We start from the raw sequence: 56140 nt of genomic DNA, 5'->3' as shown, positions 1-56140 counted from the left end.
CCGACGCGGTGTTCGCCGCGATGCCGGTGGCTGCGACGCTGGTCGCAGGGCGGTTTACGCACATCGCCGTCGTTTAAGGGGCGGGAACCAGTGGGCATTTTCGTTGGTTCGTCAGGGGTCCGGGCCCCGCTGATGCGCCCGGGCCCCACTGATGCGTCCGGGCCCCGCTGATGCGTCCGGGGCCCCACTGATGCGTCCGGGCCCCGCTGATGCGCCCGGGGCCCCACTGATGCGTCCGGGCCAGGGACATGCCCCGCGCCGGGGCCAGCGGGCGGACATAGTGTCATTGTGTCCAGTCCCGGGTCCGAAGAATGGGCATGTCCCCCGGACCCCCGGCACGAATGGGTCCAGGCTCCGCTAGCCACCCCCCGTTACCACCCGACGAACCAGCGAAAAGGACCGCTAGCTGCCCTTGACGCGCGCCTGGATAAGGTTGGCGAAGGGCAGCCGGCCGAACTCCGCCCGGAACCCGGCATGGTACCCGGCTTCGGCGGCGTTCAACTGCTCCGCGGGCAGCTCCTTCCAGGCAACGATCAGGGATCCGGCGGCGGCGAGCTGCCAGATTAACCGGCCGTCCCAGTGGCCGGGCGGTTTACCCTTGCCGAAGTCGACGAACTCCTGAATCTGCCGGCGGAGCCCGCGGTTGCCCTTACTGCCGGGTCCGGCCTTGCCCACGTAGAGGACATCGGCGCCGTCGACCCATTCGGCGTCGAGCGCGTCCGCCCTCAGGGTGGGGTCCTTCTTCTTGAAGACGCCGGCCGCACTCCTGGCCAGGAACTGCGGCTCGAAGCCCGCGGGCAGCAGCACGGCGAAAATCCCGGGTTTCTGTGGAATCCGGTTGATGTCGAGGTCCGCGAGCGGCCGGAATCCGGTGAACCCGTCCTGTTTCAATGACTGTCTGTTGATCGGCATAGGTTCCTTGGATCGGGGTGCGGGCTTCCTGCACCAGCTTACGGAAACGCCATTTCCGCGGCCGCCTAAATTGTCGCAGGTGCCCTATAACCTGTTCCCATGGACGGCGATCAGGAACCCGAAGTGGCTCAGCCAGAACAACTGAAGATCGTGGACGTGGCCCGTTCCCTGGCCGCCGTCCGGCCCTCCGGTGACGGCGCCGGGCTGATCGGCCAGCTCCGTGAACTGGAAGACCTGAAATCCGCCGCGGCCGCGCTTCAGGCCCGGCTCGCCGTCAGCTTCGACCTGCTCCAGCGGTGCGAGCAGCGGGACCTCGGAATGCCGGCGGCGGAGCTTGGCACCGGGGTCGGCGCGCAGATCGCCCTCGCCAGGCGCGAATCCCCCGCTAAGGGCGGCCGGCTCCTGGGTCTCGCGAAAGCCCTCGCCACCGAAATGCCCCACACCCTGGCCGCTCTGGAGACCGGGCAGCTCAACGAATGGCGCGCCACCCTCCTGGTGCGGGAAACCGCCTGCCTATCGGGGGCGGATCGGTGTGCCGTCGACGAGGAGCTCGCGCCCGACGCCGGGACGTTCGATGGTGCCGGGGACCGGTCCCTGATCGCCGCAGCCCGGTCCGCCGCCTACCGCCACGATCCGCGCTCCGTCACACAGCGGGCGGGCCACGCCGCCACGGAACGGCACGTCAGCCTCCGCCCGGCGCCGGACACCATGTGCTATCTCACCGCCCTGCTCCCCGTCGCCCAGGGCGTCGCCGTCCACGCCGCGCTCACCCGGCACGCCGACACCGTCCGCAACACCGGGGACCCCCGCACCCGCAGGCAGCTCATGGCCGACGCCCTTGTGGAACGCATCACGGGAAAAGCCGGCGGAATCGCCGGGATCGAGGTCCAGCTCGTTATGACCGACCGTGCGCTGTTCCAGGCAGGCAGCGAACCCGCAAGGCTTCCCGGCTACGGGGTAGTCCCCGCAGGGTGGGCGCGGGAGATCCTCCTCGCGGACAACGCCGGAGACACTAACCAGGACCAGGCCATGAACGTCTGGCTCCGGCGGCTCTACACCGCCCCCGGCGCGGGAGATCTCGTGGCGATGGAGTCCCGCGCACGGCTCTTCCCGCCCGGGCTGCGCCGCTTCGTCCAGGTCCGCGACCAGACCTGCCGCACGCCGTATTGCGACGCCCCGATCCGGCATCTGGACCACATTCTCCCCTGGCACAGTGGGGGACCGACGACCCAGGGAAACGGTGCCGGGCTCTGCGAAGCCTGCAACCACACCAAGGAATCCCCCGGCTGGAGCGCCCACCCCCGGCCCGGACCCAGGCACACTTTCCAGCTAACGACACCCACCGGGCACAGCTATCTGTCCACCGCCCCGCCGCTGCCGGGAGCACCATCACCGGGACCGCGGCCTCCCGAAGCGCCACCACCCCGCCACCGAAGCGAACTCCGGCACTTCACCAAAGCGCGCAAGCGGCGGCCCGCGGACACGGAATTGACGCGCCAAGAGCGGACGCTTCTCGCAACGAGCTCCAAACTTCCTCATCCATGCCCAACACTGAGAAACCGCATTTCAAGTGCTCCAAGAGCTGCCACTCGAAAGGTACGCGAACGTCGGATTCTCGTCCTACCGGCTGGCAGGAAGCCCGTGGATCGCACTGACTGTTGCCCGACCACAGAACTAGGCCCTGCTCCTGTGGAGCCCGCAACTGCCGGAGCGTAATGGGCCGCGGAGTTGCGCGGAGACTGGCGGAATGACGCCTGTCTGTTCCGCGGCGTTCTGGGAAGACCATCTATGCTGCAGTCCCGGGACCGCCGCGCCCTCAAGCGGATCAAGACACTAAACAAGGATATTGCCCGCAACGGCAACGAAGGCATCGGGAATCCTGGACCGTCTAAAGCACGGCTTCCACGGCTGCCGGTCCCCGCCGGGCACGCAGAACCTGCAGGTACCTTCGCGATCTCGCTATGAGCTGGCTCGGACACTTTTATGTCCTGAACGACCCGGCTGAATCAGATGGTTACCTGCAGGCACTTTAAGCCTACGCCCCGACGGCCGCCACGGGTAGGGGCACCAGCCCGGATGACGGATCCTGGCCCACCGCGGGCCGGCGCTCCCCTCAGGGCGTTGCCCGGCGCAGCGTCAGGTAGGAGCCCACCCCGAGGACCGTGCAGAACAAGGCCGTCCAGCCGGAAACGCTCAGGGGTGTCTGGGCTGTAAACCACGCGCCCACCGGCGGCCACCAGCCCTGCCAGGTGACGAGCCCGATCAGACCGACCAGCGCCACCGCGATGATGCCCCAGACCACCACCATCCCGGTGGCCCGCCACCTCTTGTACACGGTGGCAAACCAGAACCCGGTCATGTATAGGGCCAGCATCACGAGGAAATTGAACAGGATCTGTACGATCGCCGGGCTGTCCGCCGCCCAGCCCAGGAAGTACAGTTGCCCGTTCAGTCCCCAGCCGTTGGTCGCCACCTCCACCCGGCCCAGCACGTAGTAGAGCAGACTGACGGCCAGGGCCACCGCGGCGAAAAGCCCGGTGGTGCCGATATAGAAGGTGCGCCGGCTGACGCTCATGGCCTGGGAGAAGGGGAACGTATAGGTGAGGGACTGGATGCCCAGGGCCAGGAAGTACCAGACCACCGCCTGCGAAGCGCCGGAGTAACGGGTTTCAACATCGTCCGGGATGATACGCCAGATGGCATAGGTGAGGACGAAACTGGCGGCAATGATCAGGGCCGGGATGCCCAGAAACGTCCATTTGTTGATCAGCTGCATGCGGGCGACACTGACGGCGCGGTTCATGGCGCCACCTCCACTTCTGCCTGGTCAGTCGTTGTGCGGGGCTCGACGCCGGTAGCGCCGGCCGGAACCGCCATGGTCTTGCGGACCACGAGCTGCTGCAGCGAAACCGGAGACAGTTCCAGGCCGAGTTCAGCGGCCCTGGCGCGGTCCGCGCTGCCGAGCCGGGATTCGATGGTCACGGCGGCCAGCGCTCCCAGCCGTTCCCGGTGCAGGACCTTCCTGCCTGCGGTGAAGGCGGAAACCGTCGTGTCCTCTCCGGTGACTGTGGCGGCCGAACCGCGGATGTTCTCGGCGTCGTCGTTCAGGATGATCCGTCCGTGGTCGATCAGGAGGACGTGTTCGAGCAGGTTGGCGACCTCGTCGATGAGGTGCGAGGAGAGGATGATGGTGCGCGGATGGCGGGAGTAGTCCTCCACCAGCCGGTCGTAGAAGATTTGCCGGGCGACGGCGTCGAGCCCCAGATAGGGCTCATCGAAGAAGGTCAGTTCGGCGCGTGAGGCGAGCCCGATGACAACCCCGACGGCGGACAGCTGGCCGCGCGAGAGCTTCTTGATCTTGCGCTTGAGCGGCAGCATGAACTCCCCGGCCAGCCGGTCCGCGAACTGCTGGTCCCAGTTCTCGAAGAACAACGCCGCCGATTTGAACGCCTGGGCAGGATTAAAGTCCTCCGGATACTTCTGGGATTCCCGGATGAAGCACATCCGCGACAGGACCGCGTCGTTCTCATACGGGTGCTGCCCGAAGACTGCGACGTCCCCGGAGGTCTCGGGATCCTGGGCCGTGAGGATCGACATTAGAGTGGTCTTGCCGGCCCCGTTGCGTCCGAGCAGTCCGTAGATCTTCCCGCCGTCGATACGGAGGCTGACCCCGTCCACTGCTTTGAGGTCTTTGTAGCGCTTGGTGACGTTTGTTAGCTCAATCACCGGCGCCTGTGTGCGGGTGTTCACCGTCCCGCGCTCCTTTCCGTTAGTAAGGGGTCTGAACTGCTGCGGTTGATCATCCCGGTCAGCGCGTCCACGCTGATGCCAAGTTTGCGCGCCTCACGGGTGAGCGGCTGGACATAGTCCTGGAAGAACTCTTCGCGCCGCTGCTCCAACAACCGTGCGCGCGCTCCGGTGGCAACAAACATGCCGATCCCCCGCTTCTTGTAGAGAATTCCTTCATCGACGAGCTTGTTGATCCCTTTGGCCGCAGTGGCGGGATTGATCCGATAGAACGCGGCAAACTCGTTGATGGACGGCGCCTGCGCCGCCTCCGCCAGCGATCCGGCCACAATATCGCCCTCGATCAGTTCGGCGATCTGGAGAAAGATCGGACGCGTTTCGTCAAGCACTGCCGACCGTCCTTTCGCTGGGGTCGAAACCAACACCTGGTCTGTTGGTTAGTTACTTGTGTAGCTAACCATAGAAGCGGGCGGCGCGCAAGGGTCCCGGCGGCCCGGAGACGCCGCCGGGCGTCAAGAAACACCCCTCCGCTCAAAAGCGTAGAGTGGAACAGGACGCCTGTTTCTGGACGCCGAGCGCTGAGGGAGAAATCGTGACGATTGACTGGGACGAAAAAAAGGCCCTACTACAGGAACCGAACATCGCCGCCGTGACGCAGCTTTGCGACGAACTCATGGAAAAGAAGCCGGGATCGGTCGTTCCTTACATCGATCCCGTCCATGACGAGGACGAATGCCGGATCGTCAGCCTGCACATTGCCCCGGGCAAGGGCACAGAATCGGGCTTCGTCTCCCATTTCAACGATGACGAGGCTGCCCGCCGCGCCACCTCCATTTATGAAGCGGTTGAACTCGACCCGCGCTACGTGATGCCGTGGAACGCCTACCCCTGGGTCCGCGACCCCGAGCTTCCGTCCGCCCTGAATGTCCAGGAGAAGACGGACGGCCTGCGGCCTTTCCGCCAGTTCCTCAAAATCAACAAGCGCGTCTCCGCGGTGATCGCCCACGGCGCCGATGCCCATGCGTTCCTGACGCTCTTTGAAAAGACCTACCACTCCTCGCTGAAGAACCGCGGCGTCAAGATCTACAAGGCCACAGCCCTCGGCGGCCGCGCTTTCGCCGTCTCGGCAACCAAGCAGGACGAGCTCCTCGCCAAGAATGTCGAGGTCTACAAGGACGCCATGCAGCGGGCGGGCATCCAACACCTCTGAACCACCCGCGAGGAGAGGCGCCCTCCGGCAGGCGCACGACGCCGGCCCACGGCGGCGCACTAGCCGCAGCCTCCAGCAGCCTCCGCCGGCGCCTGAGTACCTTCGCCACGCCCGGGAGGCAGGCCCCTGTCACAGGACAGCCAGGCTCCTATGCTGAAGACGCGGCACCCGCCACCACACAGACCGTGACTCCGCGCACCCAGCGAAAGAGAAAACCATGTCCCAGAACCCCGGCTCCAAACTCGCGATAGTCGGCGCCGGCAGTGTCGGCACCTCGCTGGCCTTCGCTGCGTTGATCCGCGGCTCGGCCAGCAACGTCACCCTCTTCGACGTCAACGCCACCAAGGCCGAGGCCGAGGTACTCGATCTGGCGCACGGTACGCAGTTCGCCGCCGCGGCGGCGACGGTCACCGGCGGCGGGGACATCGCCGCAACAGAAGGGGCCGACGTCGTCGTCATCACCGCGGGGGCCAAGCAGGCGCCGGGCCAGACGCGGCTGGACCTGGCCGGCACCAACGTCCGCATCCTCGAACAGCTCATGCCGCGATTGCTGACTCACGCCCCGAACGCTGTCTATGTGCTGGTGACCAACCCCTGTGACGTGCTGACCGTCGCGGCGCAGAAGATCTCCGGCCTGCCCTCATCGCGCATCTTCTCCTCGGGCACGGTGCTGGATACCTCCCGGCTGCGCTGGCTGCTGGCCCGCGAAGCCGGCGTGTCGCTCACCAGCGTCCACGCCAGCATGGTGGGCGAGCACGGCGACACCGAGTTCCCGGTCTGGTCCGGGGCCACGATCGGCCCGGTCCCGATCCGCGACTGGAAGGTCAACGGGCAACGCATCTTCACCTCCGAGCACCTGGCCGACACCGCGCGGGAGGTCACGCAGGCGGCCTACAAGGTGATCGCAGGCAAGGGCGCCACCAACTACGCAATCGGTCTGTCCGGCGCACGCATCGTGGAAGCCCTGCTGCGCTCGGAAAATGCCGTGCTGCCAGTCTCCACAGTGCTCGACGGCCAGTACGGGATCTCCGGCGTGGCCTTGTCGCTGCCCAGTGTCGTGGGGCACGGCGGAGTCCGGGAGATCCTCGAGACACCGATGGACGACGGCGAACTCGCTTCCCTGCACCACTCGGCGGAGACGCTGCGGCAGAGCCTGGCGAGGCTGGGGATCTAGGGGATCTGCGCGGAGCCGGACGTGGGGGAGCCACAACCGCCGTCACCACCACCGCCGCCGCGCGGCAAGCCCTGTGGCCCGCCCTTGACCGCGAGGTGAGACTTCGCGCCCATGTGCCGGAGAATCACGGGCGCGAACTCTCACCTCGAGGGTTCCCGACTGCCCGCGGCGGCAGCGTAACGCAACGTCGCCGCAACCCCTCGGGCACCCGGTTCGCCTATGCTCGACGGACAGACTCACAGCGGCTCAGCGGCTCAGCGACGAACCATCCGGGAGACACCTCATGACCAACTGGCGAATCAGGGATTTCCACTCGGCCGATCTTGACGGAATCCTGCACCTCTGGGAAACCCTCAAAGCCACCAATGTTGAGCCCGTCTACGCGCTCTCCGAGGTGCTGGCCTCCTGCGAAAAGGACCACGCCGTGGTCGCGGTGCAGGGCGAGCAGGTGGTGGGCGCCGCCGTCGGCCGCGCCGCCCATGACCAGGGCTGGATCGTCTTCCTCGCCACCCTCCCCGAATACCGCGGCCGGGGGATCGGTACCTCCCTGCTGGCCGCCGTCGAAACGCGAATGGCGCCGCACGGGCTGAACAAGCTCTCCGCGCTGATGCCGGAATCCGAGACCCGGGTGGAGGCGTTCCTGGGCCGAGGCTTCGTCCTGAAGAAGAACCTGCGCTACTTCGAGCGGAAGATTCCCGTCCAGCGCCAGGAACTCGAACCGCTCAGCCAGCTTGGCGGCCGGATCCTGGCCCGCGACCTCTGGGAAAACGTCGCCGGCATGCGCAACGAGAAGGAACTTCTGGAACGCCGGCTGGTCCTGCCGCTCGCCGAGGCTGACCTTGCCGACGAGTTCGGTGTGGTGCCGCCGCGAGCCGTCGTCCTCTTCGGCCCCCCCGGCACCGGCAAAACGACCTTCGCGAAGGCGATCGCCTCGCGGCTGGAGTGGCCGTTTGTGGAGGTCTTCCCTTCCCGGCTCGCCGCCGATCCCAAGGGCCTCGCCGGCGCGCTGCGCGAGACGTTCCTGGAGATCGCCGAACTGGAGCACGCCGTCGTCTTCATCGACGAGGTGGAGGAGATCGCCTCCCAGCGTTCCGGCGAGCCGCCGTCGCCGCTGCAGGGCGTCACCAACGAGCTGCTCAAGATCATCCCGGCGTTCCGCGAACAGCCCGGCCGGCTGCTGGTCTGCGCCACGAACTTCATCCGCGCCCTGGACACCGCGTTCCTGCGCCACGGCCGCTTCGACTACGTCATCCCCATCGGTCTGCCGGACCGCCAGGCCCGCGAGGCCATGTGGCAGCGCTTCATCCCCGCCACCGTGGTGGACGACGTCGACGTCGAGCTTCTCGTGGACCGCACCGAGGGCTTCTCCCCCGCGGACATCGAGTACGCGGCCCGGAGCGCCTCCCAGCGCGCACTGGAAAAAGCGGTGTACGACGACGGCGGGCTGGCTTCCGGCGGCGACACTTCCGTACGCGCGGCGGTCCGGAAGGGCCCGGCAACCCAGGACTATCTCGACGCGATCGCGGACACCCGGACCACCGTCAGCGAAGAAGTCCACCAGCAGTTCCTCGAGGACATCGACGCACTCGGCCGGGTCTAACAAAAGCAACGCGGGGTCACCTACGGCCCATGTTGGGCCCCGGGATGGGCGCTAAGTGACCCCGCGTTGCTTTTGACAAGCGACGGCGACGGCGACCTCGCCCTGGGCATGGCCGTGCCCGAGCGCGGCGGAGGCCTCCGCGATCCTGGCGACGGGGTAAGTGCTGTCCATTTCCGGCCGCTACTGGCCGCCGTCGGTGAGGCCCGCCGGCACTGTCAGTCCCGGTGGGACCCGGTCCCGGCGGCGCCCGCCACCGGAACGGAGGTCTCGACAGGCCCGGCCGGGACCTCCTCATAGGAAAGGTTCTCGTAGTCTGTGTCGTCCGCCTCGTCGAGCAGGTCATCGAGTTCATCGAGCAGCCACGGGTTGATGCGGGCGAGGATCTTCCGGGTTTCCTCGACCGGAACGGCGGCGTAGAGCACCGGCCGGGCCTCGTCGTAGCGGGTCACCGGCGGCTTCTCCGGCCACTTCTCGGCCAGCGCCCTGACCCGCTCCGGCAGGGAATTGTGCGCGTTGTCCGCGATCTTTACCAGGGCCGCGTCGTGGTCTTCGGCGATGTAGCGGATGCCGGCCTGGTAGTCGTCCGGGTTCTCGTGCAAACGCTTGGTGACGCGCTCGATAATGTCAGCGGTCCGCACTGACACGCCCATGGCCAGGAGCGCTTCCCTGGTCATCGGCGTGTCCTCGGCGATGTCGTGCAGGTAGCCGGCGATCCGGATGTCGTCGTCGAAATCTGCCAGGGCGTCACCGACGGCGATCACGTGTTCGCGGTAGGGGCGCTTGAGCTTGTCCTTCTGGCGGTTGTGGGCCACTTCGGCAAGGATCTTCGCCGTCTCCACGGTGAAGCTCGATTGAGGGGTCTGTGGTTCAGGGGAGCGCACTTCCGTGAATTCAAGTTCTGACATGCTTCCAGCGTACGCGTCAGCTCCGTGCGTTGTGCCGGCCGGCGCCGGGCCACACCCAGGGCCCCCGCGGCAGCGCTGCCGCGTCAAAGACTGCAAGCGCGCGCTCCAGAGTTCCCGCCGGCAGCCCGAGGGAGGCCAGCAGCAGATCCCGCACCTCGTCGGCCGGAACGCCGGCGATCGCAAGGTCACCGAGTGTGACGGCGCGGTCGCGCTTGGCCAGCCGGGCGCCGTCGGCGTTCAGCACGAGCGGCACATGTACATATTCCGGAACAGGCATACTCAGAAGCGAGGCCAGATAGGCCTGCCGCGGCGTGGACGGCAGCAGGTCGTCTCCGCGGACTACCTGGTCGATGCCCTGGGCTGCGTCGTCCACCACCACGGCCAGGTTGTAGGCGGTCACGCCGTCATTGCGCCGGATCACAAAGTCGTCCACCACCCCGGTGTAGCTGCCGTGCAGCATGTCCTGCACGGTTGCCTCCGCAATTTCAGCTCTCAGCCGGACAGCGGCAGGCCGGATCGCACGTTTGGCGCCCCGCTCCGCCGCGGATAGATTCCGGCAGGTGCCCGGGTACGCGCCCTGCGGGGAGTGCGGGGCGGACGGGGCTTCCTGGATCTCGCGGCGTGTGCAGAAGCACTCGTACGTCAGGCCCGCCGCTGTCAGCCGTTCCGTCGCCTCCGCGTAGAGTGGCCCGCGGTCCGTCTGGCGTACGACGGCGCCGTCCCACGTCACACCGACCGCCGCCAAATCACGGAGCTGCTCCGCCTCGGCGCCGGGCCGGACACGGTCCAGGTCATCAACGCGCAGCAGGAACCGGCGGTCGGTGGAACGGGCAAAGAGCCACGCCAGCATGGCCGTCCGGAGGTTGCCCACATGCAGCTCGCCGGAGGGGCTGGGGGCGAAGCGGCCGGCAGACGTCATGGAACCAGCCTATGCGGCACACCACACAACCCCCTCCAAACACCAACGCGGGGTCACCCAAGGCCCATGGCGGGGTCCAACATGGGCGCGATGTGACCCCGCGTTGCCCTAAAAGGCACAAGAGCCCCTCAGCTACCGATGACTTCGGGGGAACCGACGTCGGTGGCTCAGGGGCTCTTGCCGTGCCGGGCCCGCGGGCGTTGCTCCGGGCCATGGCACTGCGAATGCGGAGATTTTTCTGCGACAGACGATGCGTGAACAAGTGTCAATCAGCGGCGGGTTCCTTGCGGGATACCTCATCCAGTGTCCGGGTGGTGTGCCGGGGTTCCTGTAGCCTTACGGGATCCGGCGGTAGCCTGTGTCCCTTTGTTGTCACTATTTCAACAGAAGCCCTACAGTTGGCGCAACAGACGTCCCTAAAACTGGTCAATCTGACTAACGTGCGCGGCAGACATCGGCAGGAAGTGGTCATTTTGCAGGTACTCGACGCGACAGACCGGCGGATCCTCATTGCCCTCGATGAGGATCCCCGGCTGCCCATCATGGTGCTGGCCCAGAAATTGGGCCTGGCGCGCGGCACCGTACAGTCGCGGCTGGAGCGGATGTCGGCGTCGGGCGCCCTCCGCCGGAACAGCAGCCGGGTGCTGCCGTCCGCCCTGGGCCGGGGCGTGGCGGCGTCGGTGAGCGCCGAACTGGACCAGAGCCATCTGAACGAGGCGATCGCCGCGCTGCGGAACATCCCGGAGGTGCTCGAATGCCATGCCCCGGCCGGTGAGACCGATCTGCTGATCCGGGTGGTGGCGACGAGCCCGGACGATCTCTACCGCGTGTCCGAGGAAATCCGGCTCTGCCCGGGGATTGTGCGGACCTCCACCAGCATGTTCCTCCGCGAGGTTATCCCCTACCGGACCACGGGGCTGCTGGACTCCTGAGGCGCGCGGGCCCGCGCCGGCCCGCAGCCCGCAGCCCGCCGCCCGCCCCGGGGAGCCCTCCCCATCGCTGCCTGCGCGGTTTGCAGCTAGGCTGGCCGGGGAATCTATCAGGGGGAAATGTGGCGGGTAACTTCTACGGGGCGGACGTCGCCCAGCTGCGCCGGCTGGCACAGGACCTGGCCGGCGGCGCCCGGCGGCTCAACCAGCTCGGCCAGCAGCTCGGCGGCACCATCAGCGCCAGTCACTGGAAGGGGAACGACGGCGAGCGCTTCCGCAGCGACTGGACCTCATCCCACCTAAGGGCGCTGAAGGCCGCATCAGCCGGGATCGAAGCGGCCGCCAAAGCCGTGCTCATCAATGCCGACGAACAGGAGCGCACCAGTCAGAGCGGCGCGGGTTCGGGCCCCGGAGTCGTCGCCGCGAACGACGGCGGCACAGCCCGGGAACTCACCGAAAAACTCGATGCGATGACGGCAGCGGAACGTGTGGCGTACCTGGCGAGCGACGAATTCAGGACGTGGGCACTGGACAACCCGGCGGCAGCCAAGGCCGCTATGGACGCGGCCGCCGATTCCGGCGCCATTGACGCGAAGTCCCGGGAGTACGCAGATTTCCTCAGCGGGTACTGGAACCAGCAGGCGATGTTGGAGATGGGAATCGACCCCGCCGCCTGGGACACCGCCAAGGGCACCGACTATAACTGGGAGACCATAAAGAAGGTCTACGACTTCTATGGCCAGGCGTATCTGGCCGACCCCGATCTGCAGTGGGCCGGGATGGCCAACATGATCGGTCCCTCCTTCGCCGGCGGATTCAAGGACATGGCCCTGATGCGGGATCTTGCCCAGCAGATTGCCGACCATCCGGCGTCGAACATTCCGCTTCCGATGCTGGACGAGATCGAGCAACTGGCGGGCATAACGGACGCAGAAATCAGGTTCTACGAAACCAGCATGCTGGACATGAACAAGGAGATATTTTTCGACCAGGCCCGGCAGCACGAGGCCTACCTGACGGGCGGTCCGGAAGAAATGACCCGCCTCCGCGATTCCGGCGTGATCAACGCTGAGACGGCGCGGGCCTGGGAGCAGATCGACTCGGGCGATCCGGCACAGGTCAGGGAGGGCAATACGGCGTTGTTGTTCCGGGAACAGAACGAGATCATCGCCGACGATTACGACACCATGCGGAACCATCCCGGCGGGGAAGCCGTGACCTATCTGGTGACCCTCGCCGGCGAGCCGTCCATCCCCGGGGCCCGGAGTTTCCCTGAGGTCTTCCCCTACGAGTTCAGTGTGGAGAGCCCCGGTCCGGACAACTTACCGTACACACATTGGGACAATCCGGCCCAGGTACGCACCGACTTCACCACCGGGTTCCCGAACGGCAACATTGCCGACGCTGATCAGCGCTGGGCGCTGATCAGCCGGAACACCCTCCCGGCGTACCAGGAGCTGCTGCGCGCCGATCCCGGCCGCGCCCGGGACATCATCGGCTCCGACTTCAATGACCGTGTGGAACAACACCGCCCCACCAACAACATCCCGCACATCATGGACCGCTTCGCCTCCGGATTCAGTGCCGAGGTGCATCAGTGACGCCGCGCGCGCTGCCCCGTCCGTGGACCTTTGCCTTCGCCGCAGCGGCCCTGGGCCTGGGCTTGACCATCACGGGCTGCCAAGTGGTCCTCCCCCCGTCCCCCGGCTCTTCCGCCGACCCGACCCCGTCCTCTGGGAGCACCATGACATCCTCTGAATACTCCACTCTCGACGCTGCCGGCGTTCAAGAGATTGAAAACAGCCGTCAGGCGCGCCTGGACATGAGGAGCGGAGAGCTCTTGAAGTCCGCCGTGCGGGTCACCGACAGCAGCTACGGGCCCGAAATCAGGGCCTCCGGCAAAATCGCGCTCACCATCGCGGGCCCGACCGGCGAGATCCACGGGCAGACGGACCGCATCCGCTTCATGACCGTGGGCGCGTTGCCGGACTTCAGTGAAGTCACGTACTTCCTCACCGCGGACTCACGGGACGAGTACTTCGGCCTCATCCGGGATGGCGTGGCGAAGTACGGCATCGAGAGCCGCGCGGCGGAAGGCTGGATTTCCTCCATCAGCCGCCAGCCCGAAGACAAGAGCGGCTTCTCCCTCGGGCCCGGGACAGCCACCGGCCTGAGCGTGAGCTACGACCTCCGCTACGACGGCTCGAAAGACACCCAGGTCATCATCGTTCACGTCAGCCCGGTGCGGGCAGGCTGACCGCGGACGCGCCAATCCATTACTTCCGTGGCATATACCACTCGGTGAAGGACGACGTGCGGCCCCGCCTCGTTTGTACCTGCTGCCCGGGCCGGGACCGTACTTAGCCGCATTGCCCGCTTAGCTGCCGTCGCCCCTGCCGTATTCGCGGTCCCAGAGCTCGTGGATTTCGGCGTCCTTCCGGATCGCTTTCACCGCCGCCAGCTCGGCGGGTTTCCGTCGTTGCCACTCACGCGGATTGAGGGACTTCCGCCCGCTGTCCAACAGGAGCAGCGCACGGTCCGTAAGGGCATCGCCGCGCAGGGTGAAGTCGGTCTTGCGCCGGCGGAGGACCTCACGGAGCGCGGCCCGGGCGGCGGCGTAGTCGCCGAGTCTGCGCAGCGAACGGGCCCGCACCAGCAGCAGCGCGGCGGCGAGGTCGTCGCCGTTGAGCAGTCCCTCGGTGTCCGCCGCGACTTCCGCATCCCGCCCCAGCGCCGCCGCCAGTGAGCAGCGGGCCAGGGCCAGCGGCAACGACGGCGGCAGGCCGGTCAGCGCCGCCAGCGCGGCCTCCGTCTGGCCGGTCTCGCGCAGCGAGTGCGACAGGGCAAGGAACACGGCTTCCTCGCTGAACAAAACCGGGACCTCGATCCGCTCGGCCACTGCCACGCGGGTGACCACGCCGGAGAGGTAGGTGGAGGCGTAGCGGTTCGCGTCGTCGTCGTTCCTGATCGAGAGGCCGCGCCGGAGCAGTTCGGCGGCCCGCAGTTGGCCGCCGTGCGCGTAGGCCAGCAGCCCGGCCATGACGTAGCAGAGCCCGGCCCAGCCAGGGTAGGTGCGCGCCAGCCTGATCAACCGGTCCGGGTCGGTGCTGGCGAAAATGGCGGCGTGCACTGCGCGGGTCGCCTTGCTGGGTCCGGCGCCGAAACCCTTTGCCAGCCGCGGGACGGCACCCTCGACAGTCAGGGTGCCGCGGATCCTCCGCGCCAGCAGTCCGGACACCAGCCCGCCCACACCGTCGGCGAGGACGCGCACAGGGGTCCGGACCAGGGCTTTGCGGAAGGGCGTCAAGTCGCGGGCGTCGCGGTAGAGGACGGGGTGCTGGGGAACGGATTCTGCGGGTCCGGCGCTCATGCACCCATGCTAGTGGGCTCGGGGAATGGCTGGACTCAACGACGACTCGTCCGCTTCCGCAACCGCCCGTCCGGGCCCAAAAACCCCGAGACCAGCGACTACTTCATTCACCGGCGCCATATGCTGCCGTCCGGACTTGAGTACACGACGACCACCGGCCGGCTGGTGCTGGCGGAGTTTGTGAGTGGCTAAATTCAGGGGACCGGCCCGGGTTGGGACACCCGGCACGACTCCCCAGGCCGCCCAGCTAGGCCGCGGCCGCAACCCAGAGGCCGATGACCCAGGTGCTGGCGGCGAGGCAGGCGAGGCCGAATTCCACGATCATTCCCAGCCCGGTGGCTTTCAGCGCGGCCCAGCTGGAGGCCACCGCGGTCCGGAAGACTCGGGTGCGGTGCAGCTCGCTGAGCAGGAGTCCCGCCGCGAAGCCGACAAAAAGTCCCACCACGGGGATGATGAACATGCCCACCACGCCGAAGACGAGTCCGGCGACAACCGAGCGGCCGGGGATGCTGTGCTGTTTGAGTTTGCGCCCCGTCAGGACGGCGCTGGCCGCCATTCCGGCCAGAACGAAGACCATTCCGATGCCGAAGACCACCCAGCCCGTGGTGCCGGCGCCGCCCCAGATCGCCCAGGCCAGCAGGCTGAGCCCGATCAGGATGCTGCCGGGCAGCACGGGAATGATGGTTCCCGCGACGCCCACCAGGATGGCCAGGCCGCAGAGAATCGTCACAGCAGTCTCGGGATTCATCACCCCAGTCTATGGTTCGGGGCGGCGCTGAAGAGACAGCTGAGGAGACAGGCGAAGAGGCCGCCGGACAGCAGCCGGAAAGCATAGGGACCGGACGACGGCGGCGCCGCCGGCCCCGCCGGGACTGAAGGAAGCGCCGCCGTCGTCGACCGTTCGTCAGTAGCTTGTCGTCCGTAGCGGGTCGTCCGGAGCGGGTCGGTGGTAGTTACTCGGCTTCGACTGCCGCGGCGACTGCCGCCGAAACAGCTGGGGCCACCCGCGGGTCCAGCGGGCTCGGCACGATGTAGACGGCGGAGAGATCGTTCTCGGCGAGCGCCGCGATGGCGCGGGCCGCGGCCAGCTTCATGGCCGGGGTGATCCGGCGGGCGCCGGCGTCGAGGGCGCCGCGGAAGATGCCGGGGAACGCGAGCACGTTGTTGATCTGGTTCGGGAAGTCGCTGCGCCCGGTGGCGACGACGGCCGCGTACTTGTGCGCGACCTCGGGCATAACCTCGGGGTCCGGGTTGGACAAGGCGAACACGATTGAATCCTGACTCATGAGCAACAGGTGCTCCTCGGCCAGCTTCGACGAAGAAACACCGATAAAGACGTCAGCGTCGAGCAGTGCCTCTGCGGGACCGCCGGAGACGCCACGCGGGTTGCCGCTCCTGGCCAACTGGGCCTTCTTGCTGGCCTGGTCCGCGGCGATGTCCGCACGCTCGCTGTTGATCACGCCGCGTGAGTCCAGCAGCACCACGTCGGTGATGCCGGCGGTGAGGAGCATCTGGGCGACGGCAATACCGGCCGCGCCGGCGCCGGAAACGACGACGCGGAGCTTCTCGAGTTCGCGGCCGGTTACCTTCGCGGCGCCGGTCAGGGCAGCGAGGACGACGACGGCAGTGCCGTGCTGGTCATCGTGCATCACCGGGCAGTCCAGGGCCTCGATGAGCTTTTCCTCGAGCTCGAAACAGCGGGGCGCCGAGACGTCCTCTAGGTTGACGGCGCCAAAACTCGGACGCAGCCGGACGAGCGTCTCGACAATCTCGTCGACGTCGGTGGTGTTGAGCACCAGCGGAATCGAGTCGAGCCCGCCAAAGGCCTTGAAAAGGGCGGACTTGCCTTCCATCACGGGCAGCGAGGCGCTGGCGCCGATGTTGCCGAGGCCGAGGACGGCCGTGCCGTCGCTGACGACGACCACGAGGCGTTGGGCCCAGGTGAGGGTCTTGGCGAGCTCCGGGTCGGCGGCGATGGCGCGGCTGACCTGGGCGACGCCTGGCGTGTAGGCGATGGAAAGATCGCGCTTGCTGGCGAGCGGTACGGTGCTGGAAATCGATAGCTTGCCGCCCTGGTGGGATGCGAAGATCTCCTCGTCGCTGAGCACCGCTGCGGGCTCGGCGGGTGAATCAGCGTCGGTGGGATTGATCGTTTCAGTGGACACGTCGTTGTCTCCTGGGGGCTCACCGTGGGCATACGGCTCATGGAAGCTCAAGCACAGTCATGCTCAAGATGGTGGGTGGAACATCCGTGGCGGCCCAAGGTTGGCGGGCTGGCGGTGACGCTCCGCGTACTGCTGGCGGCGGGCCGCTCCGGATCTGCAATGGTAACCACATCATCAGCCGCATGAGGTGGCACGGGACACGCTGCCGGCCGCGGTGAGACGTTTATCCGGCCTGCAACGCGGCTGACACCACGGGAACACGCTTGTACACGCCTGGCACTGCCCGCCGCTGCTGGTCTAGACCAGTTACGTGCGGGTTACGCGGAGTGGCGGCTGCGGGTCAGCAGCCAGCAGGCCCTCCTCAGGTCTTCCTCGGCCTCAAAGAGGGAAAGGCGGCGGCAGCGGACTGCCTGGACCAGTCCGCTGACGGTCAGCAGCAGCACCCGGGAGACGGCGGCGTCGCCGCTCACGGCGGTGACGGCCTTTTCCGCGGTCGAATCGATCTCGCGCAGCAGCCGCGTAGTGTCGGTGTCCGGCACATAAACCGTTTTACCGAGGCTCTGTTCGACGGCGGGCTGCATAAGGCGCATGTGGAATATCTCCATCACGACGCCGGCGAGGGCGTGGGCCGGGACGTCGTCCGCGGTGTGTTCGGCATACCGCCCGGCACCCATCATCTTCGCGGAGGTGGCACCGGAAGTGGCGGGGGCGGGCGAGTGGGCCGCCAGCAGCTCCGCGAGCTGCCGGCGGTAGAGCACCAGCACCAGCTGGGTGGCTGAGGGAAAGTAGCGGCACAGCGTTCCGAGCGGAACGTCGGCCTTGGCCGCGACCTTGGAAAGGACCACGGAGTCAAGTCCCTTGCGGGCGAAGCTGGCGGCCGCATCGAGGATCCGGGTGTAGCGGATTTTTTGCCGGGGAAGGGTGGGCGGATGGGCCATCGGTGGAAGTTCTGAGTGGAAGTCAGGCATCAGCAGCGTTCCGGGTTCGGTTTTCTCGGCAGCCGGGAGGGATCCCCCATAGCGCTGCCGCGGCAATTCCCGTCCACTATACGCCACGCCACCGGGCGGTCAGCCAGTCAAACGGAAGCCCGGCGGCGCCTCCGGTGGCGCCTCCTCAGCGTCCCTGCGGCGTCAGTCCACGCCCTTGATCTTGACCACGAACACGGCGCCCAGCAGCCCGATGACAGCGGCTGCCACGTACAGCGAAACGTATCCTCCCCACATGGTCACGAAGGGGAATGCGATGAGCGGAGCGAGGACCTGCGGCAGGGAATTGGCGATGTTGATGACGCCCAGATCCTTGCCGCGGCTCAGCGCGGAGGGCAGCACCTCGGTGATGAGGGCGAAGTCCACGGCGAGGTAGCAGCCGAAGCCGATTCCCAGCACGGAGGCGCCGATCAGGGCGCCGGTCCAGGTCGGCGTGAAGGCGAGGATCAGCGAAGCCACCGCGATGATGACCGAGGAGATGATGACCAGCGGCTTCCGCTTCCCCATCCGGTCGCTCAGCGGGCCGCCAATGACGCTCGTGATGATCACCATCACCGCGTAGAGCCCGGTCAGGATCAGCACGCCGAACTCCGGCGCCATGCCCTGCGTTTCTTCAAGGTGGACGGCGTCCGTGAGGAAAAACAGCAGGTAGAGGGTGACCATGTGGTTGCCGATGTTCACAAGCAGCCGGGTCAGCCAGGCCCAGGCGAAGTCGGGGTAGAGCGCCGGGGAGATCCAGAAGCCCTTCACGAAGCCGGCCAGGCTGAACGGGGGACGGGCCTGCGCGGGCAGCGGGACGTCGTCGTTCGTGAAGAAGTACAGTACGACGCCGGCGAGAAGCGCCACGGCACAGACAAGGTAGCCGACGGCGAAGTTCCCTGTGACGGCGGCGGCGATCACCGCGCCGATCAGGATGCCGACCGTTTGCCCCATGGCCCCGAGGCCGCCCACCGTGGCGCGCTGCGCCACCGGCACCCGGTCCGGAATGGCGGCAGTGATGGCGGCGTAGGCACCGTTGCAGCCGGCCTGCACGAGGCACCAGAGCAGGGTCATGACGGCGACGTTGGGCGCCCCCGCCAGTGCGATGAGTGCTGCGGCGCCGAGGACCGCCCCGAAGAGCACCCACGGCACGCGCCGGCCCCGCCGCGAGGTGGTCCGGTCGCTGAAGGCGCCGAACAGCGGGCTGGCTACGAGCGATACCGCGGCGCCTGCACCGGTCACCAGAGCCAGGATCGCCTCCTTGTCCCCCTCGCTGAAGGCCGCGGCCTGCTGGCCGAGCAGCACCTGGATCGGACCGAAGAACGCCGCATTGATGCCGACATTGACGAGCACCACCCCGGTGATCCAGACGGGCCGGACGCGCCGCTCAGGTTCCGCGAGTGCCACCGCCGCCGGGCCATTTGCGGCCTGACTCGTGAGAGCTGGGTCCGGATCTGCTCCGGGTAGATCGGACAGGCTCATGTGGTTCCCCCCGGAACTGATGGCTAAGGCTGAAAATCGGTGTGGGCCCAGACTATCGTGGGGAGCAACGCCCGCCGACTATTTCCAGCATCAGGGAGAACCCGTGACCGCATCCGCCGTAAACACCGCCGATCTCTTCGACGAACGGGGCGAGGAGCTCGACTCCGTGGCCCTGCAATTCCAGTCGGTCGGCGGGCGGACGCATTTCCACGGCCCGGTCCGGACCATCCGCTGTTTTGAGGACAATGCCCTGGTCAAGTCAACTCTGGCCACGCCCGGGGACGGCGCCGTCCTGGTGGTGGACGGCGGCGGCTCGCTGCGCACGGCGCTGATGGGCGACCTGATCGCGGCGAGCGCCGTCGCCAACGGCTGGTCCGGCGTCGTCGTCAACGGCGCCATCCGCGACCGGGCGGCCATCGCCGGGCTGCCGCTCGGGGTGAAGGCGCTGGGCAGCAACCCGCGCAAGAGCGCCAAAGCAGGCGCCGGCGAGAGCGACGTGGAAGTCGAGATCGACGGCGTCGCCCTCCGGCCCGGGGCGATGATCTGGTGCGATCCGGACGGAATACTGGTCGAGCGCTGAGTCGCCGAGGTGAGACTTCGCGCCCAAGACTCGAGGGCAAATGGGCGCGAAGTCTCACCTCGGCGTCCATCCACGGGACAGGAGAACACGCCGGACCCTCCCGACGACAGTGGGGCACTCCCCCGCCAGATCGTCCTTTGCGACCCGCACCTCGCACCAGCCCAGCCTTTCCGTGGTTCGGGCACGGCGGATGTCGCGCAGATGCTGGCTGACCCCGCCATGGTGGAGCCCGTCGTACTGCAGCGCTACCCCGTAGGCCGGATACGCCGCGTCCGGCCACAGCTCCGGGGCTCCGGCCGGCCCCCAGACCACGTGGTTGAGCTCCGGCTCCGGCAGGCCACCGCGGACGACGGCGAGGCGCAGCCGCGTCTCCGGAGGGGAATCCGCGCCGACGCGTACGAGCGCCAGGGCCTCCCGTGCCCGCCGGATGTGCCTAGCTCCGGGGTGCTGGAGCAGCATCCGGTTCAGCGTCTCGATGCTCGCCAGGGCCGCCCGGGGGGACGGGAACTCCGGACCGTGTTCGGACACCAAGGAATCCCCGGCAGCCACGAGATCGTCCAACGGCAGAGTCGCGGCCAGGTCGAGGTAGGTGCGTTCGGGCGAGGTAACCCGGACGCCGTCGAACATCACCACGTCCCCGGGCCGCAGCGCGAGGCGGTGCCCCGCCACGTTCGCCCGTGTCGGGATGCTGCCGCCCCGCGGCCGGGCAAGGTGGATCCTCCAGTCGCAGTCTGCCCACGGCGGAAGGCCAACGCGCCAGATCCTCGCCGCAGTGAAGTGACAGAGCACGGTGCATCCGTCGAGTTGGCAATAGGCCCGCAGGGCTGCGGTGCCGTGTGCGCCGCTGCCGGGCGGAACGCGGATGCCGCGGGACACGGTGATTAGGTCCTGGGCGCGGGTCCGCTTCCGGGGGATCCCGGCCGCATCGGCAGCCAGGACGGAGAATGATCCCTCCGCCAGCGTCGTTGGGAGCTCGAGTCTGCGCATTCCCTCATCATGAGGGAAACCGGCGCCGCCCGCTTAGGTTATCCACACCCCGCCTAAGTTATCCGCACCCCGCCACCGCCTACCCTTCGGACTTCATGGGCCAGGGCCGCCGAGGTGAGACTTCGCGCCCATGACTGGACGAGACATGGGCGCGAAATCTCACCTCGGCGACGGACGGCGTCCGACGCCGCCGGCGCCTGCCCGCGGAGCCCGCCAAAGTGTGTTTCCTCTCACTTCTACGGCGCGTGACGGGCGTCGCCTCCGCTCCGGTGTAAGACTTGGTAGCTGCGGCGCAGGCCGCGGAACGCGAAATGCCGAGGGAGCCAGATGACAACCACGCAAGACCAGACCGCAGCCAAGATCCCCCAGCGGGTCATCTGGCTGGCCGTGGCGGGCGCCGTCGGCGGTTTCCTCTTCGGTTTCGACTCCTCCGTGGTCAACGGCGCCGTGGACGCGATAAAGGATGAGTTCGCGCTCAGCGAGGCCGTGACCGGCTTTGCCGTGGCCGTGGCACTGCTCGGCTGCGCGGCGGGTGCCTACCTGGCCGGCAAAGTCGCCGACCGCTACGGCCGCATCCCCGCCATGAAGATCGGCGCCCTGCTGTTCCTGGTCAGTGCCATCGGCACGGGCTTCGCCTTCGGTGTGTGGGACCTTATCTTCTGGCGCCTCGTCGGCGGTTTGGGCATCGGCCTGGCCTCCGTGATCGCCCCGGCGTACATCTCCGAGATATCCCCGCGCCACGTCCGTGGCAGGCTGGCGTCGCTCCAGCAGCTCGCCATCACCATGGGCATCTTCGCCGCACTCCTCTCGGACGCCCTCTTCGCGAATTTCGCCGGCGGCGCCGGCCAGGAGCTCTGGTTCGGTATTCAAGCCTGGCGCTGGATGTTCCTTGCCGGCGCCGTGCCCGCAGTGGTCTACGGCTGGATTGCGTATACCCTGCCCGAGTCGCCGCGGTTCCTGGTGTTCCAGGGCAAAGATGAGGAAGCCCTCAAGATTTTCCAGTCCATCGCCCCGGCCGAGGACACTGACCGCCAGCTGCGCGACATCAAGAAGGCCATCGAGGAGGACAAGGTCGCCGGCCAGAAGGGCTCCCTGCGCGGCAAGGTCTTCGGCCTACAGCCCGTGGTGTGGATCGGCATCATCCTCTCCGTGCTTCAGCAGTTCGTCGGCATCAACGTGATCTTCTACTACTCCACCACTCTGTGGAAGGCTGTCGGCTTCCAGGAGAAGGACTCCCTGACGATCTCCGTGGCCACCGCGATCACAAACATTCTGGTGACCCTGGTGGCGATCGCCCTGGTGGACAGGATCGGCCGCCGGCCCATTCTGCTCGCGGGTTCCATCGGCATGGCGGTCTCGCTGGGCACCATGGCCCTGGCCTTCGGGTCCGCCACCGGAGCCGGCGATGCCATATCACTGCCCGGTGTGTGGGGCCCGGCCGCGCTAGTTGCCGCCAACGTCTTCGTGATCAGCTTCGGCGCGTCCTGGGGCCCGCTCGTCTGGGTGCTGCTGGGTGAGATCTTCCCGTCCCGGATCCGCGCCCGCGCACTGGGCCTCGCCGCTGCAGCCCAGTGGATCGCCAACTTCGCCATCACCCTGAGCTTCCCGGTCATGGCTGCGGCGTCCCTGCCCGTGACCTACGCCATCTACGCCATGTTCGCGGCGGCGTCGTTCTTCTTCGTGAAGTTCAAGGTGCCGGAGACCAACGGAATGTCCCTGGAACAGGCCGAGACACTCTTCGTTCCCAAGGGTTCCGCGAAGGATTCAGCCAGGGCCTGAGCCCCGCCCGTCGCACGGCACACCACCGCACCACCGCACGCTCCCGCCTCACGAGGTGACAGTTAAGGCCCATGTTTCCGGGAAACATGGGCCTTAACTGTCACCTCGGCGGGTTGGGGACACAGATGACCATGAGGACCACGACGGCGGGCACCGAAGCGGTTCTGTAGCACGCGAACGCGACGAATCGGCGGTCGACCGGACCTGGGAGCAGCTGCGGCGGCCGGGCTCCCCGATCACACGGCACCCGCTACCCCGCACCCATCACCCGGGCTCCCCGATGACACGGCACCCGGCGCCCCGGCGCCAAGCAACACGCACCCCGGCACCCCGGCGCCCAGCAACAGGCGCCTGTAGCAACGTCAGATGCAGTGCATCACATACAATTTTTTTGGGTACCGCGCCCCGGCGGTTGACGCAACTGCCAGCCGCCTTTCCGGGTCAAGCCACACAGATCATCAGCGGCACCCGAACCGGCTTTCTGGCCCACGGCAGAGAATGAGGACTTTCAGTGCAGAACTTCCCAGGCGTAGGCGTCAGCCCCGGCCGTGTCATCGGCACCATCCGCCAGATGCCCAAACCGATCAGCGCACCCCCCGCCGGCGAACAACTGCCCGCCGGCGTCACGGCTGAGGAAGAAACGGCTGCGCTGAAAACCGCCGCGAAGGCCGTCCACGACCAGCTCAAAGCCCGGGCCGGGACGGTCAGCGGCGACGGGAAAGCCGTGCTGGAAGCCACGGCCCTCATGGCCACGGACACCATGCTGCTGAAGAGCGCCGCCAAGCTGATCGCCCGCGGCACCTCCGGCCAGCGCGCCATCTGGGAAGCCGGCGCCTCCGTCGCGGAAATGCTGCACAACCTGGGCGGCTACATGGCCCAGCGAGCCACCGATGTCCTGGACGTCCGCGCCCGGATCGTGGCGGAACTGCGCGGCGTGCCCGCCCCGGGGATCCCCACTTCCTCGACCCCGTTCATCCTGATCGCCGAGGACCTGGCTCCGGCGGACACGGCCACCCTGGACCCGGAGAAGGTCCTTGCCCTGCTCACCGCCGGCGGCGGGCCCCAGTCCCACACGGCGATCATTGCCCGCTCGCTCGGCCTGCCCGCCGTCGTTGCGGCAACCGGCGTCGACCGCCTCGCGGACGGCACCGAAGTCTACGTGGATGGTGCCGCCGGCCTCATCACCGCAGATCCGGACGAGTCCCAGCGCACCGCCGCCGGACATTGGGCCGCCACCGCCTCACTGCTGGCGGACTTTGACGGCACGGGCACGACGGCGGATGGCCACCTAGTCCCGCTCCTCGCCAACGTCGGGGGCGCCAAGGACGCCGTGGCCGCCGCCAGGCTCAACGCCCAGGGGGTGGGGCTGTTCCGAACCGAGTTTTGCTTCCTGGAACGGGACACCGAGCCCACCGTGGATGAACAGGCCGTGGCCTACAAGGGCGTTTTCGACGCCTTCCCCGGCAAGAAAGTGGTTCTGCGCACGCTCGACGCCGGCGCGGACAAGCCGCTGCCGTTCCTGACCGACGCCACCGAGCCCAACCCGGCGCTCGGCGTCCGCGGCTACCGGACCGACTTCACCACGCCCGGCGTGCTGGAACGCCAGCTGCAGGCCATAGCCCGTGCCGAACGCGAATCCGCGGCCGACGTTTGGGTGATGGCGCCGATGATTTCGACGGCGGAGGAAGCCGCCCGCTTCGCCGCGCTGTGCACGGAGGCGGGGATCAAAACCCCCGGCGTTATGGTGGAGGTCCCCTCGGCTTCCCTCACGGCCGAGGCCATCCTCCGGGAGGTGGCCTTCGCCAGCCTGGGCACCAACGACCTCACCCAGTACGCCATGGCCGCGGACCGCCAGCTCGGCCCGCTCGCGGCGCTGAACACCCCCTGGCAGCCCGCCGTGCTCCGGCTGGTCAGCCTCACGGTCGAAGGCTCCGCGGCGGAGGGCCACAACAAGCCGGTGGGCGTCTGCGGTGAGGCCGCCGCGGACCCGGCCCTCGCCGTCGTCCTCACCGGGCTCGGCGTCTCCACCCTGTCCATGACGGCACGTTCCCTCGCGGCCGTGTCCGCCGTGCTTAAGACGGTCACGCTGGCCGAGGCGCAGGAGCTGGCCCAGCTTGCACTTTCCGCGCCAAGCGCCGCCGCGGCGCGGGCCCGGGTGCGGGAGAAGCTGCCGGTCCTGGACGAGCTCGGCCTGTAGCAGCAGGATGTGAGGCCCTGCCCGGGGCGCTAGGATGCCACCATGACACTGATTGCTCCCCGGGTGACGGCCGGGCTTCCGGCCGAGGACGCACAGAAACTCACGTACGCCCTCAGCGGCAGCGACGACATCACGGTGTTCGTGGACGGCACTGTGCACCGGCTTCCGCCCCAGGCGAGGGACGCCGTCGTCGACCTGCTGGGCAGGTTCAGCCGCGGCGAGTCCGTCACCGTCGGCAGCGTCGAGGAAATGCTGACCACCTCGAAGGCTGCGGAGCTTGCGGGCATCTCGCACACCTACCTGCGGAACATGACGGACCGGGGCGAAATTCCGGTGGAATACCGCGGCACGCACCGCCGCATTCGGCTGGCCGACATCATGGCGTGGCTCGAAAACCAGAAGAAGAGCAGCACAGCCGACGGTGCTCCCGCCGCCGGAAATGACGGAGCGGCGGATGCTCCATGACCGCGTGATAAGGATCAAGCAACGATCCCGGTCCTGCGCGGAAACGCGGAGAAGGCCGGGGTTACGCTTGGACGGTGGGTAAGTTCAGAGGGTGGCACATCGTGGCCGGCATTGCCGCCATGGTGCTCACCGGCATCCTCGGAACCGTGATGGGGCTGAACAATACGGCCGCTTTTATGTCCAGCTGTGTCGCGTTTGTCGCCGTCGCCATGTGGATGGACGGCCGGATCTCTCTCCGCAGGAAGGAGAAGGCGCGGGAAACGGCGCGGGAGTCGGCGCAGGAGGCAGCGCGTGATGACCCTGCCCGCCCCGCATCGGACCTCCCCCTGGACGTCGAGCGGTCCAAACGCGACGGCCACGGCGGCTAGAGCACTCTAGATCCTTGGCCGGCCCGCCCAGCGTCGCGCCTTGAGCGCCGCATGGAGCTCCACCCGGGCCATCCCCTTGAGCGGATCCACGCCGAGGAGCTGGCGGATCCGGCCCAGCCGGTTGTAGATGCTGCTCCGGTGCAGGTGCAGCTTGTCCGCCACATCCTGGACGGACCCGTCATTGTCGTAGAACAGCTCCAGCACGGGCAGGAGCTCATGGTTCCGGTCATGGTCCTCCAGTATCCGGAAGTACACCGAGCCCGCGTCCGCCCAGGCCCCCGCCCCGCCGCCGGCGGAGGCCAGCAGCTGGTAGAGGCCCGTGGCCCGGCAGTCCACGAGTTCGCCCAGCTGGGGATCCACCGCCGCGGCCTGGGCAGCCTGCCGGGACTGCCGGTAGGCCTCCGCCATCTCGCGGGGCTTGGCGAATCCCTCGGAAGTCCCGAGGATGATGCGGCGCACGGACCGCCCGGAGCGCTTGGCCAGTTCCAGCTGGTAGTGCACCAGCACCTGGGCGTGGTCCGCCCGGCCGGTGGACCCCCTGAACAGCACGACGGCGTGGGTTTCGGTGCCGGCGCTGAACAGGGCCGCGTCCACCCCGATGGTGGCCTGCAGCGCGGCGGAGCGGTGGATCAGGGTGGAGGCGATCGGGTCCGCCGCTTCTGCCCAGCCGTCGGCATCCAGCACGGTCACCAGCTGCCAGGGCCCGCGGCCCTGCACTTCCTTCCAGCCGGCCACGGCCGCGGAGGCGTTGGACTCGCCCTTGCAGGCGGCCAGGAACTCTTGCTCGCGCCGGCGCCGGAATTCGGACTCTGCGGTATTGGAGTCCAGCAGCAGGGCGGAGAGCTGCTCCATTTCGCGGCCGACCCCGGGCAGCTGGGCGAGGACCGACGCCGCGTTCGGCTCCTCGGCATCCAGCTGGACCCACAGGTAGCCCACCCGGAAACCGCGCACCAGCAGGGGCACGCAGACGCGGCCCAGCATGCCCAGCGCCTCGTTCGCCGGCACGACGACGGGCCGGACTGCCGTCGCGATCCCGTGCGAGAGCTGCCAGGCACTGACGTCCACGGCCACGCGTTTGCTGAGTAGGAAGTTCACCCGGACCCGGTCGGCGTGGGACTGGTTGGAGCTGTAAGCGAGCAGGAGGCCGTCGAGGTCCTCCAGCGACAGGCCGCGGCCAAGCTTCAGCGCCACCTGCTCCACGAGCTGCTCCACCTCCTGCTGCGCCATGCTGCCAGACTACTGCCCGGCGGGGTCCCGCTGCGAAAGCCACGACGCCGCGAGGCCGGCGGACAGCAGGCGACACCTGACGCTTGCCGCTTCGACAAATGTCGAGCGCAGGATTTCAAGAACCGCGCCATTCCGCGGAAAGCCGTCCGGACCGGGCGGCGTAGCCTGTCGCCTGCCTCACAACGGGATTTACTCTGGAACTACGACTTCCCCGTATACACCCAGGCCCGCGAGGCCGCCACCACTGGAGCCCAAAAATGATCATCGGTGTCCCCAAAGAGATCAAGAACAACGAATTCCGCGTCGCCATCACGGCTGCCGGCGTCCACGAGTTCCGCACCCACGGCCACTCGGTCCTGGTGGAGCGCGGCGCGGGCCTGGGCTCGGGCATCACGGACGAGGAATACGCCATCGCCGGCGCCGAGATTGTCGCCGACGCCGACGACGTCTGGGCCCGCGCCGACATGGTCATGAAGGTCAAGGAGCCGGTCAAGGCCGAATACCACCGTTTCCGCAAGGACCTGATCCTCTTCACCTACCTGCACCTGGCCGCCGAGCCGGAACTGACGCACAAACTCATCAACACCGGCGTCACCGCCATCGCCTACGAGACTGTCCAGGAAGGCCGCACGCTGCCGCTGCTGGCCCCGATGTCCGAGGTTGCCGGCCGCTTGTCCGTCCAGGTGGGCGCCACCTCGCTGATGGCTCCGGCCGGCGGCAAGGGTGTGCTGCTCGGCGGGGTCCCGGGGGTCCGCCCGGCCAAGGTGGTTGTCCTGGGCGCCGGCGTCGCCGGCACCAACGCCGCCGCCATGGCCCTGGGCCTCGGCGCCGACGTTACCATCCTGGACATCAACATCAACCGCCTGCGCGAACTCGATGCCCAGTACCAGGGCCGCCTGAAGACCGTTGCCTCCAACGCCTACGAGATCGAGAAGTCCGTGGTCGACGCCGACCTCGTGATCGGCTCCGTGCTGATCCCGGGCGCCAAGGCCCCGAAGCTGGTCACCAACGAGCTCGTCTCCCGGATGAAGCCCGGCTCCGTGCTGGTGGACATCGCGGTGGACCAGGGCGGCTGCTTCGAGGACACGCACCCCACCACGCACCAGGAACCGACGTACAAGGTGCACAACACCATCTTCTACTGCGTTGCCAACATGCCGGGCGCCGTTCCGAACACCTCCACCTACGCACTGACCAACGTCACCCTGCGTTACGCGGTGTCGCTGGCCAACCTGGGCGTCAAGGCCGCGTTTGACCGCGACGCGGCCCTCGCCGCCGGCCTGAACATCGCCGGTGGCAAGGTTGCGCACCGCTCGGTCTCCGAGGCGCACCACCTGCCTCTCGTCGCCGACTGGCACGAGCTCGTCTCCGCATAAGCAGCACCGCATCGACTGCTCCCCACCGGCCCCCTCGCCTCGCAAGCTCGGCCAGGGAACCCTGCCGGCGTGGGCCCATCCGCCCTTTTGGACCCCCAAAACGGCGGATGGGGAGCAGTCGATTGCTTTTTAAGACCTTAAGCCAGTGCCCGCGCCCGCTCCATCAGCCGCAGGACCTCCACCGGTCCCGCCGGGTCCACCGGCAGCGGCAGCGCCGAGGCCGCGCCGCCGTCGTTGATCTTGTCCGCCAGGATCCGGTAAAACTCCGGGTACGCGCCGCGCTCGGAGGGCAGCCGGTCCAGGTGCCCGTCCCGGCCCAGCAGCCCGGCCCAATCCGGATCTTCGACGCCGTAGTCAGGGTCCAGCGGGCTGCCGCCGGCCACGATGAAAGGCTCCTGCGGGTCGATGCCGTGCTTGGTGAAGCCGCCCCCGCTGCCCAGGAGCCGGAAGCGCGGACCCTGCTGGGCGCAGAGCATGTTCATCCACAGGTGGCTCGTGACCCCGGATTCGTGCCGCAGGGCGAGGAACACGTCGTCGTCGGCCTTCTCCCCCGGCCGCCGTGCCTCCAGTTCCGCGTGCGTGACCGTGGCGGGACCGAACAGCTGCACTGCCTGGTCCAGCAGGTGGGTGCCGAGGTCGAACAGCACCCCGCCGCCGTCGTCCGCCGCCGCAGCTGCCTTCCAGGCCTTGGCGACCGCGGGGGACCAGCGTTCAAAGCGCGATTCGAACCGGGCTATGGTGCCCAGCGCGCCGCTGTCCACCAGGCCGCGGACGGTCAGGAAGTCGCCGTCCCAGCGCCGGTTCTGGAATACGCTGAGCACCCGGCCCAGCCCTGCGGCGAGGCCGATCAGCTCCTCCCCTTCGGCGCTGCGCACCGTGAAGGGCTTGTCGACGACGACGTCGAGCCCGGCTTCCAGCGCCGCTTTCGCGAGCGGATAGTGGGTGGCCGGCGGGGTCCCGAGCACCAGCAGGTCCAGGTCGCCGGCGAGGCCGAGGATGTCTGCGGGGGTGTCCACAAGCCGGGTCCCCGGGTAGCGGGCGGAAGCCGCGGACTGCCTGCCGGCGTCGGACGTGGAAATGACGTCGAGGGAAAATGCAGGGTTGGCCGCGAGCAGCGGGGCATGGAAGACACTGCCGGAGAGGCCGTAGCCGGCGACGGCGGCGCGGATGGGCCGGGTGGAGTCTGGTGTCATGGCTCCACGCTACCCCGGCGGCCGCCGGTCAGACGGCGACGGCCGGCACCCGCCCGGACAATCCAGGGGGCGCCGGCCGTCGCTGCGGGGCGGTGTGACTTAGCGGGGAGTTACTTCTTTTCCCAGCCGAGGGTGGTCCAGTCCGGAACCTGGGACAGGCTCTTGAACAAGGACGGGCCGTAGTTGGCCAAGCCGGTGCGCACGAAGGAGATCTGCGGGCCGTTCATCACAACACCCATGGAGAAGTACTTCTCCATGTGCTTCTTTTCGACGTCCATGGCCGCCTTGTTGCGCTCGGCGTTGTCGGCGATGCTGGAGAGCTTTTTGATGTCGGCATCCAGTTCGGCGTCGCCCAGTTCGTTCTCGTTCGTCTTGGAATCGTAGAACTGCTTGACAGCGTCGGTGGCGTCCGCGCCCACGGTGTAACCGGAGACGCTCATAAAGAAGTCGCGGCTGCCAAGAACCTTGCCGAAGTCGGCGGAGGCACGCTGGTCGATCCCGACATCCATGCCGCCGGCCTTGAGCTGGTTCTGCAGGGTCTGCGTGAAGGCCAGGGTGGTGGGGTCGTCACCGAAGTTGCTGATCTTGAAGGCGGCGGGAACGCCGTCCTTCTCCATGATGCCGGCGGCGTTGGCCGTGTAGCCGGCGTCGGCCAGGACCTTCTTGGCGGCCTCGGGGCCGGTTTCCTTGACGGGGTAATTGTCCTGGTAGTCCTTGGAGAACGGCAGCAGCATCATCGATCCGGAGCTGGGCTCCTCCCAGTTCAGGCCGTTGAAACGGACCTTACGCAGCGCCTCGCGGTCGACGGCGGCGAAAACCGCCTTGCGGATCGCGACGTCGGTCATCGGCGCCTTCTGGGCGTTCAGATTCAGGCCGCCGGCGAAGAGGCGCTGGCCGCGGCGGACCTCGGAGTTTTTGGTGCCGTCAAGCTGCTTGTAGAGCGCAATGGTGTTGGCGGACACACCATCGATTTCACCGTTCTTGAACGCTGCGATCTGGGCGCTGAGCTCAAGCTGGCGGAAGACCACCTTTTCCAGGACCGGCTTGGCGCCCCACCACTTGTCGTTCGGGGCGAGGGTGACCGTCTTCGCGGCAGCGTCGTACTTGTCCAGCTTGAACGGGCCGGCCATCCACTCCGGGTGCATGTCACCGGTGAAGCCTTCGTTGAAGATCGCCGGGGTGTTCACGGCAGGGTGGACCAGGCCAAAAAACAAGGCGTCAAGCGGGTAAACCGGCTGGGTGGTGGTGACCACAACTTCCTTGTCGCTGGCACCGGCCTTGACCGACTCCACGAACTCGTAGGCGCCGGAGGAGACCACATCGATATCCTTGTTTTCACCCTTGAGCATATTCCAGGTGTTTTCGAAGGTCTTGACATCGATGGGGGTTCCGTCGTTGTAGCTGGCCTTCTCGTTCACCTTGATGGTGATGGTCTGCTTGCCGTCCTTGAGCTCACTCTTGACGTCTTCGCAGAAATCCTTGTTCGGCGTAGCTTTCCCGTCGAAGTCAATCTTCCAGCAACCACCCATGCCGCCGCTGTTGACGGCAGCAGGGTTCATGGGCACCATCAGAGCCGAGTTGTCGGCGCTGTTGCCGTTGTTGGAGAAACCGTTGAAGTCCGGTCCGATGTTGCCCAGCGGCAGGGTGACGGTGCCGCCCGGCTGAAGGTCCTTGGCATCCTTGGCGTTGATGCTGACGAGCTTGGCCACATCGCTTCCCGCGTCCTGGCCCTTGCCGGCATCCGGGCCCTTGGCAGCGGTGCCGCCGCCGCAGGCAGTCAGCGTGAGGGCCGCCGCTACGACTGCCGCTCCGCCGATCTTGGTGAGATTCTTCATGTGTTCCCCTTCATTTTTCGTGCGTGGTGTGTTGCGTAAGATCCGGGCTGTCAGCTGGTTTCGTGGACAACGAGCATGTCCGCGTCCAGTTCGCCGTCGGGATAGAAACAGGCATAGTGCTGGTCTGTGCGGGCCGCCGCGGGAGCCGCCGCCATTTCCAGGCCGGGTTCCAGCGTCAGGCACTTCTCCTGTTTAACGGGGGGAAGGGCGGCGAACACCGGGCAGCGGGTGGCGAAGTTACAGCCCTTGGGTGCTTCGAGCGGCGAGGGCAGATCGCCTTGCAGGATGATGCGTTCGCGGGTGCGCTCCAGCTGCGGGTCCGGCACGGGAATGGCCGAGAGCAACGCGCGGGTATAGGGGTGCCGCGGGTTGTCGAAGACGGCGTCGACGGCTCCGATTTCCACGATTTTTCCCAGGTACATCACGGCAACGCGGTTGGAGATGTGACGCACGACGGACAGGTCGTGGGCCACCATCAGATAGCTCAGCCCGAGTTCGGCGCGGAGCTGGTCCAGCAGGTTGATGACACCGGCCTGCACGGACACGTCCAGGGCGGACACCGGCTCGTCGAGGACCACCAGTTTGGGGTTCACGGCAAGGGCGCGGGCAATGCCGATGCGCTGGCGCTGGCCGCCGGAGAACTGGTTGGGGAAACGGTTGACGTGGTCCGGCTGCAGGCCCACGAGCTTCATCAGCTCCATGATCCGCTTCCGGATCTCGGGCTTGGCCATCCCCGCGTTTTCCAGCGGCTCGGACAGCACCTCGAAGACGGTGAAGCGGGGGTCCAGCGCGCCGGTGGGGTCCTGGAACACCATCTGGAGTTCCTTGCGCATGGCGCTCTTGGTCCTGGCATCCGCGGCTTCCTTGTTGCTCAGGCCGCCGATGACCACCTCGCCGTCCTGGTCTTTGTGGAACTCCATGATCTCCAGCAACGTGGTGGTCTTACCGCAGCCGGACTCACCCACGATCGAGAAGCACTCGCCCTCCCGGATGTCGAAGCTGAGCCCGTCCACCGCCTTGACGGTGCCGATCCGGCGCTTGATCAGGGCACCCTTCATCAACGGGAAGTGCTTTTTGACGTCCTTGAGCTCCAGCACGGCCCTGCGCTCCTCACGCGGGATGGCATCGAAGCGTGACACCGGCACAGGCGGTGCCTTGAAGAGCTCATGGACGTCCACCTCCGCGGCGAGCGAATCAGTCTTGATGCAGGCGGCCTTGTGATCCCCGCTGCCCGTGACCGGCCACAGCTCCGGCTCACCCGCCAGGCACGAATCGCTGACCAGCGGGCAGCGCGGCGCGAAGGAGCACCCCGTGGGGGTATGGACCAGGTTCGGTGGGATGCCCTCGATCGGCACCAGGGAGGACTTCTCGGCCACGTCAACGCGCGGCACGGCACCGAGCAGGCCCATCGTGTACGGCATCCGCGGGTTGTAGTAGATGTCATCCACGGTGCCCGTTTCCACCGGTTTGCCGGCGTACATCACCATGATGTCGTCAGCCAGACCCGCCACCACACCGAGGTCATGGGTGATCATCACGACGGCGGCGCCGGTCTCCTCCTGCGCGGTGTGCAGCACCTCGAGGACCTGCGCCTGGATGGTGACGTCGAGCGCCGTCGTCGGCTCATCCGCGATGAGCACGCGCGGGTTGTTGGCGATCGCGATGGCGATCATCACGCGCTGGCGCATGCCGCCGGAGAACTCATGCGGGAAGGCCTTGAGCCGGTCCTTCGGGCTGGGGATGCCCACCATGCCGAGAAGTTCGACGGCGCGCACCTCCTTGGCCAGTTTGCTCATGTTCGGGTTGTGGACCGTCAGCGCCTCGATGATCTGGTTGCCCACCGTGTAGACAGGAGTCAGGGAGGAGAGCGGGTCCTGGAACACCATGGCGATGTCGTTTCCGCGGTACCGGCACATGGCCTTGTCGCTGAGGCCCAGCAGTTCGCTGCCCAAGAGCTGGACCGAGCCGGTGACCTCCGCCGTCGGGGGCAGCAGGCCCATGATGGCCATGGACGTGACGGATTTGCCCGAGCCGGATTCGCCCACGATGCCGAGGGTCTTGCCGGCCCTGAGATCGAAGTCGATGCCACGCACGGCGTGCACCACGCCATTTTCGGTATTGAAGCGGACGTTCAGGTCCCGGACCGAGAGCACGGCGCCCGCCGGGGCATCAACTGCGGCGTGCAGCCCGGCCACGTGCAGGCGCTCAACAGTGGAGCGGCCGGCGGAGAGGCCGGCGGGTTCGGTGCCGGCGGTGATTTCTTGGCTCATGGGGTCATCTTCTTTGCGGTCTTCTGCGTTGTGCCCGAATTGGCGCGGCCCGAATTGGCGCGGCCGCTCTTGGCGCGGCCAACGGAACTGGAGCTGGGGTCGAACGCGTCCCGCAGACCGTCATTCATCATGGCGAGCGATCCCGTCAGCAGGAACATGACGGCCAGCGGGACCCAGAACATCCAGGGGAAGGTGGAGACCTGGGACGTGGCCTGGCCGATCAGCACGCCCAGGCTGACGTCCGGGACCTTGATGCCGATGCCGATGAAGGAGAATGCCACCTCGGCCAGGATCGCGCCGGTAATGCCGCGGGTGATGTCCAGCACCAGAAGCGAGCCGATGTTGGGGACGAGGTGCCGCCAGACGATGCGCCGCGGCGGGATTCCCATGTATTGGGCCGCCTTGACGAAGTCACGCGACATGAGGGACATGGAGAGCGAGCGGATGAGGCGGGCTGTGCCCATCCAGCTGAAGACCAGCAGGACGATGATCAATAGGAGCCAGCTGGGCAGGGTCTGCTGCAGGCCGTTACCGCCGCCGCTTGTGGCCACGGCGACCACCAGCAGGGCCGGCATCATGATCAGGGCTTCGAGGATGAACAGCATGACCTTGTCCACCTTGCCGCCGAAGTAGGCCATGGTGCAGCCGTAGACGGCGGCGATCAGCACCGAGACGAGGCCGACGACGAGGCCGATCAGGATCGAGATCCTGGTGCCCTCCACGGTCAGGGCATAGAGGTCGATGCCGGCCTGGGAGGTGCCCAGCAGGTGCTCGGCCGACGGCGGCATGCCGATGTTGAAGGGGTCGATAGTCTCCTTGTCCCAGCTGCTGAAGAAGCCGCCCACGAAGGAGAAGAGGGTCAGGGCCAGGAAGATAACCAGGCCCGCGACGGCCGTCCTGTTGCGCAGGAAGCGCCGCAGGATGATTGTGGTCTTGCCGATCACCACATCGCTGTTCTCGAGCTTGGCCTCTTCGGCGACGGCCACCGGATCGATGGCATTCAGGTTGGTCATGGTTACTGCACCCGCACTCTAGGGTCGACAAGCGTGGTGGCGAAGTCCGCGAGGATGGCGCCGATCGCGAAGATCACGGAGCCGTAGGCGAGGGTCGCCGTCGCGGCGTTGACGTCCTGCAGGGCGATCGCGTCGATACTCCAGGAGCCGACGCCGTGCCAGGCGAAGATCTTCTCGGCGAAAAAGCCGCCTGCGAAGATCGCCGGAATGGTGAAGGCGATGCTTTGCGCCACCGGAATGAAGGACACCCGCAGGGCATGCCGGCTGATGGCCTGGTTCCGGGTGAGGCCCTTGGCCCGCGCGGTCCGGACAAAGTCGGCGTTGACGTTGTCCAGAAGATATTGACGCTGGGCGATCTGGTAGGCGCCCCAGCCCACGATCGTGATCGCGAAAGTCGGCACCGCGTAGTGCGCCAGCATGTCGACGAATTGCACCCAGGCGTCCCCCTCCAGCCCCGGCGTGGAAATACCGGTGACGAAGAAGATGCGTTCGCCCACCGTCTCGTTGATGTTGATGGCGCCGAGCTGCACCAGGAAGTAGGCGATCGGTGCAGGCACGATGTATACGAGGTAGCTGTAGGAGGTGATGACCCGGTCCGAGGCTTTGTATTGCCGGGCGGCGGTGTAGACGCCCAGGGCGACGCCAATGATCAGGGTCAGGATGATGGAGGCCAGGAACAGCCGGGTCGAGATCCAGACCCGGTCGCCAAACTCGGCGTTGACGAACGCGCCGTTGGGGCTGCGTCCCCAGTCCCAGCGGGTGAGGATTGCCGTGATCCACTCGACGTAACGCTCCCACGGGCTGAGCTCCGGATCGAGGCCCTTGAGCCGGAAGGAGTTGGCCACCTGCTCGGGGGTGGGCCGCGGAATCCGTTCCTGCTCCAGCAGCGCGGGCTTAAGGGTGTTGACGGCCAGAAAATACCCGGCGGTGGTGGTCAGGAAAATCATAAAGACATAGGTGATGGCGCGTTTGGCGAGGTATCGGAGCACGGGACGCCTAGTTCTGGATCGCCGTGGCCTGTGCGGTTCCGGGTACTGTCTGGCGGGCCGGATCAGCCTGCCTGCGCGCCGGATTCATGACAAGATTCACAACTCGATCCTTCCGTAGTCCCCCTCACACGCAGGGGGTTGCCGCTGCCGATCGAGGATCAGGGCCAGCGGGTGTCTGGCCGCCCGCAGGCCTTTCGGCGAGTCCGGGTGGACTATGTTGCGGGTCACATTCCAGAGGAAACTATCACATGGACGCTGTCGCCGGATGCCCCCGGCCCCGGCATTCTGAAAGTCAGCTGTCAGATCGTTATGAATAATTCCGGGATTGTAGCCACCGTGGCCCCGCCGGAAGTCCCGACTCAGCTAGACGGCGCGCACTACGCACGAGACGAGCTCACACCAGGAAGCTGTGAGGCGCGCCGGGGAAATCCGGTGCACGCGGACGGCGTGCAGGAGGCGCTCGGGTTCGAGTGTGGCGCTCAGCGAGGTGGCCATGAGCCAGGGATCGGCCGTCACGCCGGCGTTTCGAAGCAGCATCTCCAGATGCCGGTGCCAGAGCACCGCGGCGGGGACATCGAACCTGTTGTGCGCCGCCGCGTCGGCAGCCCGGGCCAGCTCCCCGAACTCCAGCACCCAGGCGATGCGTTCCACGCCGCTGGCAATCAACCGCTCCAGCGGCTCGGCGCCGGGACCCAGTGGCGGCGGTCCAAACATGAAGCGCCCCTGGAATTCGGCTTCGGCGTCGCTGAGCAGAGTCATCATGAGCCCGGCCCGGCTGCCGAACCTCCTGAACACCGTCCCCTTGCCCACGCCCGCGCGCTGGGCCAGCGCGGCCATAGTCAGTCCGTCCGCCCCGCATTCCCCGATCAGCTCGCGGGCGGACCGAAGCAGCACCTCGCGGTTCCGGGCGGCATCCCGGCGCTCGGGCTCGGCGCCAGTGCGAATTGGAATATAGCTCACTCCGCACATTGTATGCCCCCGGGAAATATAAACGGACCGCAGTCCGTTTAGATCAGTGAAGGCCGCCCCTGGCCTCCACGATCCGCCAGCCGCAGGACCGTCCGCGGCGCGACAGCCAGGAGTTCGCATGTCCAGGAACACCATCCTCACCCTCGTCGGCAGCCTCCGCGCCGGTTCCACCAACCAGCAGTTGGCCGAGGCCATCCGGCTGAACGCGCCGGAGCAAGTGGAGGTCATCATCCACGAGAGCCTCGGCAACATCCCGTTCTACAACGAGGACATCGACGTTGAGGGCCAGGTCCCGGCCGCCGCCGCCGCCCTGCGCGCCGCCGCCAACGATGCCGACACCCTGCTCCTGGTGACCCCGGAGCACAACGGCACTGTCCCGGCCTCCCTCAAGAACGCCATCGACTGGCTGTCCCGCCCCTATGGCGCAGGCGCCTTGAACGGCAAGCCGACCGCCGTCGTCGGCACCGCTTTCGGCCAGTTCGGCGGCGTCTGGGCCCAGGATGAGGCCCGCAAGGCTGTCGGCATCGCCGGCGCCCGGGTTATCGAGGACGTCAAGCTGGCCATCCCCGGCTCCCTGGTCCGCTTCGCCGAAGTCCACCCGAAGGACGACGCCGAAGTAGTCGAACAGATCAAGGGCATCTTCGACGCACTCGCCGGGTTCCGGACGGCCGCCGCCGCGTAGCCCTCTTGATTCCCCCGTTACCTTCGACGTCCCCGGCAGCCTTCCCGCTGCCGGGGACGCCTTGTTGTGTCCGGCCGGCCGCGGCGTGACATGGCGGACCGGTCTTTTGTGAACAACCGTTGCCCCCAAGACAACACGGGCTGTAGTCTGGACCTGTGACCCACGAAACACTTGATGCCGCCGCAGCAGTCCTTCCGGCCGAGGCAATTGACGCAATCGAACGCGCGGCTACGTCCGCCCACCGCCACGAGGATCTCTTCTCGGAGCGCGCAGCAAATATCAAGCAATCGGCAGTCCGCGATGTCTTTGACATCTCGATGCGCCCCGGCCTCGTCTCGTTGGCTGGCGGCAGTCCCTACCTCCAGTCCCTCCCGCTCGAGCGGCTCGGCCAGACCGCCGCGAAGATCATCGCGGAGCAGGGAATGACCGCCCTGCAGTACGGCGGCGGCCAGGGCACGGAAGAACTCCGCAGCCAGATCTGCGAGGTCATGGCCGCGGAGGGAATCCTCGACGCCAGACCCGAGAACGTGGTGATTACCGCGGGCTCGCAGTCCGCTCAGGATGTCGCTACCAAGGTGTTCTGCAACCCCGGCGACGTGGTCCTTGTGGAGGACCCCACCTATGTCGGCGCGCTCAACACCTTCGAGGCCTACCAGGTGCAGGTCGCCACGGTGCCGATGGATGGCGACGGCATCGTCCCGGAACTTCTCGGAGCCAAGATCGCGGCCCTGCAGTCCGCCGGCAAGAACGTCAAGTTCCTCTACACGATCCCCAGCTTCAACAACCCCTCAGGCATCACTCTGTCGCAGGAGCGGCGGCAGCAGGTGGTCGATATATGCCGCAAGGCGAATATCCTGGTGCTGGAGGACAATCCTTATGGTCTGCTGCGCTTCGACGGGAAGCCGCTGGCCCCGCTCCGGGCCGCGAACCCGGACGATGTCATCTACATGGGGTCCTTCTCCAAGATCTTCGCGCCCGGCCTGCGGATCGGCTGGGCGCTCGTCCCCGCACACCTCCAGCGCCGTTATTACCTGGCTTCGGAGGCCGTCACGCTGTGCCCGCCGACCCTCAACCAGATGCTGGTCTCCGCCTACCTGCGCGACTACGACTGGCGCGGCCAGATCGAAACGTACCGGGGGCTCTACAAAGAACGCTGCGACGCGATGCTCGCGGCGCTTGAGGAGTACATGCCCGCGGGCCTGAGCTGGACCCGCCCCGAGGGTGGTTTCTTCGTCTGGGTGACCCTGCCGGACGGTGTGGATACCTATCCGCTGCTGCGGAAGGCGATCGACGCCGGCGTCGTATTCATTCCCGGTGCGGCATTTACGCATTCGGATGAACCGTCCAATAAAATCCGTCTGGCCTTCAGCGCAGTCCCGCCGGAGTCCATCCGTGAGGGTGTCCGCAGGCTGGCGCCGGTCCTGCGGGAAGCCATCGCAGCGTTGTAGCCTGAAGCATTGGCGCATGGCCGAAGACGATCGTTGACCTCAAGGAGCATTTTATGACCGGAATTATTGTTGTTGGCGTCGATGGCAGTGAAACTGCCCTGAAGGCTGCGCAGACTGCGCGGGACCTGGCGGTCTCGCTCGGGGCTACCCTGCACGTGGTCAGCGCCTTCGACAGCGACCGGACCGAAGTCTTCGGCAGCGGCAGCGACAAGTGGATCGTCTCCGATGCCGGCGAGGCGGAGAAGGTGGCCAAGAGCGTCGCCAACAGCCTCCGGACCCAGGACATCAACGTTACGTACGCCGCCGCCCGGGGAAAGCCCGCCGAAGCCCTGATCAGCGAGGCGGGACGCGCCGGCGCGCAGCTGATTGTGGTCGGCAACCGGCGGATGAGGGGCCTCGGCCGGGTCCTGGGGAGCGTTGCGAACAGCGTGGCCCACAACGCTCCCTGCGACGTCTACATTGCCAAGACCGACATCGCCGAGTGAAACAACACCGGCGATCGGCGCAGGGCCATAGCGGCTGGGCTGCCGGCTAGGCTTTCCCGCCGGCGGCAGCCGGGTCCGCCTTCAGTACCCGCCGCAGGATCTTGCCGGAGGAGGACTTCGGCACGGCGTCGATGAACTCCACCCGGCGGATCTTCTTGAACGGCGCCACCTTGGCCGCGACGAAGTCCATCACCGCTGCCTCGTCGAGCCGCCCGCCGTCGTCACCGGGCTGGCGGACCACAAACGCCATCGGCACTTCCTGGCCGTCGGCGTCGAGTGTCCCGATCACGGCGGCGTCGGCAATGCCGGGGTGCGTCAGCAGCAGCGCCTCGAGCTCGGCGGGAGCGATCTGATAGCCCTTGTATTTGATCAGCTCCTTGAGCCTGTCCACGATCGTCACGACGCCGTCGGCCCGCACCGTGGCGATGTCGCCGGTGTGCAGGAAGCCGTCGGCGTCGAGGGTGTCCGCCGTCTCCCCCGGCCGGTTCAGGTAGCCGAGCATCACGTTCGGCCCGCGGCAGAGCAGGTGGCCCGGGGCGCTGGTGCCTTCGGCGGGGACCTCGATCTCCTCCCCGGTGGCCGGATCCAGCAGGCGGCACTCCATGTTCGGCACCGTGTAGCCCACCGAGCTGACGGGCACGTCCGTGGCGTCCACCGGGATGAGGTGGGAAACGGGGCTCATCTCGGTCATACCGTAGCCCTGCAGTACCCGGCAGCCCAGGCGCCTGGCGAGGCTGGTTCCCAGTTCCCCGTCGAGCGGCGCCGCACCGGAAAGGGTGGTGTGGACCGAGCTGAGGTCGTAGTCCGCCACGAGCGGATGTTTGGACAGTGCGACGGCCACGGGTGGGGCGATGAAGAGGTAGCTGCACTTCTGGTCCTGGATGATCCGCAGGAACTCGGCGAGGTCGAACCTCGGCATGGTGACCAGGCAGGCCCGCCGGCGCAGGGCCAGGTTCAGCAGGACCGTCAGGCCGTAGATGTGGAAGAAGGGCAGCAGCGCCAGCAGCCGGTCTTCGGGGGCGACGTTGAGTAGGCCGCTGGACTGCTCCGCGTTGGCGATCAGGTTCCGGTGGCTGAGCATAACGCCCTTGGGCCGTCCCGTGGTGCCGGAGGAATAGGGCAGCACGGCGACATGCGTGGCCGGATCGAAGCTGACGTCGGGGGCCGGCGCGCCCGCGGTGAGCAGGTCCCGCAGCGAGGGATGGCCTTCAGCGCCGTCGAGCACCACGAGCCGATCGTCCGGGATCCCGGCCTGAGCGGCCGCTTCACGCGCGCCGGGGAGCAGGGCGGAGACGGTGAACAGCCACTGCGCGCCGGCGTCGGCGAGCTGGAGCGCAATCTCATCAGCCGTGTAGAGCGAGTTGACGGTGGTGACCGTCGCGCCGGCCCGCAGCAGGCCGTGAAAGACGACGGCGAAGGCCGGGACGTTGGGGCACAGGATCGCCGCCACGCCATGGACGCCGAGGCCCTGCGCCGCGACGGCTCCGGCCAGCGCATCGATCTGCGCAACCAGCGTCCGGTAGGTGGTGTCCGCGCCGCTCGTGCCGTCGACGACGGCGACCCGGTCCAGGTCCTCCTCCTGGAGGCCGCCAAAAAGGTACTCATAAATGCTGACGTTGGGAATATCCACGTCGGGGAACGGGCTCGAAAACACGCAATATCTCCTTTGATCCGCGTCCGCCGGGCTGGCGGCGGCTGGTGCCACTCTAGTGCCGGCGGGCGGCGCGGGACAGGAAAGCGCGGATTTGACCCGCGCCGCCACCCCTCATGGGGATCCGCGACTGACCCAATTCCTCTCCTCCGGGGCAACTAAGCCGGCCTCTGCCGTGCCGCCGGGATCGCTGCCGCGGGACGTCCGGCTGCCTCAATCCAGCAGGAGGGCCGGCTCTTCGAGAATGGCGGCGACGTCGGCCATAAAGCGCGCCGAGAGGTCCCCGTCCACCACCCGGTGGTCGAAGGAGCCGCCGAGGGTGGTGATCCAGCGCGGAATGACTTCGCCGTCGAGGACCCAGGGTTTCTGTTTGATGGTGCCGAAGGCAACGATGGCCACCTCGCCGGGGTTGATGATCGGCGTCCCGGTGTCGATGCCGAGGGCACCGATGTTGGTCACCGTGAGTGTGCCGCCCTGCATCTGGGCCGGCTGGGTCTTGCCGGCGCGGGCTGTGGTGGCCAAATCGTTCAGCGCGAGGGCCAGTTCCTTGAGGGACAGGTCCTGGGCGTTCTTGATGTTGGGCACCATGAGGCCGCGGGGTGTGGCGGCGGCGATGCCCAGGTTCATGAAGTGCTTGACGTGGATCTCGGCCGAGTCGCTGCCGTCCGGGTTGTCCACCCAGGTCGCGTTGACACTGGGGTTGCGGGCCGCGGCCCAGATGACGGCCTTGGCCAGGATCAGCAGCGGTGAGACCTTGATGCCCTCAAAGTCGCGGGAAACCTTGAGCCGCTTGACGAACTCCATGGTGCGGCTCGCGTCGACGTCCACGAAGATGCTCACGTGCGGGGCCGCGAAGGCAGACTCGACCATTGCCTTCGCAGTAGCCTTCCGGACGCCCTTGACCGGGATCCGTTCGATCCGCTGCTCCTGCGGGCGGCCGGTCTTGCCCCAGAAGGTGTCCGCGTGATCCACTTCGGCGTCCCGCTGGGCCTGGTAGCTGACGAGGTCCTCGCGGGTCACTTCGCCGCGGGCGCCGGTGGGGATCACATCGGAAAGGTCGATGCCGAGGTCCCGGGCGATCTTTCGCACGGGCGGCTTGGCCAGCACCCGGTTGACGAGGCCGGTGATGGCGCCGCCGAAGGTGGGCCGGGTGTCGACTGCCTCTGCAGGCACCGGCCGTGCGGTCTGGGCGACAGCCTCCGGGCTGCTCCAGGTGTCATGGCTCTCCACCGGGTCGGCGGAGACGGAGCTTGTCGAAACGGCCTGCCTGGCCGGCGCGGAAACCCGCGGGCGGCGTTTTACGGCGTCGGCCTTGGGGCCGGATCCCACCAGTGGACCTCCGGCCGGGCGCCCATCCGGATCGCCGGCGTCGGACAGATCCTCTTCGAGTTTGCCGTACATCGGAGGGTCCGCGACGGGGTCGGCAACGGCCGGAACCGCGGGGGCCCCCGGCGCTGCAGTATCCGGGGCGGCCGCGTCGGACACACTGATGATGGCGGTGCCGACGTCGACCGTCACACCCTCCGCGACAAGCAGTTCGGTGACCGTGCCGGCGAACGGCGAGGGCAGCTCGACGAGGGATTTCGCGGTCTCGATCTCGCACAGGACGTCGTTGATGGCCACGGTGTCGCCGGCCTTGACCTTCCAGGAGACGATTTCGGCCTCGGTCAGCCCTTCACCCACGTCGGGGAGGTTGAACTTGTGGAGAGTCATATCTTCCTTGGTTGTGGAAGGCGCCTCATTGGCAAAAGGCATCAGTAGGAAAGGGCACGTTCAAGTGCCTCAAGGATGCGGTCGATGTCCGGGAGGTAGTCTTCCTCCACCTTGGCCACGGGATAGGGCATGTGGAAGCCGCCCACCCGGATGACCGGAGCCTCGAGCGAGTGGAAGGCCCGCTCGCTGATCCGGGCCGCGATTTCGCCGCCGATGCCGCCGAAGGTGGGGGCCTCGTGGGCCACGATCAGCCGGCCCGTTTTCTTGACGGAAGCCGCCACGGTGTCGAAGTCGATCGGCGAGATGGAGCGCAGGTCGATCACCTCGATGCTGTGGCCGTCCTCCGCGGCGGCGTTGGCCGCGGCCAGGGCCACCGGCACCAGCGGGCCGTAGACCACCACTGTGGCGTCGGTTCCCGCACGCAGCACATGGGCCTTGAAGGGGTCCGCCGAGGTTCCGGGGGATTCCGTGTCCACCTCGCCCTTGAGCCAGTAGCGGCGCTTGGGTTCGAAGACGATCACGGGGTCCTGGCAGTCGACGGCCTGCTGGATCATCCAGTAGGCGTCGTGCGGGTTGGACGGGGTGATGATCCGCAGCCCGGCGGTGTGGGCGAACAGCGCTTCGGGGGATTCCGAGTGGTGCTCGATCGAGCCGATGCCGCCGCCGTAGGGGATCCGGATGACGACGGGAACGGTCAGGTTGCCGTTGCTGCGGGAGTGCATCTTGGCCAACTGCGTGGTGATCTGGTTGAAGCCCGGGAAGACGAAGCCGTCGAACTGGATCTCGCAGATGGGCAGGTAGCCGCGCAGGGACAGGCCGATCGCGGTGCCGATGATGCCCGACTCCGCGAGCGGCGTGTCCACCACGCGGTCCGCGCCAAATTCGGCGATGAGGCCGTCAGTGACGCGGTACACCCCGCCCAGCGGCCCGATGTCCTCGCCCATGAGCAGGGAGCGCGGGTTGTTGTTCAGTGTTGCGCGCAGGCCCGCGTTGATGGCCTTGGCGATGGTCATGGTGGTCATGGGCTGGCCGTCCCCTCTGCCTCTGACTCTGTCTCGTCGGCGTCGGCGTCGGCGAATCCTGCGCTGTACTCCTCGAACCAGGCCAGTTCTTCGGCCACGAGGGGGTGGGCCTCCACATAGGTGTTGGCGAAGGCGGTCCGGATATCCGGGGTTTCCAGCTCGTGGGTCGTCTTACGGACGTAGGCGGCGAGCTCGTCGCCGTCGGCCCTGACCTGCGCAAAGAAGGCGTCGTCCGCCATGCCTTCGGCGCGCAGGTACTTTTCCAGGCGTTCCAGCGGATCCTTCGCCCGCCAGCGGTCCTCCTCCGCGGATTCCCGGTATTTGCCGGGATCGTCGGCCGTAGTGTGCGCGCCGACGCGGTAGGTGAACGCCTCGATCAGCACGGGCCCCTTGCCCTCACGGGCGTGATCGAGTGCCCACTCGGTGACGGCGTGGACGGCGATCACGTCATTGCCGTCCACCCGGATGCCGGGGAAGCCGTAGCCCTTGGCGCGGTTGGCCAGCGGGATACGGGTCTGCACGGAACTGGGCACGGAGATGGCCCAGTGGTTGTTCTGGCAGAAGAACACAACAGGCGCGTTGTAGGAAGAGGCAAAGACCATGGATTCGTGGACGTCCCCTTCGGAGCTGGCGCCGTCACCGAAATAGACCACGACGGCGGCCTTGGGCTCCGGCGTCCCGCCGACGGATCCGTCCGCGGCCGCGGCGGCGGCCGCGAGCTTCTGGTCGCGCTGGATGCCCATGGCGTAGCCGACTGCGTGCGGTGTCTGGGCCGCGAGCACCAGAGTGTAGAGGTGGAAGTTGGTGTCCTTGGGATTCCAGCCGCCGTTGGAGACGCCACGGAACTGGCGGAGCAGCTCAGCGAGGTCAACGTTGCGGGTCAGAGCCACCCCGTGCTCGCGGTAGGTGGGGAAGATGTAATCCTGGGGCTGGCTGGCCCGGCCGGAGCCAATCTGTGCGGCTTCCTGTCCTGTGAGCGGGACCCACAACGCCAGCTGCCCCTGCCGCTGGAGGGCGGTGGCCTCCACGTCAAAGCGGCGGATCTTGGCCATGTCAGCATAGAATCCGCGGAGCTTTTCCGGATTGAGCCGTGCGGCGTATTCAGAGAAGACAGGGTCGAAACCCAGCCTTCCGTCCGGGCCCAGCAACTCCACCATGGGCGCTGCGGAGTTGCCCGGTTGGGCTTCGGCTTCCGCCTCGAGGTGGTCATCCATGTCGGTTCCGTCGAACTCGGTAGAGGGCAGATGTGTGCCCATACCGTCTCCTTGCTTGCCGCATCCGAATGCGCCGCAATCGCTGGGATACATGCCGGATCAGGAATGTATTCCTCATCAGGCATATATTTGGCTTACTCGTCCCTACTTTATCCGCAGTAGGCTGCCCGCGGACTTCATGTTAAGCGCTAGGAACGCCGTGGTGGCTTTGTATAGATCGCACAGAGTTCCAGGAAGCGGGTGTTTGCCTCCGCCTCCCCGATACTGACCCGCACGCCCTCGTCCTTAAAGGCACGCACAGAGAGTGCCCGATCCCCCGCCAGGGCAGCAAATTCCGCACTGTCGGAGCCCAGGCTTAGCCAGACAAAGTTTCCCTGCGCCTCCGGAACAAACCAGCCAAGCTCACGGAGCCCAGCCGTGACGCGGTCCCGCTCATCCACCAGGCTTTGTACCCTTTCCACAACTTCGTCGAAATGCCGCAGCGAGGTCACGGCGGCGATTTCTGCGATCTGGGACACCGCGAACGGGGTCGCCGTGACGCGCAGGTGCTGGCTAAGACCGGGGTTGGACACGCTGTACCCCACCCTCAGCCCGGCGAGGCCGTGGGCCTTGGAGAAGGTCCGCAACACCACAACGTTCGGGTACTTGCGGTACATCTCAAGGCCGTCAACGGCGTCGGCGTCGCGAACGAACTCCTGGTAGGCCTCATCAATGACCACCACGATGTCAGAGGGCACGGTACGGATGAAGCGCTCGGTTTCGGCGGTGGCGAGGATAGGCCCGGTGGGATTGTTGGGCGTGCACAGCAGAATCATGCGGGTACGGGCCGTCACCGCGGCCGCCATGGCGTCCAGATCGTGCCGGCCGTCGGCGGTCAGCGGGATCCGGACGCTCTCGGCGCCGGCGACTCCGACGCAGATCGGGTACGCCTCGAACGAGCGCCAGGCGTAAATGACCTCGTCCGGCTTGCCGTCATCGTTCTGGCCGGCGAACGTGGCAAGCAGCTGGTTCAGGGCCCCCAGGCTTCCGGCACCGGTGACGATGTCCTCGGCGGGAACGTCCAGGAACCCGGCGAGCACGGTCCGCAGCTTGCTGCTCAGCGGATCCGGGTAGCGGTTGAAATCGGTCTGCGCCGCGATCGCCTGCTGCACCGCAGGGATCGGGGGCAGTGGGTTTTCATTTGACGAAAGCTTGTAACTGACCAGGCCCTCAACGGGGACGGGCGGTTTGCCGGCCGCATAGCGGGGAAGAAGGTCGACCACCGGGCGGGGCCTGATGCCCCCGGCCGGGTTTTCTGATGAAGTCATGCCATCTAGCCTACTTCGCGGCCCTGCCGGGAGTGCCGGGGATATGACAGCATGGGGCCATGCGCTCATTCATCGTTCGAGTCATCATCAATGGGCTGGCCCTGGCGATAGCGTGCTGGATCCTCCCCGGGCTGGATATCTCCACGCAGGGCAGCAGTACAGCCAGCATCATCCTGGGCTACCTGTTCATCGGCCTGGTCTTTGGCCTTGTCAATGCCTTCGTCAAGCCCATCGTGAGCCTGTTGTCGCTGCCAATCACCATCCTCACCCTGGGCCTTTTCACGGTTGTCGTCAACGCGGCAATGCTCTACGTGACGTCCTGGATCAGCAGCTACACGATCGTGCAATTCACCATCGACGCCTTCTTCTGGACTGCGGTACTCGCCGCCCTCATCATCAGCGGGGTCTCGCTCGTGGCAAGCTGGCTGCCCGGCACCGCCAGGCGCTAGCGGTCAATTTCGCAGGTTCGTTGGGGGTTGGACGGAGCCAGGACCTTTTCGCGGCGGGTAACCGGGGGACATGCCCATTCCTCGCGCCCGGGCCTGGCCATAACGGCACGATGTCCATCCGCTGGCCCCGGCGCGGGGCATGTCCCTGAGGCCGGCCACCGCGCCCGGACCCCCAACGAACCAACGGAAATTCCCACGCCAGATGCACCCGACCGGCGGGCGTTACGCCGCCGGCCGCTGGGTGCGGTCCGACGGTTTTCCGCCCGGATCCTGCATCTGGCCCTGAACCGGGCCCTGCCGCGGCCCCGGTGCCATCAGAGCTCCCCGCGGCGACGGCGTGGCATCGCGCCGCAGTGAGAACCGCGTGACCGTCGCTGCGCCGCCGGCCCCCACAACGGCGGCGAGGGCGGCGGTGGAGCCCTGCAGCGACGAATCCCGGCTCGCCGAAACTGCACGGGCGCCGTCAGCATACTGCGCCATCTGGTGGCCCGGGCCTATGCCGGGTTCCAGCCACTCCCGGACGGCGATCGGATTCTCCAGCGTGACGGTCACTCGGTCCTTGGTGTCAGGATTTGGCTGCCCGTCCGTCCCGGGCACCCAGTCGTCCGCATGTTCCAGGTGCAGGCTACTGACCCCTGGCACGGGCTCGATTCCTCCCACCGGCGAACCGGCCGTGAGCACAAACCTCACATCGTATTCGGCCAAGAACGCCTTGTCCTGGCTGAGGTTCATGGCATGGATGCCGCCCTGGCTGTAGCCGACGGCGGCCACCGGGTCGCCCGCCGCCGCACCGGCCTCTGCCAGGGCCTGACGAATGGCAGCGGCCGTCTCCGCCGAGTCGTAGCCGAGGCCCTCTGCAATGCCGGCGGCGTCGAAGGGGTTTGCGCCTGCCGGAAGTTCGCCCTGCGTTCCCGGGATGACCACCACCCATGCGCGCTGGCTTCCCTCCCCCAGCTGCAGGACCTCGATGTCTCCGCGGGTGCGGCCAAGTGCCTCGGCCCGCAGCAGCAGACCGGCGGGCGAGACATCCACCTCCTCCGTGCGGGTTTCCCTGCTGTAGACACGGACCGGACGGGGCTGGAGAAACTCCAGGCCGGGCGCCGCCGCCAGCCCGCGGACTACGCCCCGGACGCCTCCTGCGCCGATGACGGCACCGGCTGCCCCGGCCAAGGCGGCGGGCACGCCCAGCAGCAGCGCCAGCTTCTCGGGTGCCCGTGAAACCTCATCCTCCACCACGTCGCGGAGTGCGATGGGAGGTAGTCCGAAAAGCCCCCACACCGGCCCGTACCCCAGGCCTGACTTGCCGATCTGCAGAAGCAGGCTGTTCCGGGCCTCGGCGAACTCGTACTCCCGGTGGCTGGCCCTGACCTCGCGGCAGAGCCGCTCCAGCTCGGCCCGGACACGCCCCACGGCCTGGGCCCCCTCGCCGACGGCGATGATCGCCTTGCTGCCGCTGGCGTAGGAATCGGGCTGGTAGGGGAACAGGGCCCGGCGCACCGCGTCCGCCTCGATTTCCACGGCGGCCAGCTCCTTCGCCACCGCGTCCAGGGCCGCAGCCCCGGCGAGCAGCTCCTCGAACTGGAAACTGAGCCCGCCCACCCCGCCTCGGATCCGGAGCATTCCATCGACCGGCGGCACGGGAACGGGCGCTCCCCCGGAGCCGGCCGGCGTCGCCTCCGCCATCAGAAACCCGGCCGACCGGAGGACAGCACCACATTCTGGGCGTGCCGAAGCACCACGGCCACGGCATCCTGCAGGGTATTCCGGCCCCGGCGGAGCGAAGCGGCGTGCAGGGAGAGTGTGATCCGGTAGGCTCTTCCGGCCGGCGACTGCCAGGTTTGCAGCTCCAGCCGCGCCAATTGGGAGAGCACGGCGTCAGCCTGGTCGGCGCACCTGGCAACGCGGGCCGCCAATTGCCGGACCTCGTAGCTGCGCGAGACGCAGGCCGCGGCATCGGAGGCAGCTGCAGAGGCTGAAGCCAGGCTGCCGGCCATCGAGCCGGTCACTGAGCCGCCCATCCCCGTCGTCATGACCCCACGCTAGAGAGCCGGCAGGCCGCGCAAAAGCTCCGCTGGCAGCTATGTGGACAACCGGGGCGGACAGCCCCCCGGACCGCTGCAGGTCACACGCAACAACGCGCTGAAGGCGCGGCGTGACTTCGTGAAAGAATCGGGACATGCCTGAAACTGCCGCCACAGCTGAAACCCGCACGCCGTCCGGACGCCTGGCCCTCGCCGCGTCGTCACCCCAGCTCGCGCTCGGCCCGCTGGACGGCCGCTACCAGTCCGCCGTCGCCCCGCTGGTGGACTACCTCTCCGAGGCCGCCCTCAACCGCGACCGCGTGGCCGTGGAAGTCGAATGGCTCATCCACCTGACCGGCAACAACGTCCTGCCCGGTGCCGGACCGCTGACCGCCCAGCAGCAGGAAAAGCTGCGCGCCATCGTCACCGACTTCGACGTCGGCTCGGTCACCGAACTTGCCGACATCGAAGCCGTCACGGTGCACGACGTCAAGGCCGTCGAGTACTACATCGGCCGCCGCCTGGCCGGCCTCGGCATCGAACGCCTCACCCCCATGGTGCACTTTGGCTGCACCTCGGAGGACATCAACAACCTCTCCTACGCCCTCGGCATCAAGGGCGCCGTCGAGGACGTGTGGCTGCCTGCCGCCCGCAAGCTCGTCACACAGATCGGCGCCATGGCCGACGCCCATCGTGCCGTGCCGATGCTCTCGCGCACGCACGGCCAGCCGGCCACCCCCACCACCCTGGGCAAGGAACTTGCCGTGATGGCACACCGGCTGACCCGCCAGCTGGACCGCATCGCCCGGACCGAATACCTCGGCAAGATCAACGGCGCCACCGGCACTTACGCCGCGCACGTGGCCTCCGTCCCCGGGGCCGACTGGCAGCACGTCGCCAAGGGCTTCGTGGAGGGCCTCGGCCTGGCCTGGAACCCGCTGACCACGCAGATCGAAAGCCATGACTGGCAGGCGGAGCTGTACGCCGACGTCGCGCGGTTCAACCGGATCCTGCACAACGTCTGCACTGACGTCTGGAGCTACATCTCGATCGGCTACTTCGTGCAGATCCCGGTGGCAGGCGCCACGGGATCCTCCACCATGCCGCACAAGGTCAACCCGATCCGCTTCGAGAACGCCGAGGCCAACCTGGAGATCTCCTCCGGCCTGCTGGACGTACTGGGCTCCACCCTGGTCACCTCCCGCTGGCAGCGGGACCTCACCGACTCCTCCTCGCAGCGCAACATCGGTGTGGCGTTCGGCCACTCGCTGCTCGCCATCTCCAACGTGGCCAAGGGTCTGGACCGCCTCACCGTCGCCGGGAGCATGCTGGCCGCGGACCTGGACACCAACTGGGAAGTCCTGGGCGAGGCCATCCAGATGGTCATGCGGGCCGAGGCGATCGCCGGCGTCGAGGGCATGGACAACCCGTACGAGCGGCTCAAGGACCTGACCCGCGGACAGCGGGTGGACGCCGCACGGATGCAGGAATTCGTCCGGGGCCTGGGCCTTTCCGCGGAGGCCGAGGCCCGGCTGCTGGCGCTCACCCCCGGCAAATACACCGGCATCGCGGACAAGTTGGTGGACCACCTCGCATGAGGCTCCTGCTCATCCGCCACGGCCAGACGCCCGGAAACGTGCTGGGCCAGTTGGATACCGCCCATCCGGGGCCGGGCCTTACCGCGCTCGGCACGCGGCAGGCCGCCGCCCTGGCCCGGTCGCTGGCGAATGAGCCGATTGACCTTCTTTACGCGTCCACGCTGATCCGCACCCAGATCACGGCGGCTCCCCTGGCCACCGTCCGGGGGCTCGACGTCGAGGTGCTGGAAGGGCTGCGGGAGATCGAAGCCGGGGCGCTGGAGAAGGCCACCGACCAGGAATCGCACCTGCGCTACCTTGGCACCGTATTCGGGTGGGCCGAGGGCGAGCTGGACCGGCGGATGCCGGCAGGACCCAGCGGGCACGACTTCTTCGGACGCTACGATGCCTCGATTACCCGGATTGCCGAGGCCGCAGCGGCCGGCAGCACGGGCGGCCCGGTGACCGTGGCCGTGGTCAGCCACGGGGCTGCCATCCGCGTCTGGGCAGGACTTCGGGCCGCCAACCGGGAACCCGGTTTCGCCGCCCGGCACGTGCTGGCAAATACCGGCATCGTGGCGCTGGACGGGGATCCCGACGCCGGCTGGCGGCTCATCCACTGGGACGGAAGTCCCGTGGGCGGCCCGGCTCTGACGGATCCGACGGCGGCAGACCCCGCCGGCCGCACGCCGTAGAGGCGGATCCCGCCGGCCGCACGGCATAGGTGCCGCACGCCGCGGCGGCCGGCTGCCACAGCTGTCAATGAGTTCTCCGAAGCCTTACGCGCAGGAAACACGGACGAAACCGGCGCTGCCTAGCCTTGAGGAGCACAACCCTTCGGCGAAGCGAGGCAGCTATGCAGACCAACCCGCGGCTCAACATACGGCAGGTCACGTGGGCCAACCCCGTGGGCGCGGATCTGCGCGCGGCCCAGCAGGCGGAACTTGATTCCCGCTTCGGCAGCAGCGACCACGAACCCGGACCGCCGCCGTCGGAAGCTGACACCGCCGTGTTCCTCGTCGCGCACGACAAGGCGTCCGGCCAGCCCGTGGGCTGCGGCGGCCTGCGGATCCTGGACGGGCACACCGCCGAGATCAAGCGGCTCTACGTGCTGCCCTACACCCGCGGCTCCGGCGTGGCCAGCTCCATCCTGGCGGCACTGGAGGCGCATGCCCATTCCCTGGACATCACCAGAATCACCGCAGAGGCCGGCTCCGCCCAGCCGGACGGCAGGCACTTCTACGAGAGCGCGGGCTTCCTGCCGGTGCCCAGCTTCGGGCCCTACGTCGGGGTGGAGCACTCGTTCTGCTACGCCAAGGCAATCGACTCGCACAGCGCCGCCCACACCGCCATGGCGTGAGGACCAACGCCGCCACTCGTCACACAGCACCCGGCGCACCGTCGTCGGCTAATCTCGCACTATGGAACCGGCAGACTGGCAAATACGGTTTGATGGTACGGGCAGTCCGGTCAGGTGGTACTGCTCCTTTCGGCCAGGTGGTACTGGTGGGGTCGGTCTGGTTGGCTCTTGAGAAGTTGGCGGCACATTCGGTGCTGCCGCTTTTTGTTGAGAGGACTTTTCATGGCGGACTACAGCGCGATCATGGCCTTGGTGTTGGAGCACCGAAGTTACAGTGAGATTGTCGGCATGGTGGGATGTTCACGCCGGGATGTCTCCTTGGTGAAGAAGACCATCGCCGCCCGCGGCATCACGGTGGTGCAGGCGGCGGCGTATGGCCGGGACGAGTTGACGGAGTTGTTTCCTGATGGCAGGAAGAATGTCTCGACCGGTTTTTCCTAGCCGGACTTCGCCCACATCGTGAAGTCGATGAAGTGGAACAGGCACTACACGTTGCAGCAGGGGTGGCACCGGTATGTCCAGGTAGCGGTCCCGGCGGGGAAGAAATATGGGTATACGCAGTTCTGCCAGTTGTTCAACGACTACGCCGCCGTTCATGAGGTGGTGGCAACCTTGCATCACGTCCCGGGCAGGGTCATGTTGGTGGACTGGGCCGGTGACACCTTGCCGGTCAGTGACGCGGTGACCGGTGAGATCACCAAGGCGTACCTTTTCGTCGCGGTGTTGCCGTACTCGGGCATGGTGTTTTGCCGGGCCTTTACCGACATGAAGCAGGAGGCGTGGAACAGCGCCCACGTTCAGGCCTTCGAGTCCTATGGCAGTGTCACCCCGATCGTGGTGCCCGATAATGCTGCGACCGCAACGAACCGGCACAGCAAGGGTGATAGCACCCGGGTCATCAATGCTAAGTATCAGCAATTGGCTGATCACTACGCCACGGCGATTGTGCCGGCCAGATCGAATCGGCCCCGCGACAAGGCGGCTGCAGAGTCAGCGGTCAACGTGGTCAACAAGCGCGTCATCGGGTATCTGAGCGAGGAGCTGTGGACGACACTGGCGGAGTTGAATACGGCCATTGATGAACGCGTCGCAGAGATCAACGGCCAGATACGGCGCGTGGACGGCTCGACCAGGAACGAACAATTCAGCCAGGAGGAAGCGCACCTGCTGCAGCCGTTGCCGCCGGAGCAGTTCGGGTCGGTGCAATGGAAGCAGCTAAAAGCCGCCCGGAATTATCACGTCTGCACAGTAAATACTTGCCCTACAGAGAATCGGCTGATTCGTATTGGTCAGCAGCCGCCAATATAATATGCAAAGTTGAGGCCGCCCAAGTTCGGATTTGCATAGAGGCGGGTTTCTCCAGGGGTCACGCACAGGTCGCGTTCGGCGTAGTAGTACTGGACTCTGATCTTGACGTTACCTGGACCGCAGTGGTTATAGATCGCTTCTTCCCAGGGCGGTATGTTGCCGCCGATGTTCGACGTGACAACACCCTGAAAACCGCACACGGCTGCAGATGCCGGCGCGGCGGTGACTACCAGTCCGGAGACTACCAGCGCCGCCCCAGTCGTTATTGCGGCGCAAACGCGCTTGAAACCGTTTAGCTGACTCATTGGACCTGCCCCTTAGCAGAGGCCGACGTAGTAGGCGCCAGTGATCCTGTCGCCCTGGTTCACGAATCCGAGCCAGCTGTCACCCGGGGGTACGCATGCGTAACGGTTGCCATTGGGTGATTCGGTGACGATCCTAACGTTTGTGGGACCGCAGTGACCGTAGACAGACACGACTTTCTGGCCGCCAAAGGGGTCTAGGGTCTGACCAAGCAAGTCCAGACTGAGGATGGAACTGTAGGTGCGGATTTCTTGCGAGTAACCACATACCGAAGCCTTCGCCTCTTCCGGCCCCACTAGTGAAGTTCCAACGATGCCACCGGCAACTAGAAGCCCTGTGGACAGAATTCTGACAATCTTTCGAGCTTTCATGTTATTTTTCCCCATGTTATTTACAAACCCTGTCAAGTTGGGTTCGTTCAATACGATAGAATAAATTCATGGCTACTGCAACTAGATCGCCGATGATGCGCCAGGTCCGCAAGCAGAAGGTACTAGGGCTGGCGTTTTGCGTGTCGATGGCGGGCCTCTTGGCTTCGATCTTCCTTACCGGCCGGAACCCGCTTTTTCCTGGGATGTCTGGTCCGCTGCTGGTGCTGTTCTTCTTCCTGGCCGCAGCAGGCAGCGTCATCGGGCTTGCCGCTATCAGATTGCGGCGAACAGCGAAGGAAATCTCAGACAGGGATACCTGAGAGGACTTCGCTCCTGCGGAAGTGACATGCGGCTACGTGGAGGATCAGCTTACGGGCAGCTCGGCTCAGAATCTCGGCGGCGGTTAGGCTGTGGATATGACTGCATGGAGCCGCTACTTATTCGGGGCGTCGATCGTTCTCGGGGTGGGCACGGTGATGCTCGCTGAGAAGCTGCCGGAATGGTGGGGGCCAGCTTCGATCCTCGTCATGGTCCTGGCTGCCGCGTCGATCAGCGCCTCACCCGCGCCGCGCCCCAGATTCGGTGTCATTGCGTGCGCGGCATCCCCCACAAGCACCACGCCGTCCCGGGCGTAGCGCGCCAGCAGCGGTGCTGTCCAGATGCGCTGTACCAGCGTCCCGCCCGGCGTCGCCGCCATGAGGACGCGGCCTAGTCCGGCGAACTCGCCGGAATACCGCTCGCGGGTGGCTTCCAGGGCCACGGCGACGTCGATTCCGCTCGGTCCCAGCTCGGACCGGTAGGAGGCGTACCAGTACGTCCTGCCACGGGCTGCGGGGGTGATGCCGAACAGCTGGCCGCGGCCCCAATATTCACCGCCGGTGCCCGGGGGGACGGGCGCATCGATGATGCCGCGCAGGGCAAGGTACGGGCTGAGTCTTGCCCCGGAGCGTTCTCCCCAGACGGCCCGGCGGACCATGCTGTGTACGCCGTCGGCGCCGACCACCAGGGCAGCAGAGGGCAGTGATCCCACGGGCCCGCAGGCACCAACGACAGAGTCGGGGACGGCTGCCTCCAGCAGGCGCAGAAGATCAGCGCGTGCAACTCCGATCAGGCCAGGCGCCCGGGCCCGCAGAACTACTTTTCCGGATCCGTCCCGGAGTGCCATACCGCCAAGACCGGAGCCGGCCGCGCGGATCGCCGGAAGAATTCCCACCGCATCAAGTGCCCGCTGCGCCCCGGGCCACATGACCAGGGACGTCTCCACTGACGGCGGCTCCCGCCGCCGCTCGTGGACGGTCACCAGGAAGCGCGTGGGGTCAAGGCTCGCGGCAAGAGCCAGCCCCGCGATGCCGCCGCCGACGATGGAGATCGCTCGCATTGACTGATTCTACGACCGGCTCTGCGACGGCGGCAGCCGGACCGGGCACGGCCCGGGCACCGGGCACCGGGCACCGGCCCAGGCTGCCACCCGATGTTCACAGCCGGTTAAGGCCATGGGTGCCAGCCGTTCCGCCGGGCCGGCCAGACTCAAGTGTTGAGCGTCGGCATTTGCCTCAAATCGATAGCCATAACCGTTGATTCCGGCGTTCACCCCTAATAGGTTGGCCGGACAAATGCCCCTCCGGCCCCGTTCAGAAATGAGTCCCACCCGTGCGCAGATTGAAAACCCTGGCTGCCGCTGTTGCCGCCGCCACCCTGCTTGCCGGCTGCGGAGCGGGCGCCGCAGCCCCTGCGGCCTCCGGACCGGCCGCCGGACCCGCCGCCGTCGCACCCTCAGGGCCACCGTCCGGTGAGAGCCTCATCGTCTACACGAACTCCAACGGTGAAGGCCGCGGCGAGTGGCTGACGAAGAAAGCGGCCGAAGCAGGCTTCAAGATCGAAGTCGTCGGGGCCGGCGGCGCGGACGCCACCAACAAGCTCATTGCCGAAAAGAACAACCCGATCGCGGACGTCGCGTTCGGGCTGAACAACATGTACTTCGAGCAGATCAAAGCCGCCGGTGCAATTGAGCCGTTCACGCCGTCCTGGTCCGGTGAAGTGGACACCGCCAAGGGCGACAAGTCCGACAGCAAGGCTTACTGGCCGCTGGTCCAGCAGGCGATCCTCCTCGGCTACGACTCCGCGAAGTTCAGCAAGGACCAGGCACCCAAGGACTGGACCGATCTGTGGACCCAGGACAAATTCAAGTCCCGCTATGAGCGCGTCACCGGCGTCGGCACCGCCACCGCGCAGCTGGTCTTCGCCGGCATCCTGACCCGGTATAAGGACGACGGCGGCGATCTGGGCATCTCCGACGAAGGCTGGAAGCAGATCGAAGGGTACTTCCGGAACGGAACCCCGGCCGTCGCCAAAACCGACCTCTTCGCCCGCATCGCCTCGGGCGACACGGACATGGGTCAGATGCCTTCCTCGATCATTGTCGAACGTGAAAAGTCGTTCAAGGTCAATGTGGAAACCGTGATGCCGTCCGTAGGTGTGCCGCTGGCCATCGAGCAGGTCGCCCTGGTTAAGGGAACGGATAAAAAAGACGAGGCCCTCAAGTTCATCAACTGGTTCGGCAGCGCGCCGACCCAGGGTGACTGGGCCCAGCAGTTCAACTCGAT

The 56140-nt window shown here is 67.0% G+C and carries 54 protein-coding genes (2 of these 54 only partly in view); 25 read left to right on the top strand and 29 right to left on the bottom strand.

The window, feature by feature from the left end:
* Nucleotides 1-77, top strand: partial view of an amidohydrolase gene (locus AC50X6_RS06000; RefSeq protein ID WP_494965337.1) — the end only. It extends 1423 nt beyond the left edge of the window; only the last 77 of its 1500 coding nucleotides appear in the window; its start codon lies beyond the left edge, outside the window; the stop codon is at nt 75-77.
* A 325-nt stretch (nt 78-402) separates the two neighbouring features.
* Here the strand turns inward: AC50X6_RS06000 and AC50X6_RS05995 are convergent, their stop codons facing one another.
* Entirely contained in the window at nt 403-912 is a 510-nt protein-coding gene (locus tag AC50X6_RS05995) for a hypothetical protein (RefSeq protein WP_326967091.1), read from the bottom strand.
* Nucleotides 913-1011: 99 nt separating this feature from the next.
* On the opposite strand from AC50X6_RS05995, the gene AC50X6_RS05990 reads away from it, so the two are divergent.
* Complete coding sequence (locus tag AC50X6_RS05990; protein ID WP_494965336.1) at nt 1012-2628, top strand: HNH endonuclease; 1617 nt, start codon at nt 1012-1014, stop codon at nt 2626-2628.
* Nucleotides 2629-3025: 397 nt separating this feature from the next.
* Here AC50X6_RS05990 and AC50X6_RS05985 read toward each other — a convergent pair whose 3' ends face one another.
* Genes AC50X6_RS05985 through AC50X6_RS05975 form a run of 3 tightly spaced genes read right to left on the bottom strand, consistent with a single transcriptional unit; the run spans nt 3026 to nt 5048 of the window.
* Entirely contained in the window at nt 3026-3715 is a 690-nt protein-coding gene (locus AC50X6_RS05985) for a hypothetical protein (RefSeq protein ID WP_494965335.1), read from the bottom strand.
* Nucleotides 3712-4662: an ABC transporter ATP-binding protein gene (locus AC50X6_RS05980; RefSeq protein ID WP_494965334.1), complete on the bottom strand. Its 951-nt coding sequence runs from the start codon at nt 4660-4662 to the stop codon at nt 3712-3714. Before AC50X6_RS05980 ends, AC50X6_RS05985 begins: the two co-directional genes overlap by 4 nt.
* A complete protein-coding gene (locus AC50X6_RS05975; RefSeq protein ID WP_494965333.1) occupies nt 4659-5048 on the bottom strand; it encodes a GntR family transcriptional regulator in 390 nt (129 codons plus the stop codon). Before AC50X6_RS05975 ends, AC50X6_RS05980 begins: the two co-directional genes overlap by 4 nt.
* Before the next feature lie 203 nt (nt 5049-5251).
* Between AC50X6_RS05975 and AC50X6_RS05970 the strand changes: the two genes are divergently transcribed.
* The 3 genes from AC50X6_RS05970 to AC50X6_RS05960 all read left to right on the top strand — a co-directional run bounded on the left by AC50X6_RS05970 (nt 5252) and on the right by AC50X6_RS05960 (nt 8643).
* On the top strand, nt 5252-5869 hold the full coding sequence (locus AC50X6_RS05970; protein ID WP_494965332.1) for a uracil-DNA glycosylase family protein: 618 nt from the start codon (nt 5252-5254) through the stop codon (nt 5867-5869).
* Nucleotides 5870-6086: 217 nt separating this feature from the next.
* Nucleotides 6087-7043: an L-lactate dehydrogenase gene (locus tag AC50X6_RS05965; RefSeq protein ID WP_494965331.1), complete on the top strand. Its 957-nt coding sequence runs from the start codon at nt 6087-6089 to the stop codon at nt 7041-7043.
* 283 nt (nt 7044-7326) lie between these two features.
* On the top strand, nt 7327-8643 hold the full coding sequence (locus AC50X6_RS05960) for an ATP-binding protein (protein ID WP_494965330.1): 1317 nt from the start codon (nt 7327-7329) through the stop codon (nt 8641-8643).
* Nucleotides 8644-8858: 215 nt separating this feature from the next.
* On the opposite strand, the gene AC50X6_RS05955 is transcribed toward AC50X6_RS05960, so the two are convergent.
* Together AC50X6_RS05955 and gluQRS are read right to left on the bottom strand one after the other, a co-directional pair.
* A complete protein-coding gene (locus AC50X6_RS05955; RefSeq protein ID WP_494965329.1) occupies nt 8859-9548 on the bottom strand; it encodes an HD domain-containing protein in 690 nt (229 codons plus the stop codon).
* 16 nt (nt 9549-9564) lie between these two features.
* Complete coding sequence (gluQRS, locus tag AC50X6_RS05950) at nt 9565-10467, bottom strand: tRNA glutamyl-Q(34) synthetase GluQRS (RefSeq protein ID WP_494965328.1); 903 nt, start codon at nt 10465-10467, stop codon at nt 9565-9567.
* Between the two features lie 473 nt (nt 10468-10940).
* Between gluQRS and AC50X6_RS05945 the strand changes: the two genes are divergently transcribed.
* From AC50X6_RS05945 to AC50X6_RS05935, 3 genes are all read left to right on the top strand, one after another.
* Nucleotides 10941-11399 (top strand): Lrp/AsnC family transcriptional regulator, encoded by a 459-nt coding sequence (locus AC50X6_RS05945; RefSeq protein ID WP_326967139.1) that lies wholly within the window; start codon nt 10941-10943, stop codon nt 11397-11399.
* Nucleotides 11400-11518: 119 nt separating this feature from the next.
* On the top strand, nt 11519-12997 hold the full coding sequence (locus AC50X6_RS05940; protein ID WP_494965327.1) for a WXG100 family type VII secretion target: 1479 nt from the start codon (nt 11519-11521) through the stop codon (nt 12995-12997).
* A gap of 143 nt (nt 12998-13140) precedes the next feature.
* A complete protein-coding gene (locus AC50X6_RS05935; protein ID WP_494965326.1) occupies nt 13141-13653 on the top strand; it encodes a hypothetical protein in 513 nt (170 codons plus the stop codon).
* Between the two features lie 120 nt (nt 13654-13773).
* Here the strand turns inward: AC50X6_RS05935 and AC50X6_RS05930 are convergent, their stop codons facing one another.
* The 5 genes from AC50X6_RS05930 to AC50X6_RS05910 form a co-directional block, all read right to left on the bottom strand.
* Nucleotides 13774-14766 carry a hypothetical protein gene (locus AC50X6_RS05930; RefSeq protein ID WP_494965325.1) on the bottom strand — a complete coding sequence of 331 codons (993 nt, stop codon included), beginning with the start codon at nt 14764-14766 and terminating at the stop codon, nt 13774-13776.
* A gap of 247 nt (nt 14767-15013) precedes the next feature.
* The gene (locus AC50X6_RS05925; protein ID WP_494965324.1) at nt 15014-15514 is read right to left on the bottom strand and encodes a DUF456 domain-containing protein; all 501 of its coding nucleotides are present in this window, start codon (nt 15512-15514) and stop codon (nt 15014-15016) included.
* Nucleotides 15515-15719: 205 nt separating this feature from the next.
* Nucleotides 15720-16931 (bottom strand): NAD(P)-dependent malic enzyme, encoded by a 1212-nt coding sequence (locus tag AC50X6_RS05920; protein WP_494965323.1) that lies wholly within the window; start codon nt 16929-16931, stop codon nt 15720-15722.
* 317 nt (nt 16932-17248) lie between these two features.
* A complete protein-coding gene (locus AC50X6_RS05915) occupies nt 17249-17869 on the bottom strand; it encodes a TetR/AcrR family transcriptional regulator (protein WP_494965322.1) in 621 nt (206 codons plus the stop codon).
* A 192-nt stretch (nt 17870-18061) separates the two neighbouring features.
* Nucleotides 18062-19378 carry an MFS transporter gene (locus AC50X6_RS05910; RefSeq protein WP_494965321.1) on the bottom strand — a complete coding sequence of 439 codons (1317 nt, stop codon included), beginning with the start codon at nt 19376-19378 and terminating at the stop codon, nt 18062-18064.
* A 103-nt stretch (nt 19379-19481) separates the two neighbouring features.
* Here AC50X6_RS05910 and rraA point away from each other — a divergent pair, with 103 nt between their 5' ends.
* On the top strand, nt 19482-19958 hold the full coding sequence (gene rraA / locus AC50X6_RS05905; RefSeq protein WP_494965320.1) for a ribonuclease E activity regulator RraA: 477 nt from the start codon (nt 19482-19484) through the stop codon (nt 19956-19958).
* A 54-nt stretch (nt 19959-20012) separates the two neighbouring features.
* Here rraA and AC50X6_RS05900 read toward each other — a convergent pair whose 3' ends face one another.
* The gene (locus AC50X6_RS05900; protein WP_494965319.1) at nt 20013-20945 is read right to left on the bottom strand and encodes a putative endonuclease domain-containing protein; all 933 of its coding nucleotides are present in this window, start codon (nt 20943-20945) and stop codon (nt 20013-20015) included.
* Between the two features lie 327 nt (nt 20946-21272).
* On the opposite strand from AC50X6_RS05900, the gene AC50X6_RS05895 reads away from it, so the two are divergent.
* The 4 genes from AC50X6_RS05895 (at nt 21273) to AC50X6_RS05880 (ending at nt 25754) form a co-directional block, all read left to right on the top strand.
* Entirely contained in the window at nt 21273-22724 is a 1452-nt protein-coding gene (locus AC50X6_RS05895; RefSeq protein WP_494965318.1) for a sugar porter family MFS transporter, read from the top strand.
* A 511-nt stretch (nt 22725-23235) separates the two neighbouring features.
* Nucleotides 23236-24921 (top strand): phosphoenolpyruvate--protein phosphotransferase, encoded by a 1686-nt coding sequence (ptsP, locus tag AC50X6_RS05890; RefSeq protein WP_494965317.1) that lies wholly within the window; start codon nt 23236-23238, stop codon nt 24919-24921.
* 42 nt (nt 24922-24963) lie between these two features.
* Nucleotides 24964-25386, top strand: a complete 423-nt coding sequence (locus tag AC50X6_RS05885) for a helix-turn-helix domain-containing protein (RefSeq protein ID WP_494965316.1) — start codon at nt 24964-24966, stop codon at nt 25384-25386.
* A 74-nt stretch (nt 25387-25460) separates the two neighbouring features.
* Nucleotides 25461-25754 carry a hypothetical protein gene (locus tag AC50X6_RS05880; protein ID WP_494965315.1) on the top strand — a complete coding sequence of 98 codons (294 nt, stop codon included), beginning with the start codon at nt 25461-25463 and terminating at the stop codon, nt 25752-25754.
* A gap of 6 nt (nt 25755-25760) precedes the next feature.
* Here the strand turns inward: AC50X6_RS05880 and AC50X6_RS05875 are convergent, their stop codons facing one another.
* The gene (locus tag AC50X6_RS05875) at nt 25761-26981 is read right to left on the bottom strand and encodes a PucR family transcriptional regulator (RefSeq protein ID WP_494965314.1); all 1221 of its coding nucleotides are present in this window, start codon (nt 26979-26981) and stop codon (nt 25761-25763) included.
* 257 nt (nt 26982-27238) lie between these two features.
* Between AC50X6_RS05875 and ald the strand changes: the two genes are divergently transcribed.
* The gene (gene ald, locus AC50X6_RS05870; protein WP_494965313.1) at nt 27239-28357 is read left to right on the top strand and encodes an alanine dehydrogenase; all 1119 of its coding nucleotides are present in this window, start codon (nt 27239-27241) and stop codon (nt 28355-28357) included.
* 137 nt (nt 28358-28494) lie between these two features.
* On the opposite strand, the gene AC50X6_RS05865 is transcribed toward ald, so the two are convergent.
* The 6 genes from AC50X6_RS05865 to AC50X6_RS05840 form a co-directional block, all read right to left on the bottom strand.
* Nucleotides 28495-29550: a Gfo/Idh/MocA family protein gene (locus AC50X6_RS05865; protein WP_494965312.1), complete on the bottom strand. Its 1056-nt coding sequence runs from the start codon at nt 29548-29550 to the stop codon at nt 28495-28497.
* Nucleotides 29551-29660: 110 nt separating this feature from the next.
* Nucleotides 29661-31385, bottom strand: a complete 1725-nt coding sequence (locus AC50X6_RS05860; RefSeq protein ID WP_494965311.1) for an ABC transporter family substrate-binding protein — start codon at nt 31383-31385, stop codon at nt 29661-29663.
* Between the two features lie 50 nt (nt 31386-31435).
* Complete coding sequence (locus AC50X6_RS05855; protein ID WP_494965310.1) at nt 31436-33655, bottom strand: ABC transporter ATP-binding protein; 2220 nt, start codon at nt 33653-33655, stop codon at nt 31436-31438.
* The gene (locus AC50X6_RS05850) at nt 33652-34668 is read right to left on the bottom strand and encodes an ABC transporter permease (RefSeq protein WP_326967119.1); all 1017 of its coding nucleotides are present in this window, start codon (nt 34666-34668) and stop codon (nt 33652-33654) included. Before AC50X6_RS05850 ends, AC50X6_RS05855 begins: the two co-directional genes overlap by 4 nt.
* A gap of 2 nt (nt 34669-34670) precedes the next feature.
* Complete coding sequence (locus AC50X6_RS05845; RefSeq protein ID WP_494965309.1) at nt 34671-35657, bottom strand: ABC transporter permease; 987 nt, start codon at nt 35655-35657, stop codon at nt 34671-34673.
* A 363-nt stretch (nt 35658-36020) separates the two neighbouring features.
* Nucleotides 36021-36617, bottom strand: a complete 597-nt coding sequence (locus tag AC50X6_RS05840; RefSeq protein ID WP_494965308.1) for a TetR/AcrR family transcriptional regulator — start codon at nt 36615-36617, stop codon at nt 36021-36023.
* 127 nt (nt 36618-36744) lie between these two features.
* Here AC50X6_RS05840 and AC50X6_RS05835 point away from each other — a divergent pair, with 127 nt between their 5' ends.
* From AC50X6_RS05835 to AC50X6_RS05825, 3 genes are all read left to right on the top strand, one after another.
* A complete protein-coding gene (locus AC50X6_RS05835; protein WP_494965307.1) occupies nt 36745-37308 on the top strand; it encodes an NAD(P)H-dependent oxidoreductase in 564 nt (187 codons plus the stop codon).
* 155 nt (nt 37309-37463) lie between these two features.
* Complete coding sequence (locus tag AC50X6_RS05830) at nt 37464-38756, top strand: aminotransferase-like domain-containing protein (protein ID WP_494965306.1); 1293 nt, start codon at nt 37464-37466, stop codon at nt 38754-38756.
* A gap of 53 nt (nt 38757-38809) precedes the next feature.
* Nucleotides 38810-39241 (top strand): universal stress protein, encoded by a 432-nt coding sequence (locus AC50X6_RS05825; protein ID WP_326967124.1) that lies wholly within the window; start codon nt 38810-38812, stop codon nt 39239-39241.
* A gap of 46 nt (nt 39242-39287) precedes the next feature.
* On the opposite strand, the gene AC50X6_RS05820 is transcribed toward AC50X6_RS05825, so the two are convergent.
* The 5 genes from AC50X6_RS05820 to AC50X6_RS05800 form a co-directional block, all read right to left on the bottom strand.
* On the bottom strand, nt 39288-40895 hold the full coding sequence (locus AC50X6_RS05820) for an AMP-binding protein (RefSeq protein WP_494965305.1): 1608 nt from the start codon (nt 40893-40895) through the stop codon (nt 39288-39290).
* A 210-nt stretch (nt 40896-41105) separates the two neighbouring features.
* Nucleotides 41106-42605 carry a dihydrolipoamide acetyltransferase family protein gene (locus AC50X6_RS05815; RefSeq protein ID WP_494965304.1) on the bottom strand — a complete coding sequence of 500 codons (1500 nt, stop codon included), beginning with the start codon at nt 42603-42605 and terminating at the stop codon, nt 41106-41108.
* A 41-nt stretch (nt 42606-42646) separates the two neighbouring features.
* On the bottom strand, nt 42647-43627 hold the full coding sequence (locus AC50X6_RS05810) for an alpha-ketoacid dehydrogenase subunit beta (RefSeq protein ID WP_494965303.1): 981 nt from the start codon (nt 43625-43627) through the stop codon (nt 42647-42649).
* Nucleotides 43624-44883 (bottom strand): thiamine pyrophosphate-dependent dehydrogenase E1 component subunit alpha, encoded by a 1260-nt coding sequence (locus AC50X6_RS05805; protein ID WP_494965302.1) that lies wholly within the window; start codon nt 44881-44883, stop codon nt 43624-43626. Before AC50X6_RS05805 ends, AC50X6_RS05810 begins: the two co-directional genes overlap by 4 nt.
* Before the next feature lie 146 nt (nt 44884-45029).
* A complete protein-coding gene (locus tag AC50X6_RS05800) occupies nt 45030-46148 on the bottom strand; it encodes a histidinol-phosphate transaminase (protein WP_494965301.1) in 1119 nt (372 codons plus the stop codon).
* Between the two features lie 59 nt (nt 46149-46207).
* Here AC50X6_RS05800 and AC50X6_RS05795 point away from each other — a divergent pair, with 59 nt between their 5' ends.
* Nucleotides 46208-46597: a phage holin family protein gene (locus tag AC50X6_RS05795; protein ID WP_494965300.1), complete on the top strand. Its 390-nt coding sequence runs from the start codon at nt 46208-46210 to the stop codon at nt 46595-46597.
* 222 nt (nt 46598-46819) lie between these two features.
* Here the strand turns inward: AC50X6_RS05795 and AC50X6_RS05790 are convergent, their stop codons facing one another.
* Both AC50X6_RS05790 and AC50X6_RS05785 read right to left on the bottom strand, forming a co-directional pair.
* Nucleotides 46820-48280, bottom strand: a complete 1461-nt coding sequence (locus AC50X6_RS05790; RefSeq protein ID WP_494965299.1) for a hypothetical protein — start codon at nt 48278-48280, stop codon at nt 46820-46822.
* The gene (locus tag AC50X6_RS05785) at nt 48280-48627 is read right to left on the bottom strand and encodes a hypothetical protein (protein WP_494965298.1); all 348 of its coding nucleotides are present in this window, start codon (nt 48625-48627) and stop codon (nt 48280-48282) included. The genes AC50X6_RS05790 and AC50X6_RS05785 overlap by 1 nt, the downstream gene beginning before the upstream one ends.
* Nucleotides 48628-48773: 146 nt before the next feature.
* Here AC50X6_RS05785 and purB point away from each other — a divergent pair, with 146 nt between their 5' ends.
* From purB to istA, 5 genes are all read left to right on the top strand, one after another.
* The gene (purB, locus tag AC50X6_RS05780) at nt 48774-50216 is read left to right on the top strand and encodes an adenylosuccinate lyase (protein WP_494965297.1); all 1443 of its coding nucleotides are present in this window, start codon (nt 48774-48776) and stop codon (nt 50214-50216) included.
* Complete coding sequence (locus tag AC50X6_RS05775; RefSeq protein WP_494965296.1) at nt 50213-50890, top strand: histidine phosphatase family protein; 678 nt, start codon at nt 50213-50215, stop codon at nt 50888-50890. The genes purB and AC50X6_RS05775 overlap by 4 nt, the downstream gene beginning before the upstream one ends.
* A gap of 161 nt (nt 50891-51051) precedes the next feature.
* Nucleotides 51052-51555: a GNAT family N-acetyltransferase gene (locus AC50X6_RS05770; RefSeq protein ID WP_326967135.1), complete on the top strand. Its 504-nt coding sequence runs from the start codon at nt 51052-51054 to the stop codon at nt 51553-51555.
* A gap of 222 nt (nt 51556-51777) precedes the next feature.
* On the top strand, nt 51778-51996 hold the full coding sequence (locus tag AC50X6_RS05765; protein ID WP_494965295.1) for a hypothetical protein: 219 nt from the start codon (nt 51778-51780) through the stop codon (nt 51994-51996).
* Nucleotides 51997-52023: 27 nt separating this feature from the next.
* The gene (gene istA, locus AC50X6_RS05760; protein WP_494965294.1) at nt 52024-52863 is read left to right on the top strand and encodes an IS21 family transposase; all 840 of its coding nucleotides are present in this window, start codon (nt 52024-52026) and stop codon (nt 52861-52863) included.
* Here the strand turns inward: istA and AC50X6_RS05755 are convergent.
* Both AC50X6_RS05755 and AC50X6_RS05750 read right to left on the bottom strand, forming a co-directional pair.
* Nucleotides 52845-53168: a DUF6355 family natural product biosynthesis protein gene (locus AC50X6_RS05755; protein WP_326968600.1), complete on the bottom strand. Its 324-nt coding sequence runs from the start codon at nt 53166-53168 to the stop codon at nt 52845-52847. The genes istA and AC50X6_RS05755 overlap by 19 nt on opposite strands.
* A gap of 12 nt (nt 53169-53180) precedes the next feature.
* A complete protein-coding gene (locus tag AC50X6_RS05750) occupies nt 53181-53588 on the bottom strand; it encodes a DUF6355 family natural product biosynthesis protein (RefSeq protein ID WP_494965293.1) in 408 nt (135 codons plus the stop codon).
* Between the two features lie 17 nt (nt 53589-53605).
* On the opposite strand from AC50X6_RS05750, the gene AC50X6_RS05745 reads away from it, so the two are divergent.
* Nucleotides 53606-53857, top strand: a complete 252-nt coding sequence (locus tag AC50X6_RS05745; RefSeq protein ID WP_326968598.1) for a hypothetical protein — start codon at nt 53606-53608, stop codon at nt 53855-53857.
* A 113-nt stretch (nt 53858-53970) separates the two neighbouring features.
* On the opposite strand, the gene AC50X6_RS05740 is transcribed toward AC50X6_RS05745, so the two are convergent.
* Nucleotides 53971-54915, bottom strand: a complete 945-nt coding sequence (locus AC50X6_RS05740; protein WP_494965292.1) for an FAD-dependent monooxygenase — start codon at nt 54913-54915, stop codon at nt 53971-53973.
* Nucleotides 54916-55187: 272 nt separating this feature from the next.
* Between AC50X6_RS05740 and AC50X6_RS05735 the strand changes: the two genes are divergently transcribed.
* Nucleotides 55188-56140, top strand: the 5' portion of a protein-coding gene (locus tag AC50X6_RS05735; protein WP_494965291.1) for an extracellular solute-binding protein. The gene runs 148 nt beyond the window's last position; the window shows 953 of its 1101 coding nt (coding positions 1-953); it begins with the start codon at nt 55188-55190; its stop codon lies beyond the right edge, outside the window.

It is taken from the genome of Pseudarthrobacter sp. HLT1-7 (assembly GCF_059383435.1).
The sequence above is the reverse complement of the archived record's forward strand: the minus strand, read 5'-3'. Positions and strand labels throughout refer to the sequence as shown.

Excerpts from the sequence above, each read along its gene's own strand:
- AC50X6_RS05850 (WP_326967119.1), bottom strand. The coding sequence starts at position 34,668 with ATGACCAACCTGAATGCCATCGATCCGGTGGCCGTCGCCGAAGAGGCC.
- AC50X6_RS05785 (WP_494965298.1), bottom strand. The coding sequence starts at position 48,627 with ATGACGACGGGGATGGGCGGCTCAGTGACCGGCTCGATGGCCGGCAGC.
- AC50X6_RS05910 (WP_494965321.1), bottom strand. The coding sequence starts at position 19,378 with ATGAGCCTGTCCGATCTACCCGGAGCAGATCCGGACCCAGCTCTCACG.
- AC50X6_RS05740 (WP_494965292.1), bottom strand. The coding sequence starts at position 54,915 with ATGCGAGCGATCTCCATCGTCGGCGGCGGCATCGCGGGGCTGGCTCTT.
- AC50X6_RS05955 (WP_494965329.1), bottom strand. The coding sequence starts at position 9,548 with ATGTCAGAACTTGAATTCACGGAAGTGCGCTCCCCTGAACCACAGACC.
- AC50X6_RS05935 (WP_494965326.1), top strand. The coding sequence starts at position 13,141 with ATGACATCCTCTGAATACTCCACTCTCGACGCTGCCGGCGTTCAAGAG.
- AC50X6_RS05855 (WP_494965310.1), bottom strand. The coding sequence starts at position 33,655 with ATGAGCCAAGAAATCACCGCCGGCACCGAACCCGCCGGCCTCTCCGCC.
- AC50X6_RS05835 (WP_494965307.1), top strand. The coding sequence starts at position 36,745 with ATGTCCAGGAACACCATCCTCACCCTCGTCGGCAGCCTCCGCGCCGGT.
- AC50X6_RS05790 (WP_494965299.1), bottom strand. The coding sequence starts at position 48,280 with ATGGCGGAGGCGACGCCGGCCGGCTCCGGGGGAGCGCCCGTTCCCGTG.
- AC50X6_RS05925 (WP_494965324.1), bottom strand. The coding sequence starts at position 15,514 with ATGAATCCCGAGACTGCTGTGACGATTCTCTGCGGCCTGGCCATCCTG.
- AC50X6_RS05810 (WP_494965303.1), bottom strand. The coding sequence starts at position 43,627 with ATGACCACCATGACCATCGCCAAGGCCATCAACGCGGGCCTGCGCGCA.
- AC50X6_RS05800 (WP_494965301.1), bottom strand. The coding sequence starts at position 46,148 with ATGACTTCATCAGAAAACCCGGCCGGGGGCATCAGGCCCCGCCCGGTG.
- AC50X6_RS05815 (WP_494965304.1), bottom strand. The coding sequence starts at position 42,605 with ATGACTCTCCACAAGTTCAACCTCCCCGACGTGGGTGAAGGGCTGACC.
- AC50X6_RS05875 (WP_494965314.1), bottom strand. The coding sequence starts at position 26,981 with ATGGCGCAGCAGGAGGTGGAGCAGCTCGTGGAGCAGGTGGCGCTGAAG.
- AC50X6_RS05960 (WP_494965330.1), top strand. The coding sequence starts at position 7,327 with ATGACCAACTGGCGAATCAGGGATTTCCACTCGGCCGATCTTGACGGA.
- AC50X6_RS05825 (WP_326967124.1), top strand. The coding sequence starts at position 38,810 with ATGACCGGAATTATTGTTGTTGGCGTCGATGGCAGTGAAACTGCCCTG.
- AC50X6_RS05805 (WP_494965302.1), bottom strand. The coding sequence starts at position 44,883 with ATGGGCACACATCTGCCCTCTACCGAGTTCGACGGAACCGACATGGAT.
- AC50X6_RS05895 (WP_494965318.1), top strand. The coding sequence starts at position 21,273 with ATGACAACCACGCAAGACCAGACCGCAGCCAAGATCCCCCAGCGGGTC.
- AC50X6_RS05865 (WP_494965312.1), bottom strand. The coding sequence starts at position 29,550 with ATGACACCAGACTCCACCCGGCCCATCCGCGCCGCCGTCGCCGGCTAC.
- AC50X6_RS05745 (WP_326968598.1), top strand. The coding sequence starts at position 53,606 with ATGGCTACTGCAACTAGATCGCCGATGATGCGCCAGGTCCGCAAGCAG.
- istA (WP_494965294.1), top strand. The coding sequence starts at position 52,024 with ATGAAGTGGAACAGGCACTACACGTTGCAGCAGGGGTGGCACCGGTAT.
- AC50X6_RS05885 (WP_494965316.1), top strand. The coding sequence starts at position 24,964 with ATGACACTGATTGCTCCCCGGGTGACGGCCGGGCTTCCGGCCGAGGAC.
- AC50X6_RS05775 (WP_494965296.1), top strand. The coding sequence starts at position 50,213 with ATGAGGCTCCTGCTCATCCGCCACGGCCAGACGCCCGGAAACGTGCTG.
- AC50X6_RS05765 (WP_494965295.1), top strand. The coding sequence starts at position 51,778 with ATGGCGGACTACAGCGCGATCATGGCCTTGGTGTTGGAGCACCGAAGT.
- AC50X6_RS05990 (WP_494965336.1), top strand. The coding sequence starts at position 1,012 with ATGGACGGCGATCAGGAACCCGAAGTGGCTCAGCCAGAACAACTGAAG.
- purB (WP_494965297.1), top strand. The coding sequence starts at position 48,774 with ATGCCTGAAACTGCCGCCACAGCTGAAACCCGCACGCCGTCCGGACGC.
- AC50X6_RS05915 (WP_494965322.1), bottom strand. The coding sequence starts at position 17,869 with ATGGCCCATCCGCCCACCCTTCCCCGGCAAAAAATCCGCTACACCCGG.
- AC50X6_RS05930 (WP_494965325.1), bottom strand. The coding sequence starts at position 14,766 with ATGAGCGCCGGACCCGCAGAATCCGTTCCCCAGCACCCCGTCCTCTAC.
- AC50X6_RS05965 (WP_494965331.1), top strand. The coding sequence starts at position 6,087 with ATGTCCCAGAACCCCGGCTCCAAACTCGCGATAGTCGGCGCCGGCAGT.
- gluQRS (WP_494965328.1), bottom strand. The coding sequence starts at position 10,467 with ATGACGTCTGCCGGCCGCTTCGCCCCCAGCCCCTCCGGCGAGCTGCAT.
- AC50X6_RS05900 (WP_494965319.1), bottom strand. The coding sequence starts at position 20,945 with ATGCGCAGACTCGAGCTCCCAACGACGCTGGCGGAGGGATCATTCTCC.
- AC50X6_RS05995 (WP_326967091.1), bottom strand. The coding sequence starts at position 912 with ATGCCGATCAACAGACAGTCATTGAAACAGGACGGGTTCACCGGATTC.
- ald (WP_494965313.1), top strand. The coding sequence starts at position 27,239 with ATGATCATCGGTGTCCCCAAAGAGATCAAGAACAACGAATTCCGCGTC.
- AC50X6_RS05770 (WP_326967135.1), top strand. The coding sequence starts at position 51,052 with ATGCAGACCAACCCGCGGCTCAACATACGGCAGGTCACGTGGGCCAAC.
- AC50X6_RS05755 (WP_326968600.1), bottom strand. The coding sequence starts at position 53,168 with ATGAGTCAGCTAAACGGTTTCAAGCGCGTTTGCGCCGCAATAACGACT.
- AC50X6_RS05860 (WP_494965311.1), bottom strand. The coding sequence starts at position 31,385 with ATGAAGAATCTCACCAAGATCGGCGGAGCGGCAGTCGTAGCGGCGGCC.
- AC50X6_RS05985 (WP_494965335.1), bottom strand. The coding sequence starts at position 3,715 with ATGAACCGCGCCGTCAGTGTCGCCCGCATGCAGCTGATCAACAAATGG.
- AC50X6_RS05795 (WP_494965300.1), top strand. The coding sequence starts at position 46,208 with ATGCGCTCATTCATCGTTCGAGTCATCATCAATGGGCTGGCCCTGGCG.